Genomic DNA, 57,671 nt, shown 5'->3' on the forward strand with positions numbered 1-57,671 from the left:
GAGAGGTGAATGTAATATATGGAATTCATAAAAAATTTTCGTATTATCTCTGAGAAATTGTCTTACTTTAGAGAAAAAGATATAAAGTTAGTTACAGGTATAAACTATTATATTGATTACAATGAAAATGGAGACGAAGTATCATTTTTGGAAGTGGCGTATATTTTAGAGCCAATTAAAGTTAATGGTGATAGATATAAACTGCTCTTAAAGTTCAACGAAGTGACTTCTTTAAATATTACAAACTTCGGAGGAGCTTTTAATCAAATGATTGGCTTCAAAATAACAGATATGAAGGATCGTAATTGGGAATCTAGTCATAGATATTATGTTCATGATTACGAGAATGACACAATGAATTTTTACTGCAAATCAATTTCAGCATTATTATTTGAAAAGTTGTAATTCAAAAAACCTTGAATGGTATGAAGCCATTCAAGGTTTCTTTTTTAGAATAGTAAGTTACATAATAAAGCATGGTATGTATACGGACTCGGACTGATCAGCCGCGAAGACGCAGCCAGTAACGATCAAACATATTACTACGATATGCGCGGCAGTACGATTGCCCTGACCGATGCAAACGGTCAGATCACGGATACGTACACATACGACACGTATGGCGAGCAAGTGGAGCATGACGGCGATAGCCAGCAACCATTCCAGTACAACGGACGCGACGGCGTACAGACCGATCCGAATGGCTTGTACCAGATGCGTGCACGCTACTACAACCCGGAGATCAAGCGCTTTGTGAACCGCGATGTAGTGACAGGAAGTATCGGTAATGGATTGACGATGAACCAGTATGCGTATGTGAATGGTAATCCGGTATCGTACATTGATCCGTTTGGATTGAGTGCGGATGGAGCGGATTGGCTGAAACAGGGCGGAAGCTTTGTAGCGGATGCGATTCCATTTGTAGGTACGGCGAAGGGATTGCCACTGGCGGATTCTAATTATTTAAGATGCTTGAAAAGACTAGAGTAAGTAAAGTTCAAGAAGTAGAGAAGCAAGACTTCCGATTAAACCTACATTTGTTAGGAGAATAAGAATGAATAATTATGTAATATCTCTCATGAAGAAATGGACTCATTTTTTGAGCAACAGAAAATGTCAAATGTTGTTTATCTATAAGATGAGGATGATAATGAGCGATTAGATCACATTGTTTTTTTCGAAAAGGGGGATAGGTCTAATTTAGGTTTGTATATACGAGGTTTAAATTCTTTATTTTCTGTTCATAAAATTTATGAATTAGACGATTTTAATTTATTTGCAAGTTATGAGAAGTTAAGTGAAAATATAGAAGAGTTTGGGCTTAGCCTAGATTACATCTTCTCTCATATTAACTCTGAATATAATGAGCTGCTAAGCATATATTTATCTAATAGCAGCAAATCTCAGTCCATATGAATATCATTTTTGCAAAATAAGATTGAGTTATTAAAGAATTGTACATGTTCAGATATAAAAAATATGCTAGAAATTAGGTGTTTGCAAGAAGGCTATACAAGTTATGAGCAATATCATAACGAAGAATGGAGTAAAATAACAACTGTAGATGAAGAATAGTGTATACAGAGTGTTAGATACTGATAAACAAATTACATTTGAAGCTGCGCATAGCTAGTTCTTTTTCAGCAATCGCAATATTAAAGAGCCGCCTTAACAGGTTTTGACAGGGGATTAGGCTTATGCAGTTAGTAACAAAGGTGAATGAAGCGAAATTGGCATTACGCTGGCGATTGAGTAAAGCTGGAGCAGTATTTACATAAAATTTTGGATTATTTTAAAGAAAGACAGCTTTAGACCAGGGAGGAAATCTCATGAAACTACCGATACAATACGGCGAAAATATTATCGTTGCTGTGATCTATAATGGTACGTGGAGCTGGTATGTTACGGACAAGGAATACTGGTATTTGGATTTAACCAAATTAGAACAGGCTTATTTGGATAAAGGGTATCAATGGCCTAACGTGGGTGACTATTCGGAGCGCTTTGATATTGCGTTATTAAATGAGGATTCAGCAGCAGATTTTCTACATAAAATAAATGAATTTAAAGTCAGTGTGGTGGAATTAAGCGAGTTATTATTAAAACTAGATGATACACAATTGGCTCAACCGGATTCGCTTACGGAGTTTACTCCAGCATTGTTAGTTGATTTTGATGAGAAAGTACTTATATCTTATTTTCCAGAACCTGCATCGTTTGAATATTATATACCGAATGACTGGATAGGTCGGTATGAAAGTTTTATGGATCAAGTGCCGCCGCAGGAAAAATATTGGATCATACAGGGGAAAGATTATTTTTCGAATCGATAAATGAATATATGTACTTTGTTCATAATTAGATGTCCACATCATTCAATTGAATTTAGTGGCTATACTGGACATATAGAATGCCTAAACGAAATAGTTTGGCTGAAAACAGATCATAATGACGAAGAGACTTTTTATAAGTGTGGCAGCAATAATGATCTGAGTACTGAGAGTTTAATCTGAAATAAAGAGAAGCGAATAAGTAAAGAAGCATTTCAATCCATACACCATAACCAAAGGAGTGAAACCTATGCCACCATCCTTATCCCGCACCGAACTGATCGAACTCGTCCAACGTATTCTGGACGGCGAAGGCAGCGAGCAACAGCAGGACGAATGGCTGGACTTGTTAATCCGTCAGGTGCCACATCCCGAAGTGAGCAATCTTATTTTCTGGAATGATGAAGATTGGACAGCAGCGCAGATTGTGGATGAAGCGTTAGCGTATCGTCCGATAGTGCTTGGTGGAGAAGGAAACGAAAGTGAAAGCTAATTCCGTTTACATCTATCCAGAGCACGATACGATACCGTTTTATTTGGATCACATATGCATGCGCACGGGTGAGCGGAGAAGTTGGCAATTTGTCTGGCACCTATTCATTTGATCCGGTAGGTTATACATCGCCATCGCAAGCGTATGATTCCTATCCATCCCACACACTCTATTACAATTGCTAGGCGATTGAATCCGCCCGCAGCGCTGGCAACATGGCTCAAGGAAGCTGCGGAGCCGGAGAGATTGGACGACATGTAAGGAAGAGAGAAGAGGATTTGTTACAATTAGCCTACGAGCTATAATTTGATGCTTAGGCTATATAATTAAAATAAATGGGCTAATCATTGTCAGCATTCTCATCAGAACTCCCATCAACAGTACCTAATCCATCTGTTACAGTATTTATCGCTCATAGCTAACAAAAATAAACCGCCGTAGGATAGCCTATTCTGCTACATACGGCGGTTTTTATTTGGACAATTGTGTATAAAATGATGCCCTATTGTCAGATGTCCCTATTTAACGAAGGGCAAAGCATGTTAAGCCAAATCTAATCCGTAAAATACATCCAAACGCTGCTTACAGCACTTTCTCCAGGAAGCTAATCGTGCGCTCATGCTTCGGACTGCCAAATACTTGCTCTGGTGGCCCTTCTTCCACGATATAACCGCCATCCATGAAAATAACACGGTCCGCAACTTCACGAGCAAAGCCCATTTCATGGGTAACGATCATCATCGTCATGCCTTCACTTGCCAGATCTTTCATAACGCCCAGCACTTCACCAACCATTTCCGGGTCAAGTGCAGAGGTGGGTTCGTCAAACAGCATAATATCCGGATTCATTGCCAGTGCGCGTGCAATCGCTACACGCTGCTTCTGACCGCCGGACAGGCTGCCTGGAAAAGCATTGGCTTTATCCGCCAGTCCAACACGATCTAGCAGCTGTAGTGCCGTTTTACGCGCTTCTGCTTCGGATTGCTTTTTCAGTTCGACTGGAGCGAATGTGATATTTTTCAGCACGCTCATATGCGGAAACAGATTAAAGTGCTGGAACACCATCCCGATATTTTCACGAACTTTGTTAATATCGGTACGGCTATCGCTGATGTTGTAATCGTCGACGATCACTTCACCGGCAGTCACTTCTTCCAGCTTGTTCACGCAGCGCAGCAGCGTACTTTTACCAGATCCAGATGGGCCAATCACACAGACCACTTCGCCTTCTTCCACCTGCATGTTGATATCTTTTAAGACTTCGTTGGAGCCATAGCTCTTTTTGAGGTTATTGACTTGAATTTTACCCACGGCGTGTTCTCCTTTCGACACTGTCTGCCAGTTTAGTCAGGATCGTGATGACGATCAGGTACATGATTGCGACCATAGACCAGATTTCAAATGATGCATAATTATCTGCAATGATAATTTTACCAGACTGGGTTAGCTCAATCAGGCCAATAGCAGACATGATTGATGTATCTTTCAGCGTAATAACTAACTGATTAATGAACGATGGAATCATAACTTTAATCGCTTGCGGAAGAATAACTTTAATCATTGCTGTACGATGTGTAAGACCGAGAGAGCGTGCTGCTTCCATTTGTCCTTGATCAATTGACTGAATACCACCACGAATAATCTCTGTAACATATGCGCCTGCGTTTAAACTGAGTGCCAGTACAGCACCAACAATTAAAGGCATTTTGAAGCCAAATGCGGCTGGCAAACCAAAGTAAATGAAGAAGCCGAGTACGATTAGAGGAATACCACGGAACACATCTACAAAAATGGTTGCAATTGCACGTCCGAACTTGTTATGTCCAACTTTCATGAACGCGAAGATCAAACCAAGAATGAATGCGAAAAATAATGACATGATTGTATATAACAAAGTCATGCCAAGTCCCTTTAACAGCTCAGGGAATGCCGCACTCATGATCTCCAGACTACTTTTTGGTGGAGGTGGTGTAGTTGATTCTTGTCCTGGTGTAGAGGAGCCTAGGTATTTGGCAACAATACTATCGTATTGTCCATTAGCTTTGAGGTTAGCTAGACCAGTATTGAATTTTTGCATTAACTCTGTATTACGACCTTTATTAACTGCAAAGCCGTAAGGAGCACCTTTTTCTTTTTCGGTTACTGTCTTTAACTGCAAGCCTTGTTGGATTGCGTAAGCAATAACTGGATAATCATCAAAGCATGCTACAGAGTTGCCAGACGTAACTTCTTGATACATTTGAGCAGAATCATCGAATGGTACCAGAGTGAATCCATATTTGTCCTTAATCGAACTAGCAAAAGAATAGCCCTCTGTCCCTGTTTTTACAGCAACACGTTGACCACGTAAATCTTCATAACCTTTGATTGTGTCATTCTTTTGTCCAACAGCCATAACAACGCCAGATTCATAATATGGCTCTGAGAAGTCGAAAGTTTGTTTTCGCTCGTCAGTAATGCTCATACCTGCGATCATGCCATCGATTTGGTTGGCTTGTAGCGCTTGAAGTGCCGCATTAAAACCAAGTGGGCGAATTTCGTACTTAAAGCCCTGATCTTGTGCAATAGCAGCCATCAAGTCCATATCGATTCCAATATACTTGCCATCACGTTGGAACTCAAAAGGTGCGAATGTAATATCTGTTCCGATAAGATACGTCTTGCCTTCTTCCGATTGAGCGACCGCGCTTGGACTCCAGCTTGCGGTACACACGCCGAAGAAAAGAAGGAACGCAATGGATAACCACATAAACCTGGATTTCTTCATAATATCCTCCATTTCATATATGCCAAAATTACGAGTTTGTGATGGTCGTCGACAATGCTCTACTGAGCCAGTGAAGAATGAGTATGCCTTCACATTGTATGTAACATTTAATGTCTCACACCACATGTCTTCTTATTCTACAAAAAAAAATTTGAATTGACTATAGCGCTGTGAAGCTTAAACGAGCGAAATTTAGCAAAAAATCCAGAACTGGTGGCATATAACCTGCCGGAAACAATTTTTTCGATAAAACGATTAGGGTAAAAAATCAACGGTTGTCAGCATCGTAGCAGGCAACGTATGATAAAAAGCAATGATCATACGCATTGCAATCCACATTTTTTTCTAAAGTCGCCTTTTACAGGAAAATAGAATGGGATAAATGGATAGCAGGCAACGATAGTATGTTTAAACTTCAGCAATAGAAAGGAAACGATAATAATGAAATCTGTTATTTTAGACGTAGACACAGGCATCGATGATTCGATGGCTATCGCTTATGCCGTACATTCGCCAGAGCTGAACGTACTTGGTATTACAACCGTATTTGGCAACATCACTGTAGAAGAAGCAACACGCAATACACTGGTCGTACTGGATCAGTTGGAGCGCCCGCTGTCGGTATATCCGGGAGAGGCTAAGCCATTAGAGCGCGATTATACGAAACCATTTGCCCGTCACATTCATGGCGAAGATGGCATCGGTAATCAGTATCGTGAGCCTTCTACCAGACAGCCCCAATCGCTATCCGGTCCGGAATTTATCGTTCAACAGATTATGGCTAATCCCGGCGAGATCACCGTCATCGCCGTAGGCCCACTCACTAATATCGCTCGGGCTTTACAATTAGAGCCGCAAATCGCCGAGCATATCGACCGCCTGATCGTTATGGGCGGCGCCGTAACGGTACCCGGCAATGTCACACCTTTTGCCGAAGCGAATACGTATTCCGATCCTGATGCCGCAGCGATTGTATTCAGCTCCGGTATGCCCGTCACACTCGTCGGCTTGGATGTCACGATGCAAACACTGCTCACGTCTGCGCATCTGGAACAATGGCGTAGCCTGAACACCAGTCTGGCCACCTTCCTTGCCAATATGACTGACTTTTACATGGAAGCCTACAAAGGCGTCATCACTAGCGGCCGCGGCTGCGCCCTACACGATCCACTAGCTGTCGGCGTAGCGATCGACCCTACCTTTGTCCGTACCGAATCTTACGCGGTACATGTAGAATGCGTTGATGCCGATTCTCTAGGCAAAACAACTGGCGTACACGACAGCCAGGCTTCACATATCGATGTCGCGCTGGATGTCGATGCCGATCGCTTCGTACACCATTTTCTCAGCCACATTGTGTAATGATCGCTATGAGGAAGGCATGATCGTGGTGCACCGAACACAATCATCAAGTCGTTGCACGTTACGATAAGCTAAGCGTCCATATAAAGTAGGTAAACATAAACCAGCGTCATTTCAAAATGGAACGTTACCGCTTGCACGATATCTATAAATATATCTATAAACTAACCGTACCTCTTAATAAGAGGTACGGTTTTTTTGAAAACAGGACCTGTGGAAGAGCATGCTAGCAACTGGATCAGTCTAATCTATGGAATATTGTGTAGTTGTAACTTGAAGCGTCAACGTTGACATTCAATCGTGTGAAGAAATAACCAACTATAATAGATGCAGCAGCATGCAAGATGATAGACGAAATCTGAATTGTTAAATATTATAGGCTGTATGCACAATCTTTATGGTGAAAGGCTTAGAAATAATAGGGGATGAGTAGATATAAATGGTCGAATGCTACTCATAAAAAAACGCAAGAAGGATTGCAAAATACGGTTACAAAGCTAACATTGAGCAAGAGCAAGAGCAAGAGCAAGAGCAAGAGCAAGAGCAAGAGCAAGAGCAAGAGCAAGAGCAAGAGCAGCAGACTACAATAATAGGCATAAATTGAGACTCAAGAGTAAAATGATGGCTATTACGTCGAAAAGCTCTTGTTTCGTATGATGCGACCAGCACAGAACGGAGGGAAGGAAATAAGGGGAAAGGGCGACTTTGGAGGGGCGAGAATCTACATACTATCCCAATCCATAGATTCTCGCGGCTCCACCCGAGTCCGTCCCCTTATTCCTTCCCGAAGTGGTGTACGCCCAAACCAAACAACCCCCCCAGAAACCAGTTCATTCTCACTTGCTCAACCCCTTATTATCCATTTAATGTAATAAATAGCATAAAATCAAGATTTTAAGCTTCGAAATAAGCGAATAAGCCCTTTTTTATTGTGACGAATGTCTAAATACGGTATATTGAAGTAGATGAACAATTTGCAAACGGACACTTGTGTACACTTCAAAACAATAAGCGTTTACATGTCGTCCCTATGCAACATTTTCCCTCTGCAAGCAGGAGCGGATCATGTGCGCAATATACTGAAATTATGAAATGATTTCGACAATGAACATCATGTATACTGCTTCCTGCTTTACTCAGCATCCATCATGGATTCACAGCTTGCAGATCGATTGGATTGATAATTTATATAGTAAGGCCAGGTGTACTCAATGAGCAGCAAAAATCCGAGGCGACAAGATGCATTATCCGCAGCACAACGCAAACTCGAGACCCTGCGCATTCTTGAAGCCGAAGGCACAGTCCGCGTATCCGGATTAAGCCGCCGCTTCAATGTGACAGAAGAAACGATTCGGCGTGATCTGGAACGTTTGGAACTTGAAGGTATCGTTGTGCGTACGCACGGTGGCGCGGTATTTAACCGTAACCGTGAGCAATACGAATCTCCTGCTGTACAGCGGGAAACGCAAAATATTGAAGAGAAAAAGGCAATTGTGGAGCATGCGTTATTGCTTATTCAACCCGGCGATGTGATTGCACTGGACGCGAGCACAACCTGCTTGCATCTGGTCAAACAATTACCGAACCGTCCGTTAACTGTGCTTACGTATTCTCTAGCTATCGCGAATGAGCTTGTGCCCAAGACCGAGATCAATGTAATTTTGATCGGTGGTTATTTGGATCGAGACTCGATGGCAAACACGGGTATTCATGCGGAAAAGATGGTAGAGAGCTACCATGTGGACAAGTTTCTGTTTTCCTGTCACGGTTTTGATCTAAGCCGTGGATTGACCGAACCTTCTGAAGCGCATGTGCAACTGAAAAAGAAAATTATTGAGATTTCCGATGAACTGATTTTGCTAACCGATAGCTCCAAGTTCCGTCGCAAATCGCTGGTTCGTTTCCTCGGCATGGAAGACCTGAACCGTTTCATTACCGACGATCAATTGCCGGAAGAGGCGATTCACGAACTGGAGGAAATGGGCGTTGAGGTCATCGTTGTCGATTAACCGCATCAGGCATGACTAGCCGCACTGTAGCGACAGGGCGGCTTTTTGTTATGTCTATCGATTCCATTATATTCATTATTACAGCGATGAAGACTAGAGAGTATGATTACAGTGATCAAGCCTAGCGAGTACAGCATCAGTGTGGAAGATTGTGATTACACACCAAATCAAATAGAAACAAAACTGAAAATGAACATAAATGTAAAAGTAGAGCGATGTCAAATAAACTAAAGCGGAATAGTGGAACAAAGAACAGATACGAAGAACAGAGAAACATAACACGAACAGAGAAACATAAGATAAATAGAAAAACACACGAACAACAGAAACATATCTTTGTTAACGCTATCATCATCAGTACACGTAGCAATCCTGAACGTTATGCACATAATTTACGCCAATGCACTTGAAAATCGTTCCAGATGGCGGTACGGTAGAACAATAGCATCATGCTAGCTAGCAGCGATACCCGTTCGGGTAGAGTCGACAGTCAGAATCGGTAGTCTGCTATGGAATGGATCATCCAATGGACAGCAGGACATACGGTGATTCCCTACTATACAGGATGCTGAGTCAAAACGAATAATGACGGGATGGGCGTCTGGAGTGAGGAGACAAGCAATGAAAGCAACAGAGGACAACAATTCGCAAACGGTCAGTATGGAGGATATCGTGCGGGCGCATCACGTACTGCGCGACGTTATCGTGCGTACACCGCTACAGCGGGATGCAACCCTGTCTGAAAAATATGAGTGCGAGGTGTATCTGAAGCGAGAGGATATGCAGGTCGTGCGCTCGTTCAAAATTCGCGGAGCGTATAACCGGATTCGCAATTTGTCCAGTGAGGAAATGTCAAACGGCATCGTGTGCGCCAGTGCAGGAAACCATGCACAGGGCTTTGCCTTTTCGTGCCGACACCTGAATATTCGAGGCAAAGTCTACATGCCAAGTACTACACCGAATCAAAAGGTGAAAATGGTGAAAAAGTTTGGCGGTGCGAATGTCGAAGTGATTCTAGTTGGCGATACATTTGATGATGCCTACGCCGAAGCGATCAAAACGTGTAAAGAGCAGCATATGAGCTTTATTCATCCGTTTGACGATCCCTATATTATTGCAGGTAACGGTACGGTCGGTATGGAGATTATGGAAAGTCTCGATCGTCCGGCAGATTATGTGTTTATTACGATCGGCGGTGGCGGTCTGGCTGCTGGCGTTGGTCAATATATGCGTACAATCAGTCCTTCGACGCGTTTGATCGGTGTAGAGCCACTGGGTGCTGCTTCGATGAGTGAAGCGATTAGCCAGAATCAGGTCGTTACGCTTGAGGAGATCGATAAGTTTATCGATGGCGCAGCGGTCAAACGTGTCGGGCAACTGACGTATGAAATTTGCCGCGAAACACTGGATGATGTGATTCGTGTGCCGGAAGGCAAAGCATGCTCTGCTATTCTGGATCTATACAACGAAAATGCGATCGTCGCTGAGCCAGCAGGTGCATTGCCGATTGCCGCGCTGGACATGTACCGTGAGCATATCAAAGGTAAGACGATTGTATGTATTATTAGTGGCGGTAATAACGATATCGACCGTATGCAGGAGATCAAGGAGCGTTCACTCATCTATGAGGGACTGAAATACTACTTTACGATCAACTTCCCACAGCGTGCAGGTGCTTTGCGCGAGTTTCTGGAAAAAGTGCTCGGTCCAAATGACGATATCGCTCGTTTTGAATATACGAAGAAAAGTAACAAAGAGAACGGACCGGCGCTCGTCGGCATTGAACTTAGTTCGCCAGATGACTATGGCGCACTCATTCAGCGTATGGAAGACCACAATATTCAATATGTGGAACTGAACCGCGATCCAAATCTGTTTAACTTATTGATCTGATCTCCGAGCGGAGTCATGTGCTTATCGGAGTCCTATGCTGTATAGCCTTGATATACCCGGTATTTCTCCACCAGAGAAGCCGGGTATTGGTTTGTCCAGCGATTACAAGGGTATGTAAAAGTGGGCAGATCTGTCTTGCATTCAGCACAAACTTGGTTTTTTAGGCAAAGTGGTCTATACTATTAAAGTAAGTTTATTACAGTTGATAACCACCGAGGAGGATGTACACATATGCTTATCATTCATGCTAATATGTTAATTAAACCTGAAAAGGTCGATGAATTTTTGAAAGAGATCGATACACTTGTTACGGCTTCGCAGGCTGAAGAAGGTAACATTTCATATGTACTGAAACGCGATGTAAAGCAGGACAACCTGTTCACAATGGTTGAAGAATGGAAAGATGCAGAAGCGATGAAACTGCATAACGCAACTCCGCATTTCCAAAAGTTCGTACAGGACATGCAGCAATTTGCAGCAGCTCCACTGGATGCGAAAGTATTCGAAGCTACTGAAATTCAACGCGGCTAATACTGTGCTGTCAATATTGGCATAAAGCCATGTTATACAACTATAGATATACCTAAAATCTCCCTTTGAAATAAAGGGAGATTTTTTTATGTTACCTATACATAATTGCTGAATTCACTCCGATATATCTCACTAAGTTAGCTTGTCGAAAATTCCCGAAAGAAATCGAATCATATACTTTAGGTCAAGACTTAGACACAGCAGCATTTAGTATAGCGAATCCCTTTTTGGAGCAGAGGCATGTCGACTATCATCATACCGGTGAGAAGGATCTCGCTTAAACGCCGGAGTCGGAGGGAATGACTAGTATGAAAAAGACAGTAAAGATATGGATTGCCTCTCTGTTTACGGTGTCCAGCCTTGTAGGGGCGACTTCGACATATGGGCATGACCAGGCATTCGCCGCAGGTGCGGAGCAGGATGTCATCGTCGTATACAAAAATCAGGACGGTAAGGAAGCTGTGCTTGATCAGAGTGTCGACGTTCAGCACGAATTTGAAACGGTTCCTGCCGTTTCAGCTACAGTCACACAGGCGGATTTGAACAGTCTCGTGCAAAATCCAGATATTGCGTATGTGGAGCGAAATGTTCCGTTTCAAATTACAGACGATAATATTACGCCGCTCGGCAGCACGTCTCCAGTTAATGCGAATGAACAAGCACAGTGGAACTACCAGGCAGAGCAACCGAATTTGGAATGGGCAAAAGGCTACAATGGCTCTGGCATTAAAGTCGCTGTTATCGATTCCGGTATCGCAGCCCATCCCGAATTAACGATTGCTGGCGGTGTGTCCACCGTTGATTATACAACGTCTTATACCGATGATAACGGTCATGGTACCCATGTGGCTGGTATTATCGCCGCGCATAACAATGATGGATCTGTAACCGGTATGGCACCAGGTGTCCAGCTCTATGCTGTAAAGGCGATGGGTTCTGATGGTAAAGGGAATCTGCAAGATGTACTGGAAGGCGTAGATTGGGCCGTTCAGAATCATATGGATGTGATCAATCTGTCACTCGGTACGGAATTTGATTCACAGCTCTTGCACAATATGTTAGATCAAGCTTATCAGGCAGGCATCGTCGTTGTTGCATCCGCAGGTAATAGCGGTGCAGGTACAGACACGGTCAATTATCCAGCGAAATATAGCAGCGTAATCGCTGTTGCTGCTGTAGACAAAGATCTAAAACGTGGAAGTTTTTCATCGACAGGTCCCAAAGTAGAACTGGCGGCGCCTGGCGTATCGATCGTTTCCACTTATCTCAATAATGGTTTTGCGATCGCAAGTGGCACCTCACAAGCTGCACCGCATGTGGCAGCGATGGCAGCAATTTTGAAACAGGAAAATCCATCCTTATCTGCTGCTGCGCTGCGAAGTAAGCTACAAGATTATGCGGTAGATCTAGGTACAGCCGGACGAGATTCCGAATATGGATATGGATTTGTAACCTTCAAACCGAAGCCAGATACGACGGCACCAGGTGAAGTGAGTGGGCTTCAAGCAAGTGGGATCAGTACAGATTCCATTACGTTAAAATGGCAAAATCCAGTCGATGCCGACTTTGCAGGCGTACATGTGTACAATGACCACGATTCAGCTAAGCAAACCGTACAAACCGATGTGTACACCGCACAGGGACTTGTGCCAGATACAACGTATACGTTTACGGTAAAAACGTTTGATCAAATCGGCAACGAATCGGTCGGCAAAACGGTTACAGCCAAAACCAGTGCGCTGCAATCGACGCCAGACTCCAATAACGATTCATCTACACCATCCAGTAATAAACAGCTAGTACCTGACAATACACCAACCTCAACCGTAACACCAACGCCCGTAAGTACGCCGACTCCAGTCGTAACACCTGTTCCAGCGGTAACGGTGCCTGTTGTGACGACACCCGCACCGACCGGTGGAGGCGCACTTATCCCTGCATTTGGTGGCGGCGGTGGGGGAGGCGGAGGTGGCGGGGGAGCACCAGCCGCAGCACGTCCTGCCGTAACACCAGCACCAGTTGCTTCGGCACCAGCCGCGACGCCAACACCAACACAAAAAGCACAGCAACAGCTCAATACAGCCAAGTCATCCGGCAAGGCGTCTGATTATATGAAGGCAAGCTTTAGCGGACGTGGATTAAATAACGCTAGCTTTAGCAAGCAATTGGCTGATCTCAAGCAAAGTCTGGGTATTCAAGATGTACCGATGCGCAGCAGCCTGCCAAGCACTGTACCTGTACGCATCAGTTTACAAGTGGTGACAAAGAACAGTCAGTACAAATATGTTGATCCATCCACGATCAATACCGATAATGTAACGGTACTGGACGGAAACGGTAATATCGCAGGCAATGTACAGGTAACGATGAAGTTTAATCGTATCTTTATTACACCAACTGAGGGCGGCTTTAGCTCCGGTCAGACGTATACCGTCGTATTGGAAAGAGGAATCAAAGGCAAATCTACAGCTCGCTCGGATCAATCGACAGAGCTGAACAATCCGCTTGTCCTACAATTCACGACACGCTAACAGCGTGCGATATTATAAATGAGCTTGACTCAAGGAAAGGTGAACAGCGATGAATAGACGAACATTATCCCGTTTGCTGCTAACGCTAGGTTTACTGCTGACGATGCTAGTTTCCAGCTTACCTCAGCAGGCACAGGCAGCGGATGGAAAGCTCTTTTCCGATGTGTCCAACAATTACTGGGCACGCGATACGATTGCATGGGGAGTACAATCCGGTCTGGTCAAAGGATATGCCGATGGCAGCTTTAAGCCAGGTAAAACGGTAACGGAAGCTGAATTTCTGGCGATGCTCATTCGCTCGTATGAACCCAATGTTACCGCAGGCAGCAAAGCTAACTGGGCATCCCCCTATTATGCCCGTGCCAAAGCACTGAATTATCCAGTACAAAGCTATACTAATCTGTCCACTCGCAATGCGACGATTAGTCGTGCACGTGTGGCGGAACTGGTCTCAGCAGCCGATGGGGTGAATTTTAACGGTGATAATGCGATTCGGTACTTGCTTGCGTTTGGATTAGCGAATGGCAGCAATGCCGGTCAAGCGACCGTCGCTTCGTTTAAAGGAAAGCAATCATTGACGCGTGCCGAAGCGCTGCAATTTATTAAAAACTTCGTTGATTACGGCGCAGGTGGACTGCTCGATCGTCCACAGGAAGCATCGAATGCCAGTGATCTTCCGGCCGTTGCTGATCGTTAATCGTTGCCAGTAGTAGAGTATGACGGATGTTGCTAGGTAGGGTGTACACCCTTGTGTGCGGAGGGTAACGCTGTAGATGGGTATATCGCATCGCTCTACTGCTTATGTCTCCATATAACTTATACGCTGCTTCTATACAGATTCATACTCATAGGGTATGAAGTAAAAGTATCGATATGCTATGCATAGGCAGTAAAATCGCTCGGATAGGTTATACACTATCAAGTCTAATGTTCCTCGTACACTTAGTTATAGTTATAGTTATAGTTATAGTTGTAGCCATAGTTATAGTCATGTACTCTGTAGTTATATAAACAAAAGCCCCTGTTCCTGTCTGAATCGGAAGATCATCTGTAGGATGAACATTCGACTTCAATGGGAAAGGGGCTTTATTGGGTTTGGACTGAATCGTCTTATCTCAGTAAGATAGCCTGATGAACATACAATCTTAAAAAGCTACAGGTGCCGAGCCGTCTGGATCATGATCCATATGCAGCAGCTCACCGATATTGGTAGTCGAGATTACTGTCAAGCGTTTCAATTGAAGGGGGTCATCGCCTGGTCGAATAAAGCCTTGATGCACGGTGAATGCCATACGGTAGCCACACTGTTTGAGTGCATAGATCATTTGCATCCGGAAATCGCCAAATGGATAAGCAAAGTATGGAGTGTTAATTCCAGCTTCGGTACGCATAATATGATCGTCCGCTACAAAGCGATCCGGATCCATCCCAGCAGCATAATCATCACCGCAATGCAGTGGTTCTTTGAAATGCAAATTGTACGTATGGCTGTTAAATTCAAACACATCGGTCGTTGCTTTCATTTCTTCACGTGATACATAGCTTGTTTTGGTCGGATCAAATGTTTCGGTTTTCGCCTGGATTTTGGAGCCAATCACAAACATCGTAGCATGGAAACCATACTTTTTCATAATCGGGTACGCATAAATCATATTGTTCTGATAACCGTCGTCAAAGCTGATCACGACTGTATTTTGTGGTAATGGAGCTTGTTCATTGACGAACTTCTCCAGCTCTTGCAAAGTCGCTGTATGGTAATGATTATCGTACAGATATTTCATATCTTTTTCGAACGCTTCAAGATTAATAATCGAGTTGTTTTTCGGCTCGGTATTGTACTTGGCAGGTACGATGTAGTGATACATGAGCACAGCGACCTTATCTGCGGTGCCTTGCGGCACAACATAATCGGCTGCCAGCGCTACATTACGCTGATTCAGCTCATCCCGGTGCTGCCAATAAAACAATTCATTTTGGGCAGCGACCCAGGAACTGCACATTTTATGGGCGAGAATGGAAGACTTCGGGAAATTCACCCCGAGGACATAGACGACGAGCAGCATCGCCAGCAGGGCGAACATATACTTTTTCCAGGGCTTACGCATGCTTTTACATATGTCTCCTTTAATGTGAAAATAGACGGAAATGCACAGCACCAGCTGTCGTTACATGGATCGTAACGAAGTGGTTTCTATGAATGGATAGACGTGGTCTCATAGTGCTGAATACATTGCACACAGCAGCAAACTCCGTTCAAACATTCCTTTATCTAGTTTAACGGAAAGTTATCGACAAAAAGTTACATTACGGCTGAAGAATAGTAACAGTCGCAAGGTTGACTTTTATATTGTTTGCCGACTTGCTTTCAGCAGTCACCGGTAAATCCATTTATAATCCGTAATAGTAGTTATATCAGATAAATGTATGAAAACTGTGTGAGTGCAGATTTTATAGGCGCATATGGTGGGAGTTGTAGGAAGTGCAGTTCCATTTTTAACGAATATAGGGAAATGAAAGGGGTACACCGACCGAGAGTCGTTTTAACTTTAAATTCACGTTACATCTTGCATGATAGAGGTGCCACTACACGATCAAAGCTACTATTTAATCTGATCAAAGTATCAGGGCTAAGACCGTGGAAATTGATCATACAAAAATAATTTACAACCTACACAGAAACATAGCAAAACAACCTTCAACGTAAAAAGCACCTGTTCCCCTCAGCGAATAGATAGAGAGTAACAGGCGCTTTTTCATAAGCAGGCGTTTGGTATCGTTAAAATGGTGTGGTTTATCGTATACAAACGATACCTATGATTGCTACGTTGAAATTCAGTTCGACATCTGAGTCCTAGCCAGTTGCTACCTGAAGCTTAGCTACGCACGAACAGACGCCTCTACTGTTTTACAGTGCGATTTCAAATGTTTTGATCTCGTATGGTTCCAGTACGAATGCGATCGTATCGCCAGCTGTGTCCTCACCTTCCGGCTTCTCCATCAGATTGCATTCGCGATAGCTCGTAATGCCCAGCTCGCTCGTCAGTGTTAGCCGTTGACGACTGCCGGAGAAGTCATGCACCCGTACAATGATGCGATCGCTGTCTTCAGCCTTTTTCACCGCATCGATCATCGCCGTTTGACCGGATAGGGTGAACAGGGAGCGTTCCGGTGTATCCGAACCACCTGCGGTGACACGCAGCGGACTATTCAGCGCCCATGCTGCTGGAACGGTGCCGCCTTGTAACCAGTCGCCTTCATGTGGAAGCAGGGAGTACGTGAATTCGTGATGCCCCTGATCCGCTTCAAAGTCCGGATGGATGGCGCACTTGATCAGCGACAAACGCAGCACATTGTTTTTAATATCATAGCCATATTTACAATCGTTCAGCAGGCTCACGCCATAGCCACGATCAGACAAATCTGCCCACTGGTGACCGACCGATTCAAAGCGTGCGCTATCCCAGCTTGTATTCCAGTGGGTTGGACGCTTCACATTGCCATACTGAATATCGTAAGTCGCTTCGGTAGAGCGCACGTTGACCGGGAAGGCGACTTTGAGCAATTGCTGACGTTCATGCCAGTCTGCTTCGGTGACAAAGTCGATCCGGCGATCTTCCGCATACACAATCATCTGCTGACGGATCGTCGATTCGCCAATTTTCCATTCAAAACGAACGACCGTGCGCAGCAGACCGGTTTCTACCACTTCAGATGCAGTCAGCTCCTGCACTTCTTTCATTTTTTCCTGATAATAAATATCGATATCCCACGCATCAAAATTCAGCGGCTTATCTTCAAACAGTTGCAGTACATTACCGCGCTCGCCAGCAGCCAGCACTTCACGGTCTGCTGCTCGATCATACAAGCGTGTTAACTGCCCCTGTTCATTCCATTCCAACTCATAAAATGGTGTGCTCAAACGCTGTGCTTCCACAGTGAATGGGGACGAAGCAGCCGGTGCTTCTGTCGCTGGATGGAACGAAATTGTAGTATAGCCCAGTGCAGGCACCTGTGGCACCTGTACGATCCATTGATCATGGTGCAGTTCCGCTTGCAAAATAGCGCCATTTGCGCCGATCCAGCTACCGTTTTGCAATGAATCATCCGCAGCGATCGTTAGCACGCCGTCACTTGCCCACGGTGCGGAGTTCCATACGGTGCGAGTATGGACATCGGACTTGCCGGCAAGCTGTTGACCACCCTGTTCCCAGATGTCAGCGCCAATTTGCCATGCTTCTGCATATTCTTCGCGGCTATCTTCATATACCTCACGGATCGAAGAGCCAGGAATAATATCATGGAACTGGTTGCGTAAAATGATTTTCCAGCCGTCGTTGAGCTGTTCTTGTGGATAGGCATTCCAGTTGCCATGAGCTGCACTTTGCCATGCATTCAGCCATTCTGCTTCACGATATAACAGCTCCAGCTTACGGTTCATGCGTTTGTTATACGCCTGACTTGTGTACGTACCGCGATGATACTCCAAATACAGCTCGCCATCCCATGTATGCACATAGCTGTCCGTATGTGCTACCGTCTCCTGCAAGCGACGGAAATAGTCTCCTGCTAATCCAGTCCGCATATGGGGCAAGCCTGGCATACGGTCGATCCGGCGGCGCATTTCCAGCATCGTCCGGTTGACACCGCCGCCGCCATCGCCATAACCGTATGATATGAGTAATTCACGATTCATTTCCTTGTCCCGATAAGCTTCCCAGCTGCCTTGAGCTGTTTTGGGAACGAGCTGACCATTATACGTATAAAACCATGAACCCGGCTCCGAATCCGGTTCAGTCGTCGTAATAAAGTGTGTCAGCACCTCGGTTCCATCGATGCCGCGCCAGTGGAAAGTATCATGTGGCATCCGGTTAAACTGGTTCCAACTGATCTTAGTCGTCATGAAGGTATCGATACCAGACTTTTTCAAAATCTGTGGAAGTGCCCAGCTATAACCAAATACATCAGGCAACCACAGATAATCCGACTCCACGCCGAACTCTTCTTTGAAAAAGCGTGTGCCGAGCAGCAGTTGACGGGTGAGTGACTCCCCACTGGTCAAATTGCAATCCGCTTCCAACCACATCGCACCGCCTGCTTCCCAGCGACCTTCAGCGATACGTGCTTTAATCTGCTCATATAGCTCAGGCGCATCCTGCTTCACATAGTCGTATAGCTGTGGCTGTGTTTGCAGGAACACATAATCCGGAAATTTCTCCATTAAGCGCATCACAGTGGAGAAGGAGCGAATCGCCTTTTCACGTGTATGTTTGAGACGCCATAACCATGCGACGTCAATATGGGTATGCCCGATCGCCGTTAATTGAATAGAGGAATGTTTCTCGATTTCACCAACGAGTTCGTCAAGCAGCTTCTCCGCTTGCTGAATACTATCATAGAAAATATCCGAACCAGGCACAGCCCAGTCGATCAAACGGAAAGCACGGTCAATCGCACGCAGCAGATCTGCACGCTCAGGGGAGTGTTCGCCGAGCACTTCAACCGTTTCCAGTACCGTAACACCGGTATAGTACAAATTGTCTGTCGGCTCATCCAGCCAGCATAGTTCTGCTGTCTGTAGCTCATGCTTTTGCATAATGCGTTTGCCGCCGCCTTCCAAACCTGTCCATAGACGGAACGTCAATTGCTGTTGCTTGCCAGCTGCATCAGCAGGCAGGAACACTTCCATATGATTGGAGTCTACGCCTTGATACGGTTGTCCGTTCAAATAAAGCAGGGATTCAAAACCGGAATTTGTACCGCCGCCTGTTTTACCAAAATCAAATCGACCTAGAATCGTTTTGCCGCTCCATGCGGCTGGGACTTCAGCGCTCACATCTAGCCACAGGTAACGGTCGCGTCCTGTCCAGGTGTCGCCCAGCTTCATCTCGGTCCAGGTATTATCCGGTTGCAGGGGGGCAGAATGAATACGCTTACCATCATCTTCATGCGTTTGAAACGAAGACAGGACAATGGCCTCACGGTAACGATAGCTATCCAGTTCATTAAGTCGGGATTTCAGCTTCTGCTCTGTTAAAAACATACCTTCACTCCTTGATCGTTGGTGAATTTCCGCAGGTCAACCGGTGAGCAAGCCTGTATGCTGGATCGTGCCAGCAACATAATCAACAAGTACAGGCAGATGTTATGTTCATGATGCCGCCATTCGGGACAAGCGAACTTCCACTTCTCATGTTGGCACATCCTGCGGACAAATACAATATGTTATCTCTGAATTTAAAATGGTAAAACAAATACAACATACTCCAGGCGCAAAAAACTAAAACGAAAATGTGAAAATATCAGTAATCTAATGTTAAAAGAACCATTATTGAGCAAATCATACATATCAAAGGTGAAGAAATCGAATCGCATTCACTTTGCCAAACGAGCGCGTTAGGACGTCTTTCTACGTATCTGACATACCAAAATCTTATATGTCAGTATGTATTCCATATTTCGATGAACACTGAATAGGATCGATTATATAATCGCTGTAGCCCATTTGTGGAAGAGCGTATACGACAAATAGGGTAATATAGATCACAGTGCTCCACATCGTGCAGGTCTGAAGAAGCAACATCCAAGCCGCATTGCAGAAGCACCTATAAAAAGGAGAAAACGAATGAACCGAATTCACATGCTGTTCCTTATTGTACTGACTACTTTTCTGATGGGATCATCGTTTGCGATTGGCAAAATAGGATTAGCATTTGCCTCGCCATTATTATTAGCCGGTTTACGTTTCCTGCTGGCAGGCATCATTATGGCTGTACTTGTGCGTTGGCTGCGCCAGCCTCATCCATCTGTCTGGAGGGATTGGGGTAAAATGGCGCTGATTGGCGCCTTCCAGACAGCGGGTGTGATGGGTTGTGTGTTTATTAGTTTGCGTACGATTACAGCAGGCGAATCCTCAATTCTAACCTTTACGAATCCGCTGCTGGTCGTTGTGTTTGGTACATGCTTCGTCGGTATGCGTTACCGCTGGTATCAGTGGATCGGTGTGTTGCTAGGCTTGATCGGGGTCAGTATTACCGTTGGCGCACAGCTTCAGTGGAAGATCGGGCTTGTATTTGGACTGGCTTCGGCAGTATCCTGGGCAACGGCAACACTACTCGTCAAACGCTGGGGTGGTGATTTGAATACATGGGTGTTGTCTGCTTATCAGATGCTGGCAGGTGGCATATTGCTGCTGCTCGGTAGCGTACTGTTCGAGCAGCCGTCCTTTGTTTGGAATGGAACGTCGATTATGATTTTGTTATGGCTCAGTCTGCTGTCATCGATCGTACAATTTGCTGGCTGGTATTATGTACTGCAAAATAGCGATCCTGGTAAAACGAGTGCGTTTCTGTTTCTCGCCCCCTTTTTCGGTGTATTGACTGGCTGGCTGTTGCTAGGAGAGCCGCTGTATCCATCGCTCATTACAGGCGGCGTGTGTATTCTGGTCGGTATTTATCTGGTGAATCGGCAGGTTCAAGCACCAGGTCAAAATAATGGCGGAACGCCTGCTGACCATCAGCGGTAACGATAATCGCTCGAATCCCTGACATCCGCTCAATCCAGCCTCGATCCAGACAGAGTTGCAATAGGCCATGTCCTAGCGCGCCGCCCAGATGATGCTTGCGTTCGCTCCAATCGAGGCAAGCATGAGCAAAAGCACGACGCTTGCGGCGTAACTGGGACACATCCAGCCCTATTGTGGTGAACAGTTCCAATCCCGATTCGCTGACTTCAAATGCACCATTACCATTATGCGCCAGCAATTGTCCCTGCTGAACGAGCGCTTCCGTTAATGAAACGCCAATCTGACCGGCCAGATGATCATAACAGGTGCGTCCATAGCGTAGCCGATCCATCTGCTGGGACTGCTTCAATGAACGCACTTCCGGCACCGGACAGATCACTAGAAACTGCTCCAGCTTGTGGGCTGTGTCGCTGCCTGCCAGTCGATAATACCGATAGCGTCCATGCTTTTCCATACTAACCCAGCCTTGCTCCGTCAGCCGAGCCAGATGAAAGCTGGCGGTTTGCGGTGTGATCGAAGCGGCATGAGCCAGCTCACCAGCTGTATGGAAACGTCCATCGAGCAAGGCAGTCAGCATATTCGCACGCGATGGCTCGCCTAACAGGGAGGCGATATTGGATATATTAGAATGCAGTGTCATGCCTACAACTCCTTTTAAGTGATTTTGAATTTGTTATCAAGTGGAAGCTTATAGTCTCCTATGCAGAATGAAATTGTCTTCTATAAAGGATTGCCTATTTTATGCGAATATCGTTAACATTTGGTACAGGTACAGGTACAGGTACAGGTACAGGTACAGGTACAGGTACAGGTACAGGTACAGGTACAGGTACAGGTACAGGTACAGGTACAGGTACAGGTACAGACAAAGACACTGCTAGAGCGAAGTGTACAGGCTTGTACGCATTTGTACACACTATAGTATTTCATATTTCGATGATTACTTAATTATAGTATACAAATGATACAGAGTCTCCCACCTATCCTCCTCCTTGCTAGCAAAGATTAACCTCATGTTCCTCTTGCACAGCATGGTAAAATAAACATAGACCTAGCAATGCCTATCTATCGTCTTCATAGGATCTGCTGCTCTGATCCCGAAAAGGCCTGAATTTGCCAGCATTTCGTTTGCCAGAGAAGCACGATGGGTATGTTGTTGATGGAGGTTGTACGATTATAACGAGGATCGGCTACAATCGAAAGGGGATGGCCATGGAGCATTTTATCGCTGTACTTGTTATTTTGTTTTTGATCGGGATTTCCAATGTTCTGAATCGGCTGGTTCCCTTTGTACCAGTGCCGCTATTTCAGATTGTGCTTGGGATCGGCGTAGCCCTGTTTGGGTTAAAAGTAGAGCTTGATCCAGAGCTATTTTTGGTGCTGTTTATCGCACCGCTGCTATATAATGATGCCCGTCAAACACCGCGCGGTGAGCTGTGGAATTTGCGGGTGCCGATTATTTTGCTCGCCTTCGGGCTTGTATTTGTCACCGTAATTGTTGCAGGCTATGGGATCAACTATTTGATCCCGAGCATTCCGTTACCGGCGGCATTTGCACTGGCAGCAATTTTGTCTCCAACCGATGCGGTGGCGGTAGGCTCGCTGGCAAAACGGATTCATTTGCCCGGTTCGATTCACCGTCTGCTGGAAGGAGAGTCGCTGCTGAATGATGCGTCTGGACTAGTCGCGTTCAAATTCGCTGTGGCGGCGATGGTGACCGGTACATTTTCACTGTGGGCAGCGTCATTAAACTTCCTGCTCGTTGCACTGGGTGGACTGGCGATTGGTACGCTTGCTTCATTTGTACTTATTCGCTGTCAGGTGCTGGTGCGTAAATGGGGTATGGAGGATATTACGGTGCATGTGCTATGGCAGATTTTGACTCCATTCGTCATTTATTTGCTAGCTGAGGAAGTGGGAGTATCCGGCATCCTTGCGGTCGTAGCAGGTGGTATCGTGTATGCGATGGAAAAGGATCGCGCCGAATCGGTACAACTCAAAATGCAAATTGTCTCAACCAGCACGTGGTCAGTCATTGTGTATACGCTTAATGGTCTGGTATTTATGATGCTGGGCTTACAAATTCCGGAGGTAATGGGCAGCATTTTCACCAATCCGGAGTTCAATAATGGACTTGTGCTCGGTTATGTTGCGCTTATTACGTTGCTGCTATATGTGCTACGATTTATTTGGATTTATTGCTACTGGAAAGTCCGTTATGTGATGAGTCGGCAGATGGACGATAATCGTCCCAATTTAAAGGGGATTTTGCTCACCTCATTGTCCGGCGTACGTGGGGCGCTTACGCTGGCAGCCGCATTTTCGATTCCGTATGTGCTGAATGACGGTTCGGCTTTTCCGCAGCGTGAGCTGATTTTGTTTATTGCCGCAGGGGTGATTTTGCTGTCGCTCGTTCTGGCAAGCTTGCTGTTGCCGGTATTATCACCAAAACCGCAGGCAGATGTAGCAAATGCATCGGAAGCAGGGCAGGGCATGCAGCAACGTCAGTTTGTAGAAGATCGGATTCGGATGAAGGTACTTTCGGCAGCCGTACAGTCCGTCGAATCCAGCACGAATGATGCGAATCGTGAAGCAGCGCAGACGCTCATTTCAGATATTACGCAATATATGTTCCGTCGGGATGGGATGCAGCCGTCCATTTTACATGATCCGAATCCGGATAAGGAAGAGGTCAAGTTGTATCTCATTGCGATTCATGCAGAGCGCAAAGTCGCACGCAAACTACGGGATAACGGGGAAATTACACCGGAATTGGCGATGGAATTTGAATATCGTCTGGATCGGATCGAAAATGCATTGACCGATCGTATGGATACCGGTATTGCCGAATGTGTGGATAAATGGAAAGGCATGTTGCCGATGCATCTGCCCGCTCCGGTTAACCCTACCAAACAAGCTGGTAGCGATGGCGAAGCAGAACAACCAGAAGTCATGAGCAAACTGGATAAAATGCGCATGCTCAAACATCTGAAGCTCCAATCCTGCCCAGCAGCGATCGAAGCGATCCGCAGTCGGATGGATGGTCATAATGAAGAAGCCGCGGAAAAAGTCATTTCCCGATATCGTAAAATTATGAGTTCCATCCAATATTTCAACGAGAAAATCGTACCGGATATTACGCTCGATGAAAATAAGCTCAACCTGATCACCAGCGCGGTGCAAAACCAGCGTGATACGGTACAGGAGCTGTACGAAAGCGGCGAGATTGATCGTCAGTATGCACGTAAGATGCGTAGCTTTGTGCAGGATTTGGAGAAGTGGATTTTGATGGAGACGTAAGTTGCTGTTTAAAACAGCTACTACGATAACGATGGAACGTATTTTAGAAATTAGTTTAGTTAAAAGGCTACTCAAACCAATACAAGGCACCGGAAATGATATCCGGTGCCTTTATTCGTACCATTACTTGCTTATTGCACCACGTCCAGCATCTGCTTCACCACATCCAGCGGATGCTGGTTTTTATCCAGATTCGCATCCGGTACATACTCCACATCGTCAGGCAGTATGATTTGGCGGCGATTGATCCAGATGCAGCGCCAGCCTGCTTTTTTTGCACCTACGACATCGTTCAGGTAGGAGTCGCCGAGATAAACGGTGTCCGCAGGCGCAATATTCATCTGCTGCTCCACATGACGGAAAATAGCGGTATCCGGTTTGGAGATACCGAGTCTGCCGGAAATGAACGTATCCTCCGGCGCAATCCAGCGATCCATCCGCAGTTGTTTCACTTTGCCAGCCTGATGCTCTGCCGGGCCATTCGTAATGATGCCCATCCGTAAGCCATGCTGCTGACCGTAATCCAGTAGCTCTTTCATAAATGGATGCACTTCGATATGCTGCTGATGAAACGCATAACGGTTCTGAAACTCCATCGCTTGCTGCTCGGAAATTTCAATGTCAAAGTCGGCAAAAGCATGCATAATCCGGTACACATGCATCTCATCATCGCTCATCTGTCCATTTTGTACCTGATCAAATACGACATCACTATGCAGTCTGCTACGCACGAACAGCTTTTCAACCGGAACGGCATACTGCTCTAGCGTACCAAACACTTCATTATACGCCTGGCCAAAAGGGTCCATCTGATCATACAATGTATCATCCATGTCAAATATGAGATTAATCAATTGAATCTCCCGCTTTCTTTCTGTCTCATTCCAGTATGGTAATCGAGTAGTGATTCATGTGACAGTTTTGAAGTATACTACTTTTAATTGAGTTCATACGTTTTAAGCTAGCTCCTGATCTTTCATCTAGCTTATTCGCTTTATTCTAGCTTACTGGAAAATCATATAAAATTTCAAATAAGGCGACTAGACTTTTAACTATGGCCATTAGCTTTACAACATCGGTTGTAGACGTTCATGAATTGAGATAGACTGTAAACGAGATTGCATAGGATGCAGCGGAATGTCATCGTTCCATCATCATAGGCAGAGAACGGAAATAAACGAATCATTTGATGCAACCAGCAGGGCTGGTCATATTCGCACAGACAGGAGGATATTATGGCGAACACAGCAGAACATAGCCGTGTAGGCATTATGGATATTGGGTCGAACTCCATTCGACTGGTCATTTATGAGAATGGGGGCGGCATGGGATATAAGGTGCTCAAGGAATGCCGGGAATCGGCACGTCTGAGTGCGATTGTCACACCGGAAGGGGAGATGCCGCTGGAATCACTGCGTTTTATCGCGCCGGTGCTACGTCAGTTTGCTGAAGTCAGCCGTGCCTATGAAGTGAGCGAGATTCGTGCGGTGGCGACAGCGGCGATTCGGAATGCGACCAATGGTGAGCAAGTGATCCAGTATTTGAACGAACAGACCGGACTGGATATCGACCTGCTGCCAGGCGAGATGGAAGGTCATTACGGTTTTATCGGCGTGGTGAACCGGATCGATATTCGTGACGGTTATATTATCGATATCGGTGGCGGTAGTACCGAAATTACACTGTTTCGCGATCGGACACGCATTTCCAGTGTATCGTTCCCATTTGGTGCGGTGAATATGAATGTGCGTTTTGGTAAACAGGAGGATGGTCGCTGGGATGAGAAGGCTGTGTCCGAGCTGGAGCAACTTGTATTGAAAGCAGCTGAAAAACATCAATGGATTCGCAGCAATCCAGGTTTGCCGCTTGTCGGATTGGGTGGTACGATTCGGGCAGTCGGTAAAATGCATCAGCGTAAGCGCAAATATTCGATGGAGCAGATTCATCAGTACACATTACAGTCTGAAGATGCGGACTATTACTACCAGCAACTGCCATCGATGACGAATGAGGAGCGCAAGCGTATAGCTGGATTGAGCAAAAACCGGACGGATATTATCGTACCGGGGATGATCATTTTGCGTACATTGTTCGGTTATATGCAGTGTGATCATTATCTGATCAGTGGTACCGGTTTGCGGGACGGGTTGTTCTTTGAATGGGAACGTGGACGTGAACATGCGGTACTGGAAGATGTGCTGGAATATGAGCTGGAATCGGTACTTGATCTGGAGCCATTGCCGCGTCAGCGACATTTGCGTCAGGTAGCACAGTTGTCAGTGCAGTTGTATGAAAGTCTGGGCGAAGGTATGGAAGATCGTTGGAATATGAAGCTGCTCCGTACGGCTGCTATGCTGCATCAAATCGGGATGAAAGTCGGTTACCATGATTATGAGGAGCATACCCGTTATTTGCTCACGACACGTGCGCTGGCTGGATTGAATCATCGGGAAACGGTGCTGGTTGCTTTTATCGCTATTTTCGGCAGTAAAGGTAAAATTAAAAAAAGACGCATTTCGGTAGAGTATGCGGATATTTTACATCCAAAAGACGAGGAGCGTATTCGTCGACTTGGAGCACTGTTGCAACTGGCGGCTGCGATGGACGCAAGCGAGACGCAACCGGTGGAATCGCTGCTCGCTGTACGCAAAGGAAGAGACTTCGAGCTGACAATTCACTGTCGCACCGAAGCCTCTATGGAAGTTGCTGAAATTACGGAAGCTGTTAAAGATTTGGAGAAGGAGTGGGATGTCCGAGTGCGGCTGGTGGTACATACGGTTTCCACGAGCTAATATTCCACGCATGGAACTGGCTACGCAGCGGCGGTTCTCCATTTTTGAATAATTCATAATTACCGCTTGGCAACAATATTCTGGCCTTCACATTGTCCGCAAGGATCAGGTTCAGAATGTTGAGCACAGCGGTTTTTGTGTTTTTATCAAACAACGGGCACATTAGCTCGACCCGGCGCGTCAGATTGCGTGTCATCCAGTCCGCACTGGCAAGCCATACTTCCTGTTCGCCGCCATTTTCAAAGGCAAAGATACGCGAATGCTCCAGATAACGGTCAACGATGCTGCGAACGCGAACATTTTCACTGAGACCCGGTACGCCTGGTCGCAGGCAGCAGACGCCGCGTACGATCAAATCGATCTTCACACCAGCTTGAGAAGCGACATACAACTCGTCGATAATTTGCTGATTGGAGAGCGAGTTCATTTTGGCAATGATCCGTGCAGGCTTACCATTGCGTGCATGATCAGCCTCGCGGCGAATGAGCGAGATGAATTTGTTCATCATCGTACTTGGCGCAACCGCGACTGCTTGCCATTCATGACTTTCCGTATAGCCGGTAATATGATTGAACACCTCGGACGCATCTTCACCGATCTGTGGATTCACCGTCAACAAGCCAACATCGGTGTACAGCCTTGCTGTAGAGGCGTTATAGTTACCTGTACCCATATGGATATAACGGCGTAGCGTATTGCCTTCACGACGCACGACGAGAATAACTTTCGCATGCGTTTTGAGTCCGACCAGACCGTAAACGACGTGGCAACCTGCTTTTTCCAGCATTTTCGCCCAGACGATATTACGTTCCTCGTCAAAACGTGCTTTTAGCTCCACCACCACCGTCACCTGCTTGCCGGATTCAGCAGCACGAGCAAGTGAGTGGATGAGCGATGATTTGCCACTCACACGATATAGCGTCATTTTGATCGCCATAACATCAGGATCATCTGCGGATTGCTCGATAAAATCACTGATGGCATCAAATGATTCATACGGATGATACAGCAACACATCGCGCTCACGAATCACGCTGAAAAAGTCCGTTTCGCTGCCTTCTGGGAACTCCGGTGCATAACGCTGAATTTCAGGTGGATAGCGTAGCGAATCACGTCCAACTACCGAATCGGAGAAGCTCAGCAGAAAGCCAAGATCGAGCGGGCCATCGATCTCGTATACCGCTTCGCTCACATCGAATTCTTCTAATAGCTGAGCAAGTGCATACGGATGAAAGTCTTTTTGAATTTCCAGACGAACCGGTGCACTGCGTCTGCGTTTGCGCAACTGGTTCTCGATCTCTTCCATCAAATCTTCCGCATCTTCCTCATTAATGTCCAGATCGGCATTACGCGTCAGACGGAACGCGTTGACCGCGATCGGCGTATAGCCGCCAAACAACGTTTGAATATGCTGGCAGATCAAATCCTCAATTAAAATGTACTGCTGCTTTTTGCTGTTTTGACGGTGTGGCAAGGCAACCGCACGCGGCAAATTCGATGGAATTTGTACGATTGCAAAATAATGCGCTTCGCCATCTTCCTGATCAACTGTTTTCAAGTTTGGATGCTCCAGTACGACCGACAGATAGACGCTCAGACCATGTACGAGTGGGAATGGGCGACTTTGGTCGACTGCCATCGGTGTGAGCACCGGATAGATCACATCATGATAATAGGTGTCCGCCGCTTTTTGCTGGGTCACGCTCAGGTCACCATAATGGGTCAGGGTAATGCCCTGTTTACCGAGTAAACGGGAAAGTTCCCGATATGTACGGTATTGCTGCGAGACCATCTTCTCCACACGTTTCGTAAGGCGCTTGTATAGTCCGGCTGGTGTATAGCCGGTAAAATCCTTCTTGTTGTAGCCAGCTTTAATCTGATTACGAATACCGGCAACCCTTACGCTCATGAATTCATCGAGGTTGCGCGAAACGATACCGAGGAACTTGATGCGTTCCAATAGTGGCGTATCCGATGCCTGTGCTTCCTCCATAACCCGGGTATTAAATTCAATCCAGCTTAGATCCCGGTTGATATACGTTGCTTGAGCTTGGTGGTGTCCTTGTTTAGTTTCCATAACGCCTCCGGTTCTAGTGTTAGTGATTTTCTAACACGAGGTTCAATGAAAAAATGATTTTTGCAAAGCAAAATAGCTTACAGCTCTAGTGTTAGCGATTTTCTAACACGAGGTTCAATGAAAAAATGATTTTTGCAAAGCAAAATAGCTTACAGTTCTAGTGTTAGCGATTTTCTAACACGGGGTACAATGAAAAGTGATTTTTGCAAAGCAAAATAGCTTACAGTTTCCAGTGTTAGCGATCTCCTAACACGGGGTACAATGAAAAGTGATTTTTGCAAAGCAAAATAGCTTACAGTTTCCAGTGTTAGTGATTTTCTAACACGGGGTACAATGAAAAAATGATTTTTGCAAAGCAAAATAGCTTACCTTCCAGTGTTAGCGATCTCCTAACACGAAATTCAATCTAATTTGGTTCCAGATTGCATCTGGCGGAAAGTGTAACCCATTATTCCGCCCACAACCGTGTCGAATGATGCAAAAATATATCGTATATAGCCAGTATAGCCAGCTTTTGTTAACGCTGTGTAAAAAAATGCGTTAACTTTCGTTCCATAACTGAGTTCCATCCATTTTAGCAATCGAACGCTTCTGTGTTCGGCCAAAGTTAAAGCTCCGAGTACGCAGTTCATATCCTTCGTCTTCCAGCGGTAGCAGAGTCTTCCATTTGTGAACAGTGTACGCTGGATAACCAGGCCGATGCATATCGATCAGGATCATATCCTTGTGTAGCATATTCAGGCATTCACCAAGAGTCATAGTCGTACCCCTTCCATGTAAAGGATCGCTACAGCATAGGGCGCAGCAATACGGTCTTCATCACGATGATATGGAAGACCACAATGCGCGAGCTTGATGGAAGTAGCGTGTAACTCATTATTACCCGCTAGCTTATATTTTGAGTGAATCTTTAAAAAATTGCAAAGCAAAATCAACAATGAAAAGAGCCTATAAAAGGCACAATTCGGAGTCAAACAACTGACTGAGCAGACTCCAGCGGTGTAGTAGTACGATCGACACGCCTGTGCAGTATAGTTGTGAAAGCAAATCCCAGTAAAAGCCGTAAAAGCCAATCACTTTATACAACAAAGCTCTTACCGCCAACGTCGTACAGGTTGATGGTAAGAGCTATGAAGCAGTATACATACGATGTCATTGTTGTTTCAAGACAGCACACAATTATTCTTCTTGTGAACAGTCTACGCTTATTCATCCGGCAAATTCAGCAAATGTCTGACCGTCGTCGTGGAGGTAACATTCATTCTCGGTAGATACATCGGATCATCACCTGGATGCACAAAGCCCGGTCGCACGGTAAATGCCATCCGATAACCATTACGTTTCAGATCGTATACCATTTGCGGATCATACTCGCCATATGGATAAGCAAAGTAAGGGGTATTAATGCCGGTTTTGCTTTTCATTAGCTCGATATCATGGGTGAATCGCTTGCTATCTTTACCTGCTGCATAGTATTCCGCACATTGTACAAGTCGTTTGTAATGTAGATTGTACGTGTGACTATGGTAAGCAAACACATCGCTCGTTGCTTTCATTTCCTGTTTGGAAATGGTCGTTTTGGCGGTTGGAATGAACTTTTGCTTCTCGTCACTCAGCTTGGTGCCTACGATAAAAATATTCGCTTTAAAACCGTACTTTTTGAGCACCGGATAGGCGTACACGACATTGTTCTGGTAACCATCGTCAAAGGTGAGTACAACCGTCTTTTCAGGTAATTGAATCTTACCCTGCACGTACTGTTCCAGTTCCTGTAATGTAGCGGTATGGTAACCTTCGTCATGCAGAAATTTCATGCCCTGCTCAAAAGCTTCCAGATTGATGCGTGCATTGTTAGGCTCAACATTGTATTTTTTCGGTACAACATAATGGTACATCAATACAGCCACATGGCTGGCTTTGCCATTAGGGGCTGTTTTCAGATGAGTGCTAGGGGCGGCGGAAGCAACATTCGATGCGCCTTCAGGAACTTCACCGTTTAATGTTTTGAATAGATCGTCGGTCATATCGTAAGTCGCTCTGCACGTCTCATACGAAAAAGCAGAGGCGTGAGGGTATTTCATGCTCAGTATATAAAAAGTAATCACAAAGGCGATCGCGATATAGAGCATGATGATAATCATATTACGGAGGCGTCTTAGCTGCATATCTTCATAGGCTCCTTTATAAACAGGTTAAAAATGATGAATCTGCTATCCAATCGCTGTTATACATCCTAAGCGTAATGGGCTATACATCGTAAAAGCGATGCGATAGCTTTGTGCTTGGTGTAGCTCTATTTACTGGTGATGAGAAGCAGATTGGCGTTGTTTTGGGACGAGTAGAGGTGCAAATGTAGTTCATATGCGCCGCATGATCATTTGCTTAAGGCGGCAAGACTTCACGGTAAACCTTTCACTTATGTATAACATCGGATAGATTCGACTAAATATTTATGTTACTAAAGAATCATATGACCATATAGGACGATGCTCCTGATGTGGGAAAATAGCTAAAAGCCAGCTTACACAAGCGATGCAGGCTGGCTCTTAGATGTGGAACTTTGTGATTCAATGTTTGTATTTCGATGCTCGGATCGGGTGCTTGAATGTAGACATTCGTTTGATGATTTCTTTTGATCCTCGATCAGATCAAGCAGCTACGCTTTATCCACTCTCGCACCAGAAAGAGCGCTACGATGTCCGGTGCGAAGCGGAGTGAACACAGCAGTTTGCTGAGTTGGCTGCAAGGCTCCTTTTCAAAAGATCATGATCAAATGAACATGTCTAATTTGGGCTAGCTGCGACTGCGACTTTTACATACATACCACCTTTAAGATCATATACATCATTCACGTCTAGCTTACATGTGTATATTTAAAACATGGTCGTATCTTTAGACGAAGACTCTGGTACAGGCTGACTGAGTGTCCACATCGCCGCAATCTGGCCATTATCGACTCGGAACAGTTGAATGACAGCCTGTCCGCGATCATTGCTATTGTTCTGCATATGACTGTGTACGAGTACCAGGTTACCTTCAGCAATCGTATTGACCAATGTTGCTTTGCTATCGGTATTGGCGCGGAAATCGGTCAAATAGTGACTGACCAGTGCACTACGTCCATTTTGAATACCGGAGCCGTATTGTTCTACATTTTCGCTAACCGCTTCATTGGCGATATCAGTTTTATGCTGCACAAAGAATGTGTTGAAGAAATTATTTACAAAGTTTGCGTTAGCGGCAACTGTTGCACGGTCGGTCGATGCCAGCTCTGTTTTGGCAGACAGTGTGGGCAGTTTGTCCGGTGTGAATACTTTGGCTGGATCATCGACACTTTGCTGCACATCCCAGTGCTCAGCAATCTGGTTGTTGCTAATGCGGTAAATATCGACGTAGATCGCTGTTTTTGCCTCGGAGTTACCTGTGGCTGATGTGGTGGTACTTGTAGCATCCGTAGTAGTTTCGCTATTGCTAGCTTCTGCACTGGTAGCATCGACTGACTTGGTAGAGGTTGCTTCAACGTTACCACTACTAAACACAGCAACGAGATCACCCTGGCCCATCATACCGGTAATCTCTGACTTGTAGTTAGGATAATGCTTGAAAATACCTTCATAAAACGTAGAAAATTGATCTCTGCCGCTCTCCCTATACGGATTATGCTCGGTATAGTTTTCAGCGATATATTGATTCACTTTATCCAGCTGATGACCGTTCAACACATCATTATATAAGCCGATTACGAGCTGTTTGTTAGCGATGATGCGTGCTTCATCAGCCGTTGGCGTGCTCGCTGGTGTCGTTGTTTCGCCACCCGGCGCGGTGTTGCCTGAATTTTCAGTCGTTTCCGGTGTGGTAGTCGCTGGCGGTTGACTGGAGTTGCCCGTGCAGGCAGACAGTACCGTCATTAACATAAAACTGGCGAGTAAAAGACTGTATTTTTTCATCATAAGCATGCTCCTTTGGATACGATAGTTTGGAATACGGTGGCATTCGTTCATCAGCTGTCAGCAGTGGAGCTTCACCTTCTTTCGGTTATATAACCATATTGTACAATCGTGAATGCGCACCGTATAGCGACGGTCAGCACGTTCCTGATCTAGCAAGGATTGTCAAGTTGTATCGTGTCATAGAGCATTGATATCTGCGATATAGGATGTCGTTCGACCGCAGCAGAACGTCGCGTAACTTCAACATACGGTGGTTCGAACCACCTTGATACGGGTGAGCCTATAGGCGCTCTTACTTATAAAGACACTTCAATCAGGGCAGAGGTTGCATGATGAACAGGGCAAGCTGGCGCAAAAAATAGGCTTGTTGCATCGCTCAGGAGCCAGTACAATTGCCAACGCCAACGCCAACGCCAACGCCAACGCCAACGCCAACGCCAACGCCAACGCCAACGCCAACGCCAACGCCAACGCCAACGCCAACGCCAACGCCAACAAAGGAAAATAACAGCGCCGCAATGCAAAAACAGTCGCCAGCGATAGCTACAAAGGCAGCGTATCGATGGCGACTGTTTTCGTTTACTTCCTGTCCTGTAAGTACACATATCATTCGGCTTACCGCCAGAGCGGATCAGCGACGCATAAAGATAAACTTTTGCCCCAGAATACCGATCGCACACAGTCCTAGACTGACCCAGGGCGAGATGACGACCACAGGCATAATGCGGCGCAAGTAGTTCCCTACTACAATAATCGCTACTAAAATAATCAAATACGTAATGACAGAACGCATATTAATTTGCATGCGTGGACGATCCAGATCGCTCTTCTCGGCAGGTTGATTGGCCACACGCATCACCAGCTCAACAAGCACAATCGCGCCTACGGCGACAAGCACGAGTGTAGATAAGCTAATTTCACCTACAACGCCTGTACCGCTAATACTAATTTTGAAAAAGCCTGCTAGCGCTTGCAATAAAAACACCCATGTGAGCGCTACCCAGACAATCATCAAATAATACATCGGCTTACTAAGCTGTCTGCGCTCCGGCAAGTTCTCGATCAGCTGTCCAGCATAGGTGTCTGAATCTTTGGCAAATAATTGCTGAGCCGATTGACCACGCTTTTGCGCATCCAGCAAATGTCGACCCATTTCTAGCAGTAGTTCCTCGCCAGATTGACGCTCGATACGTGCATCGCGCACATGCACGATCACATCATCATAATAGCTGAGATTTTCCTGATTAAGCTGGTCACGGATCACATTAATATCCCGTACCAGATGACGTACTGTACTCATCGCTGTTGTCCCCTTTCGCACTGGTGTCGGTATGAATCTATTCATAATCATTCACATACCTGCAATCCGGTCATCAGAGTGTACATACTTGCTATTACCCAGCTCTGCTTCAATTCGATAGCCCGCTAACTTTGGGTCTCATAAACAGAGCTACAGTGCAAAAGATTCACTCTGCTGCACATCGATCGGAAACTCCTATTTTGACACACTTTAACCGGATTGACAATTGATCTGGCGCAGTGATACTATAGGATTATTATAATACACACTAAACTTATCGGAATTATTTAATTTTAAATAGAACGCCGGTTAAAACTTCTATATATGCTTCATCATACAATGTTCACGTACAGGAGCAAAATGCGGGTATATCTGTCGGTGTATCAGCATACGCTAACACGCGAATGCAGCATATATCGTGTACGAAACTAGCATCTTTTAAGGAGGAGTTCATTATGGAACGCAATATTACGATTCGTCATCATGAGGTTGATCTGGCTGCGAGTATACATTATCCGGTTGCAGACCATAAGCCGGAAGGCAAAGGAAAAGGTCGAACTCCGCTAATCGTGATCTGTCACGGTTTTGTAGGGAATCGGATCGGTACGGATCGCTTATTTGTCAAAAGTGCACGCAAGCTGGCGAACGAAGGCTATATGGTTGTACGCTTTGACTATGCAGGTTGCGGAGAAAGCACAGGTGAATATGGTCAGCAGGGATTAGAATCGATGGTCGAACAGACGCGTACCATTTTGGATTATGTAATGAATTGCAATGATATTGATCCGACTCGGGTCACCTTACTTGGACATAGTCTGGGCGGAGCTGTCGCTATTTTGACTGCGGTACGTGATCGACGTGTGAACCATCTGGTGTTATGGTCGCCGGTCGGTCATCCATTTAATGATATCGTCAAAATTGTTGGCAGAGAAACGTATGACCAGGCGGTATTGGAAGGCGAAGCTGATTTTCTCGGTTATGGCTTTGCACCGGAGTATTTTGAATCGCTCGGTCATTTCCAGCCGTTTCAGGAAGTACGCCGTTTTCAAGGCGATGTGCTTGTGATTCACGGAACGGGAGACGATGTGATTCCAGTTGACTATGCCTTTTTATATCAAAAGGAATTGTGGACACGGAGCGAAGGTCGTTGTGACAAAGAGATTATTTTCCAGGCAGATCACACGTATTCGTCAGGACCCCATCGCCGCGAGTTGTTGGAGCATACATGCAAATGGTTGTCAGAGCGTTCCGCTGCACAGACGCAGTGGCAGCATTGGATGATCTAGCGCAGTACTGAATGATATCGTACTGAATGATATCATCTAGTACTGGAAGGTTTAGCGCAGTATTAGATGATCTTATGACTGTATGATCTTATGATAGCAATGAACGATCTAACATCACATGATCTTGTGCGATACTCAACGGTCTAGCCCAGCTGATGAAAAAGGTCGCTGCATGTGTATGATCCATATTAGAAGTCACCGCACGATAACGCATACCTAAAATAGGCAAAATACTGTACACTTTGCCAAAGTACGATGCCCGTGGTATGGTAAAGAAACATTAGCAGCATAGGCGTATGCCTGTCATGCTAGATCTATACAGCAAATAGTAGCTGCTACACATTAGCGATATTGTACGATATCGCTATAACGTACATCTGCATAACGAACGAGCCGACTATGCGTTACAAAGCAGCATAGCGTGGCAGCAATTTCACTAGGGGAGCCTTGATGGCTGAGACGGATACGATATTCGGACCCTTGGAACCTGATCTGGATCATACCAGCGGAGGGAAGTGGAAGATGACTATTCATTTCAACTTATGAGGCGGACTCAGACTGTAAGGGTTTCCTCAACAATAAGTGAACGGATATGACCCACCTTTCTCTCACGGGAGATCGGTGGGTTTTTTGTTGTATATGGGGTTGTGAGGTAGCAAATTGCCAGGTAAAGCGGGTATCGGTGGTATAGCGGAAAGTCAGCATACTGGGGATGTACAGACTGCTAGTGATACACAGACCGCTAGCCCTAGCCCTGTAAAGACTGTTGACGATGTAAAAACTGCTAAGCTGAGACAGCTAGAGCTGGCATAGCAGTAGCCGTATACCTGTTCAGGGACAACGAGGAAGAATCAAAATGATATCTGGGAGGCGAATGAAATGTCATTTTTACAGCAAGTACGTAGCGTGAATCCGCTTATACACAATATTACGAACGTGGTCGTTACGAATTTTACCGCGAATGGATTGCTTGCGCTGGGAGCTTCGCCATTTATGGCGTTTGCGCATGAAGAAGTCGAGGATGTAGCGGCGATGGCAGGCGCGGTCATGCTGAATATGGGAACGCTTGACCCGTATACGGTACAGTCGATCAAGCTAGCAGGGAAGGCGGCGAATCGTGCAGGTGTACCGGTTGTATTTGATCCGGTCGGTGCAGGGGCGACCTCGTATCGTACCGCTTCCGCGCATGAGATCGTCGCTGAGGTGAAAGTGGATATTTTACGAGGCAATGTGGCAGAGATTGCGCATGTGATCGGCGAGAACTGGCAGATCAAAGGCGTAGATGCTGGCGGAGGAACCGGAGATCGGAAGGAACTTGCTTTGCGAGCGGCACGCAAGCTTGGCTGTATTGTTGTCATTACAGGCGAACAGGATATCGTGACCGATGGCGTGCAGGTGAATACCGTCAGTAACGGACATGCGCTGCTTACTCAAGTTACAGGTGCGGGCTGCCTGCTCAGTTCTGTCGTTGCTGCCTTTGCTGCGGTGGTGAACGATACCGAGCAACGTCTGAAAGCGGTAACCGAGGCGGTAGCGTGTTACGGACTTGCTGCTGAGCTGGCGGCTATCGATGCGGGTGGACAGGGAACAGGCAGTTTTCAAATGGCATTTTTGAATCGATTATCTATGGTTACACCGGAGCAGGTGGATGGGCATTGTCTTATTCAGCGACATCTGGATTCGGCACATGAAACGAAGCATTGAGGCGACCCATGATCCATGTTCACGATTGGATTGACAATAGACAATAGCAAATGGCAAAGGAGCGAAAGATGATGCATATCCCACAAGCATTAACGATTGCCGGCTCAGATAGTGGAGGCGGAGCAGGCATTCAAGCGGATTTGAAAACATTTCAGGAGCTGGGCGTATATGGTATGTCTGTCATTACAGCAATTACCGCGCAAAATACAGCAGGCGTACAGGGTGTCTATCCGGTCGAAATGGCAGGTATTGTCCAGCAGCTGCATTCGATTGGAGATGATCTACAGCCTGTTGCGGTTAAAACAGGCATGCTGTTTAGCGCCGAGATTATTCGCGAAGTGGCGCAAGCGGTACAAGCCTATGGCTGGACGACACTGGTGATCGATCCGGTGATGGTAGCCAAAGGCGGTTCGGTGCTGCTGCAAGAACAAGCGGTACAGGCGCTTATTCAGGAGTTGCTTCCATTAGCAGCAGTCATCACACCCAATGTACCTGAAGCAGAGTTACTGATCGGCAGACCGATTCGCACGCTGGCTGAACGCGAACAAGCAGCAAGCCAGCTGATCGATATGGGCGCGCGTGCAGTTGTGATCAAAGGCGGTCACGATACCTCTACCGCACAGGCGATCGATGTACTGTACGACGGACGCAGCTTTCACTATGTAGAAGGGCCACGTATCCATACGCCGCACACGCACGGAACAGGCTGTACTTACTCGGCTGCGATCACAGCTGAATTGGCGAAACATAACGATCTGCTCACCGCTGTGCAAACTGCCAAAGCATTTGTGCACGCTGCGATTGAGGATGGACTGGGCATCGGCTCGGTGCACGGGCCGACCAATCATTTTGCTTATCGACAAAGGAGGGCTGTACGATGAATCAATCGTCATTGTCGGATAGAGATGAAGATAGAGATAGAGCCAGTCAACACGAATTGTGTGAACATTTGCAATCCCAGTTCATAGCCAATTCGGTTTGCCAGCATACACAATTGGATGGAGTGGACGCATCTGCTAGCCATGATTCTGCTGATGATCGCATTTCTGGCGATATGCTGCTTCCTCGCATCGGTACAGCGGAACGTATCGATTGGATACGTGCGCGCCTGTCGCTCTATCTCGTTATGGGCAGTGTGAATTGTCACCAATCGCCAGAACAGGTGCTAAAACAGGCGATAGCGGGCGGAATTACAATGTTTCAATATCGGGAAAAGGGCAAACAAGCGCTACGCGGGCAGCAGTATGTAGAGCTGGCGCGGCGCTTGCAGGATATTTGTCGCACCCATCATGTCCCCTTTATCGTTAATGACGATCTTGAATTGGCGCTGACGTTAGATGCAGATGGAGTACATGTGGGACAGGATGACGCTCCAGCAGAATGGATACGCCAGCGTCTCGGTCCCAATAAAATCGTGGGCGTATCTGCCCATTCGCTAGTGGAAGCAAGCCGTGCTATCGCCGCTGGAGCAGACTATCTTGGTGTCGGTCCCGTTTACCCGACGGTCTCCAAAGAGGATGCACAGCCGGTACGTGGTACCGAAGTGATTCAACAATTGCGCCGCTCAGGTCTGACCATTCCCGTGGTTGGCATCGGCGGAATCAATGAGCATAATGCAGCGCCGGTAATCCGCGCTGGCGCGGATGGAGTGGCCGTCATCTCGGCGATTGCGGCAGCTGATGCACCTGCGGAAGCGGCGCATATGTTAAAAAAGACGATTGTTCAATATTTATAGTTGCCATTGTTGATTGTCCCCCTTACAATGCTCGGTTGAAGGTTGAAGGTTGAAGGTTGAAGGTTGAAGGTTGAAGGTTGAAGGTTGAAGGTTGAAGGTTGAAGGTTGAAGGTTGAAGGGGTTCCTTTTAGCTAAAGGTTGCTCACTGCCGATTCATTTGAGTTGCTGTCTGTATTTCCCTATAATTGGATTGGAAAATCTCCTGTGTCGATCGAAGCGAATTGCTATGGTATGCAACAGACGCTGCCCGTTTCCAGATTGAAGCAGATACGTAAAAGGTAGCCGTAATGTCTGTGCAGTACACATCCATACAGGAGAAAGTGGCGAAGCAATGCTGGAAGGAGCAATCTATATGCTGAAGGAACGAATTCAATATTTGTGTGACAAAAAGCAGGTGACGCGCAAAGAGCTGACTGACGGGCTGGTGACTCAGGCGCATTTTTCCAACATTCTCGCCGGTCGTTATGCGTTGCCGGATGATCTGGCGGAGGAGATGGCACAGCGGCTTGGTGTAGAAACCGACTATATTGCACAGACCGACAATACCGATGCATCTACATTACAAGAAGCGGAGCGTATTTTTGAAATATTAACGGCACAGGCATCGGCGATTCCAGAGCAGCAGGTCAATGATCTGCCGGATCGGCACCCTGCGCTGACCGTAGAGCTAACAACTGCACTTATGAAAGCGACATATTATCAGCAATTGAACGATCCGGATGCTTATCAGTATGTGCATCAATCGTATTTGAACTTTTATTTGGAGCATTTTGGACGGCCGGATCAAATTCAGCTGCCTGTACCGCTGCTCAAAGCACTGTTATTTTATAAAATACAGCGTTTTCGTTCGCTGGGGCAGTATTACGATGTGCTGTATCAATTGGAACTATGGCTGCCCCTGCTGGATCAAGGCAATGAAATATGGCTGACTGCACAGCAGATTAGTATGGAAGCTTATGTACATACGCGGCAGTTTGAACAAGCGAAAACGGCTTTCACAAAGATGACTGCGCATATTTATGAGCAGCGCATGTTCCATCGTTTATCCGGTCTGTATGTGCTGTACAGTGGGTACTGTTTTTCGATGGAGTGGACGCAGGAAGCGCTCACTGCACTGGCGATGGCTGAAGCGCATCTCGTTCATACACAGCACCAGAGTGATACGCTAAGCGCGATTATGAACAATCGTATCATTATGCTTACACGCAGCGGCGAAATGGAGCAGGCGGAACAGGAGCTTACTCGTTTTCAAGCGATATTACAGATGCAATCAGAAGAAGCACAGAAAGGATGGGAACCGATAGTACTCGTCTATCGCTGTGAGATTGCCTTAACACGCAAAGACTGGGGCACGCTTGTATCGCTATTAGATCGGCTACGTAACTGCACTTTGGCAACAGATCAGCAGATGGCGCTTTGTTTTTATGAAAGTCAGCTATCGTTGTCTTCGGGACAGCATGAGTCGTTTGTGGAGCGGGCGCTGCAATGTTTGCCGTATTTTGAAGGGATTCGCCAGCAGGATCGGCTTAGTGTGCTATATGAAGGTTTGGCGACGGTGGCGGAGGAACAGCGACGGTACAAAGATGCAGCGCTGTATTATCGTAAGCTGGTGTATGTGTTGCGTCATGCCTGAATAGGTGGAATGGCAAAATGATGGCAGGGGGGATATGACTCCCCTCTTATTTCTGCTTTTTATCGAATTTTTGTTCTTCATCAAAAATGAAATGCTGTTGTTCATGATTGGCATGGAACGATCCAATGAATAAACGACCCAATGAATAAGCAACAAAATGAATACAGTAGACGATATATTCAGCTTAAAAACTTCCCCATTCGCCTTAGTTGACCGCAAAATCATGTGGATTTCGATCCAATTGAACAATATACAGCTGGAAATAGCCTATTTAAATATGGATATTTTACGGTTTGTTTGCGAAAAATTCCTTTTCATATGCAAAAAAGATGTCATTCGCTCGTACTCAAGCAGGCAAAATGCCTGCTTTTTTGTATGTCCCCCAATGTATTGTGATGATCGACAGCCGTTTCTATAATGAAATTAAGCAGCACACAGTTATCGATAACTTATTGTACAAGCGACTAGATCAATTCAACGTAGAATCATTATTCCAACTTCAGACCATTCAAACGTAGAGGAGCGTGTTATCATGATGAAATTTTTTAAAAAGAAATCCGAACCGACCGACCGATTACAGCAGGCAGATGCGGCACTAAATAAAGGACTGAGCGGTATGCTGATCAAAGGACTCGTTCCAAAAGAACAACGGCAGCAAATGAATGCCGGACTCGAATCCGCCAAGCAGATGCAAACCGCAGCATCCGGAAGCGCAGCGATCACGGCTATGGCTACTGTCGTATCGGTCAAGGATACCGGCAAGCTGGTCAATTTTGATCCGATTGTGGTGCTGACGATGGATGTGGTCGAAAACAGCGGTTCCCGCTATTCCCATAGCATGGAGACGCTCGTTCCAAAAATGCAAATTCCACGCCCTGGCGATGTGATCGGACTCGGCACCCATCCAGCGCATCCATCCTCGTTTATTTACATGGGACGACTTGACTAAACAGGGAGTGTAGCCTTCACCATTGCAACGAAGAACGAAGAACGAAGAACGAAGAACGAAGAACGAAGAACGAAGAACGAAGAACGAAGAACGAAGAACGAAGAACGAAGAACGAAGAACGAAGAACGAAGAAATTTATATAGGAAATGAGGAATGAATAATGATTAAAATGCTGACAACAACGGGTATACTATGTATATTAGCAGTAGCACTTCTGCCTCTTTACGCCAACTTCACCGGTAATGGTGTAACTTCCATTACCGATGCATCATGGTACAAACCACTCCTGTACATTGGCATCGCATTGGTGTTCATCCCATCTATTCTAGGCACCGTGTTCAGCTTACGTACGATCAAATCTGGTGAATCGGCAGTGGGCTTGATCCGTCGTGTGCAGCAAACAGGCACTTACGTCAACGAGCAGCCACAGCTAAATATCGAGGTGATGGTAACGCGTCAAGGGCAGCAGCCCTATCCAGCCTCTTTTCAAGCGATTATTCCACAAACCTCCATTCCGCAATTTCAACCGGGCAGTGTGATTCCATTACTCGTCTCTGCCCAAAATCCTGCTAAAGTCGGTCTGGATCGTAACGGTCAAGTATCGCAGGAGCAAATGCAGTCTTTGCTTAACGAGCAGATGATTCGGCAGGGCGTAGCGCCAGAAACGATGGAGATTGCACGTAACGGAGAACAGTTATATGCCAAAGTATTGGATGTCGTGCCGATGGGGAACAGCCGCGATGGCAAAATTCCACTACAATTGACGCTTAGCGTGACCACATCAACCGGAGAAACACGTACAATCCATACGCAAAAAGATATTTTTGAAAGCAGCCTGTCCCAGATACAGCAAGGACATATTATTCGCGTCATGTACTCGTCCAAATACCCAGATGACGTTGCTCTGATGCTCCAAACGGGTGAGCAAGATCTACAGCGCGCTTTTGGCGGACAGACCGACCGAGCATAAAGGATGAGCTATTTCATCATGCTCCTGCCTATCATTCTGTCGATGGTGGTGACCTTATTCCGCACAATCCGCGCACCATCATGTTTACAACCAATAGCCAGCCTCGTTCTAACGGAAATTCCGCATAGATGAGGCTGGCTATTGATTTAAAAGATACTGCTCTTATATGTTCTACAGCGTGGTTTTAAGGTCAGGCAGTAACCAGGGCGTGTATGCAAACTTGTATGGATACACGCCGAAGGGGGGCTGTCCCAGCAAAACAGTTTGTGTATACGATCTGGCGAACCTATCCAATTTTACTCAGGCGGCGCTATGCTTAGGTGCGGTCGGTGTGCTGCCCCCGTGTTTCGGTTGCCGTTTGAAAATATGTGCTCTCAAGTAAGGCAGCACCCAGCGGTCGAGACCGATTCGGCCGGCATTGGCACCAGCTACGACGATGAAAATTTCGAGCAGGATCAGATACGGGTTGGTGCTGATCGTACCCGAGAATAGGAACGCAAAGTTCATCACCATGCCCATAAGCGCAGCGATCGTTGTAAATGTACCGAGAATCAAGCCAAGACCAACGAGGAATTCGCCAACAGGCACAAGGATATTGAACAAACCTACATTCGGAAGCGCAAAATGTTCGAGGAAGCCTGCCCATGCCGCTTTGACGACCGGTTTTTCCCCGGTACTCATCGAAATTGCATTGGTAAGGAAGCCACTAGCATCGAAGCCGCCAGTCAGTTTGCCTCAGCCGCCATGAATCCATTGGAAGCCGACATAGAAACGGAGAACGGTTAACAGCCACATCGCTACTTTATTTTGTCTGAGCCAGGTATTCATATTGTATACACTCCTTCGTCATCATCTATTTGATGACTTTATTTTAAAACATGATTAAAATTTAATATGTAAAAAAAATCACAATCATTGTTTGATTTCATTGTTCGTTATGTTTAATTTTCATTCCTGGTTATTGAAGTTAGGAAAAGACAGAACAATATAAGTCTGTACATGTAGACAAGAGGCAATAAAAGTACATTTTGCTCATAGGAAATATACTTTAGTTGGTTCCGCTGGCTGGATTGCTATGTATATAATGAGAATATTGCCGATATATGGAATGAGTTATGTTTTATACTTGTTTATTTTGCGTGAACAACATGACTGACAACAATCGTCTGTGTAGTAAGGAATATATGTGATGCCTGAGTCGTGTAGGAGTGATGGTGTACCCGTAATGCTGTTTGAGTAATGGCATTTGAGAAACACGCAATTAGGGAAACAAGGGGAGCGATAATGCTACTTCGGGTTGGAAGTCTATAACGGTAGGCTCGAGCTTTGGGGTGAAGGGGGAGCAGTATAATATGAGTAAAGGGATAAGGTGTTTGAGGTGGGAGAGATCGATGTTGCCGATAGTGTTGGGAGTGGCGCTAGTGGCTTGTCAATCGGAGTCGAAGCCGGAAGCTGTTGCACCTGTGGCTCCAGCGCCGGAGCAGCAGACGGAAGCACTAACTCCAGAATTAGAGCCGAAACCGGTTTATACGGCACCACTGACAGGAGAAATGCAGGAGCAGTCTGATGCTGCACGTCCGCTTGCAGTAATGATCAACAATGCGCCCGCAGCGCGTCCGCAATCCGGGCTGTCGGAGGCAGATATGGTGTACGAGGTGCTAGCCGAAGGCGGGATTACGCGTCTGATCGCTGTGTATCAGAGTTATCATGGGGACGCGACGATTGGGCCGGTTCGGAGTATTCGACCTTATTTGATCGGTATCGGGGATTCGCTACATGCGCTACTTGTACACGCAGGTGGCAGTACGGATGCCTATGCCATTTTGCAAGGTGGTGGACGAGAGCATCTGGATGAGATTACGAATGCAAGCGCTCCGTTCTGGCGTGATTCCAGTCGCAAAGCTCCACATAATCTGTATACAAATGAAATCAAATTGCGCGAAGCAGCTGCAAAAAAGGGATATGCGGAAAAAGTTGATATTCCAGCCTTTCCTTTTCTAAGCGCATCGACTGGGGAGGCGGCTTTGCCTGATTCTACTAATGATGGTTCCGACTCCTCATTAACAACAGAAACGACAAAAAAATTAGAATCAACAGAACTAATAGAACCGACAGAAACGACAGGAGCACAAGGAACAACAGAAATAGAGCGTACAGATAAAGCAGCTGCACAATCTTCATCTGGATCTGCATCTGACGCAACTGCTTCAACAACGACATCAAGCTCACCAGACAGCATCTCAAACCGATCCACTTTATCGCCTTCTGTCTCCAACGGCACATTAGCCAAATCGAACAGTACAGCCCAAGCGAAAGCTAACGGATCAGCAATCTCAACACAATCAGCGCGTCAGATCGAGCTGCGTTTTTTACTAAAAAGCTACAAGGTCGGTTATACGTATAACGATGCTACAGGTTTGTACACTCGCCAGGTTAACGGCAAAGATCATATCGATCTGAACACCAATAAGCCGCTTACGACTGCCAATGTGATCGTGCTCGCAGGCAGCTATAAAGTGCTGGACGATATTGGACGACTTAGCTTGAATCTAAATGCTGGTGGTCAAGCGCTATTGTTCCAGCAGGGTAAAGTGATCCGCGGCGAATGGAAACATGACAAAGGCGATGCCATCCGCTTTTATAGCGAAGGGCAAGAGGTGCCGCTTATAGCTGGAACGACCTATTACAATATTGTGCCGGATACCCCTTCTTTTAACGAACACCTGACGATTGACGGAGAAAAATGGGACTGATTTGGATATAAAAACCATTTTCTGGTGTAATAGGTATCATATAGACCGGGTTTGTATGAATTTTGTATGAGAAATGTGAATCATTTAATAAGCTATTCTTTACAAAATGGTACACAGATTGATAAGATAACAAGGGTTGTTATCGACGCCAGATTTGTGTTTAAAATGCACTTTGTCGACAATATTCGGCATAATTGTGAAAAGGGGTTAGAGAAATGCGTATTAAAAAGAAGGATATCTTTTTTGAGACGCTGGAGAATATGGCGGATACGATCGTACAGGCCGCAGATTACTTCGCTGAACAAATTGCGAGCCTGCAAGATATTCCACAATTCACCAAAACGATGAAAGACTATGAAAATAAGTGCGATTCGTACACGCATACGATCATCACTGAATTGAATAAAACGTTCATCACACCGCTGGAACGCGATGACATCATGGATCTGACCACAACGATGGATGATGTGATGGACGGTATGGAAGCTTGTGCTTCCCGTTTTGATATGTATCATATGAGCACGCCAGACAAGCATATTATTCGTTTTGCTGCGATTTTGCGTGAGTGTGCTTTTGAAATCCATAAAGCGATCCACCTGCTGTCCCAGAAAAAGTTGCTGGCGATCCGTGAACATACGATTCGTCTGAACGATCTGGAAAATCAAGGCGACGATCTGATGCGCGATTCCATTAGAGAACTGTTCGCTACTATAAAAGACCCGATCGAGCTGATCAAACGCAAAGAAATCTACGAGCGTCTGGAGTCAACGACTGACGCCTGCGAAGACGTAGCCAATATGCTGGAATCTATCATCATGAGTAACTCCTGATGACAGACAGGAAACCGAACCGACATGTGCAAGGCTGGTTCGTTTTTCTTTTGTCACCAGAACGTAATCCGGTTTATACGACGCACTAACTATGCGAACTATTGTTGCAGTTCAGCCAAGCAAGACCAATTTATCATTAACAGAAGCTGATGATTTTGCGGCATGCAAAATCTCACGATATTAAGGAGGTAATGTCATCCGGGCCTGCAGGAGTGGAGGAATCACCGGATGATGAATGATTATGGTAGAAACCTCATTACTGGTGCTCGGAATCGTCGTGTTTTTGGCACTGGCATTTGACTTTATCAATGGATTCCATGATACAGCCAATGCGATTGCCACATCCGTATCGACGCGAGCATTGCCACCGCGTACCGCCATTCTAATGGCAGCCATTATGAACTTTGTCGGTGCGATTACATTTACCGGTGTGGCGAAGACGATCGGGGGAAGCGTTGCCGATCCAGCGAAGCTGGATAACGGGATCGAGATCGTGATCGCGACATTGATTGCAGCTATCATCTGGAACCTGGCAACATGGTGGTTCGGTATTCCATCTTCGTCCTCGCACGCACTGATTGGTGCACTTGCAGGTTCGGTACTCGTCGGCGCAGGCTCTGATTCCGTCAACTGGAGCGGCTTTGGTAAAATTGTCGAAGGTTTGCTGCTGTCGCCACTAATTGCCTTTGTTGTCGGGTTTATCGTCATGCATATTTTAAAATGGATTTTTGCCAAACGCAGTCCGCATAGCGTAAACAAAGGCTTCCGCACGATGCAGATTTTGACCGCAGCGTTGCAGTCCTTTTCGCACGGAACGAACGATGCGCAAAAAGCGATGGGGATTATCACGTTCGCACTCGTAGCTGCGGGTGTGCAGGATAATCTCGATGTACCGCTCTGGGTAAAAATTTCCGCTGCAACCGCGATGGCACTCGGTACATCGGTCGGTGGTTGGAAAATCATCAAAACGATGGGTACGAAAATTTTCAAAATCGAGCCGATCAACGGCTTTGCTGCTGATGCAACTTCCGCTACCGTTATTTTCACAGCGACGCTAACACACTTGCCGGTAAGTACAACGCATGCTGTAACGTCCGCGATTCTCGGTGTCGGCGCTGCCAAGCGCTTCCGTGAAGTGAAATGGGGACTGGCAGGACGAATCGTCATCGCATGGGTCGTTACGATTCCGATCGCTGCTTTGCTGGCAGGACTTATCTACAAATTGCTGTTCGATCTGTTCTAAGTGATACGATCAACAGACTAAACGTGGATATAGGCTAAAAATAGAGGTGTGAGCAAGCTCGTAGGATAGGAATTGCATAGAAGGAAGTAGTTGCAGTCCTACAACACAAGTTGGCCACACACTTGGAACCAAAACATGGAATTTCCGCCGTTGCATCGTAACGGCGGTTTTTTATGTCTTCTGCGGCTGGCTGAAATTCGATCTGACTCATTCCTATATGATATACTCGCGACAGATTTATGAAGCATGATTTTATCGAAAAGAGGGCGAACCTGTTGATACGTATACTCGGCATCACAGCAGAACACGAAATTGTGGACAATGTACCGCTAGAAGATATCCATTCGGACCAATATGCCTGGTGCTGGGTCGATTTTGATCAGCCGACGAAGGAAGAAGCAGAACGGCTGAGCAGCTTTTTTCATTTTCATCCTCTGGCGATTGAGGACTGCATGCATTTGCTGCAACGTCCCAAAATGGATTATTACGGTGACACCCAATTTCTCGTTTTACATACAGTGAAGCGAGATACGCTAAATGCGGAAGAAGTCGATCTGTTCATTAACGAGCGTTTGATTGTTTCCTTCCATTCGCAGCAGCAACGCGAAGTCGATAACGCATGGGAGCGCGTACTGAGCTATCGGACAACGAAACGTCCCGTCTGGATGCGAGGTCCTATCGCAGTAGCCTATCTGATCATCGACAAAATCGTTGACGAATACTTTCCATGTGTATTCGATATTGAGGATGAACTCGATACACTGGAAAAGCTAGGTCCCAGCGAAGCCGTCGATGAGCTGCTTAATCAAGTATTCGCCCTGCGATCTCGCTTGCTCAAGTTGCGTCGTACCATTATCCCGATGCGTGACCTGATGTATCGTGTGATCAACTCGCAACATATCCAGCAGATCGACGAGCATCATTCGTACTTTGGCGATATTTATGATCACCTGCTCAAACTGTCCGATATGATCGAGTCGGATCGCGAAATGACATCCGATCTGCGAGATAGTTATATTTCGCTCAATTCCAATCGGATGAACGGCATTATGAAAACACTAACTGTCATCACCACGGTTTTCATGCCTTTAACCTTAATCGCAGGCATCTACGGTATGAACTTCGACAACATGCCTGAACTGCATTGGAAATATGGCTATTTTGCTGTATTGATCCTAATGGTAGCGCTCGGTGCAGGGATGATGATGCTGTTTACGAAGCGTGGTTGGTTTAAGTAGTTTAAATATGTGTTCGTCTTTGCTGATCTGAGGATGGGTACTGGTGTAAAGGTAGGGATAATTGAGTCGTTAAATGAAGATTGTACACGCAAATGGACATTGTGGAATAGCAATCACGCTGTGAAAGAATAAGTGGATGGATTCCCGTCTTGCACAGAAATCTACGAAATAAAAGCCAATGTAGATTTTTACGTTCTACTTGAGGACATCACCGTATTCCTTGCCGGAGCGGTTGAAGCGATTCGCAAACTATATTTGCATACGTGCAAAATGCCAAATAAACCTTTATGGATACACAAACGCTTACTAAACATCATAACTATCTATATAAACATCACAACTATCTATAACAACCTACCAATCAAAAACGAATATTTTGTTACAATGAGCACTTTGTAAACTACCACCAACAGAGCAATGTTCACGCACCAACGCGCTCCATTTCATAGCCATCACTGCAAAGTTTTCACCATTATTTCCATAAACATCATTTTGCCAAACTGACATCAAGCCGTGTACACTGTCCACACTATGGAGAATGCCATTGGTAACGAGTTGATTCGTGAATTGGAAGTCACTTCGCTATTAGCCGAACATGACGCCGATCTATCATTTCCAATTGCTGTCCACACACCAAAGACATCATTTGAAAACGTCGCGTATTCCATTTTCATTTTCACCATAGCTTTAACGCAGTGACACCAAAGCGTCAGAGCGTTGTCATTCTGCAATACTGTACATCGTTAACGCTTGAAAAAACGAATGGTAATCTATACAATGAAATTACATTAACCGTAGTAGGGGATGATCTAATCGTGCAACTTAAAAAGCTTGATGATAAAAGCGTTGACCAATTATTCGAAGCGATTCTGACACTGAAGAATCTGGAAGAATGCTATATATTTTTCGACGATCTGTGCACTGTCAATGAAATTCAATCACTATCTCAGCGTCTGGAAGTTGCGCGCATGCTAGGTAAGGGAGCGACGTACAATCAGATTGAAGCAGAGACGGGTGCCAGTACGGCAACGATCTCGCGTGTCAAACGCTGCCTGAACTATGGCAATGACGGCTATAAGATGACGCTGGAGCGTCTGGGGAGATAATTCATGAGCAAACCGGGGATATTGATTATTAGTCATGGATCGCCGGAGTCGGAATGGATGCACTGGATCGATGAAGCGATCGAGCGTACTACGTTTCCGGCAGACTTGCCTGTATATAGCAGCTATCTGGACAATGTGCCAGGTAGATTGATACAGGATGGAATTGATGAACTGGAGCGACAAGGGGTAACCGATCTGCTGGTTATCCCCCTGTTTGTATCTTCAGGCAGTACGCATATTGATGAAATATCGTATGCACTCGGCGTGAAAGAAACGCCGGATAAAGAGACCGACCTTGAACCTTTTCGGATAACAGCGAAGGTTCATTTTGGTTATCCGGTCGATGATGATGAAGATATCGCTCATATGTTATGGGACAAAGTGAAGCATCTATCCGAAGATAAGACACGCGAAGTTGTGCTGATCGTCGGTCACGGTAGCATTCATCCCGGTTTTTTACATCGCTGGGTAAAAGGAATCGCTTCGTTATCCAGACGAGTAGGTGGTATTAGTGGAACAGCTTATGCCGACTATGCGCTGCTCAATCCGGATAGCCTGACACTGAAGACGAGAAAGTGGACAAAGCGTGGCTACCGCGTGTTGGTTGCCCCACTCTTTTTGAGCCGTGGGTATTTCCTGAACACCGTGATTCCTCGCCGTTTGGAAGGGTTAATTCATCAGTATGCAGGTGAAGCGCTATTGCCGCATCCACGCCTATCTCACTGGATTCAGCGTCAGGTGGATGTGCTGCTGGAACAGATGACGGTAACGAAATAAAACACAGCCCGGTCTGTTGGTTTGCCTGTACTCATAGCAGGTGAATTGGTTTGCGTTTTGCAACAGGCTTATCAACTCAACAATAGGTGGCATACAGGAATGAAAAGAGCGAGATTAATATACAATCCAACTTCCGGTCGTGAGGAAATGCGTCGCCGACTGGCAGATATTTTACAGCGTTTGGATCGCGGCGGCATTGAAGCAAGCTGTCATGCAACAACCGGTGAAAATGATGCAACTGAAGCGGCTAAGGATGCGATTGAACGTGGCGGCTACGATATGATTATTGCCGCCGGTGGTGACGGTACGATTTATGAAGTGATCAACGGTATGGCTGCATATGATAATCCGCCGCCGCTGGGCATTTTCCCACTCGGTACGACCAATGATCTGTCCCGTGCGCTTGGCATTTCGCGTAATTGGGAGACGTACTGTGATCTGGTGATCCGGCAACATACTCGTCCGATCGATATCGGGCGCGTGAACGATCGTTATTTTATTAATATTGCAGGTGGCGGTTCGTTTACCGAACTGACGTATGAAGTACCGAGCAAGCTGAAGACGATGATTGGCCAGATGGCTTATTATATGAAGGGCATCGAGAAAATGGTCAATCTGGCACCGACCGAGCTGATCATTCGCCCGGAAGGTATGGAGACGATCCATGATCAGTTTATGATCTTCCTCGTCGCAAACAGTAACTCTGTCGGCGGTTTTGAAAAGCTGGCACCCGATGCACGCATCGACGATGGCATGTTCGACGTAATCGCTGTGAAAAACTGTAATCTCGCCGAATTCATTCGTCTCGTCACGATGGCGCTGCGCGGCGAGCATCTGGACGATCCCAAAGTGCTCTATTTCCGCACGAGTCGTATGCATATCGAGGCTCCACAGGCAGATAAAGTGTTATTAAATCTGGATGGCGAGCTAGGTGGAAGTCTGCCAGGACAATTTGAAGTGCTGAAGCATAAGCTGCGTATTTTTGCAGCGAATTAGTACGATCGCAACGAATGTACAGCGTAGTATCTAATCAACCTTTTAGCACCACATTAACATTACAATCTCAAATGAGTCATAGTATCGAATGAGTGTCCTAGCAGCATAGTATCGAATGAGTGTCCTAACAGCATAGTATCAAATGAGTGTCCTAACAGCGAATGAATATCGCATTATTGAATAGAGTGTTCACCCAATGAAATGTGATCAAGACAGCAATGCAATACAGCAATGCAATACAGCTTTCACAATCCTTATCCCTGAATTTCTGAAAAGAAAGGAAGACGAGGGAGTTGTGGAAGCTTTTTTTATGTATTGATTGAGGAAAGAGTTAAAAAGCAAGCAAGTATTACTGCGCCAGTTGAATTTTTTTTTTGTATTGTTTGAGGGAAGAGTCAAGTAACATTATTCCGTATTCCGTATTCCGTATTCCGTATTCCGTATTCCGTATTCCGTATTCCGCATTCCGTATTCTATATTCCATACTCTCTATACTCACGCTCTTATTCCATATCTCGTATCCCGTCCCACACCCATATTCCATCCTATATTCCCAATCCCCTTTATGTCGCTTAACTTGAGTAGGCACGCTGTTACTAGTACACTAGATACAGATGGATTTTCGGCAAATGCTGGCGATATCGAAGCAGCAGCACTGTATAGCAACAACGATCAAACCAATTAGCGAGAACGACGCAATCATCCCACACAGCCCTATTTGCCTGCTGCCATTTCTGTCATTAAAGTGAGAAGAATACCTATCATTTACTCTACCATGCATACATTTGAAAGGAGCAACAGATCATGAGTACATATTCCAATTATCCCAACCTGCTACCTGAAACGAAGCTCAAACAATTAATTGAAAAATACGAAGCACCCGAGCTAGAGCCGTATTTACGCAATCATCAGCGTCCACTTGTAAAACTAATTCGCGGCGAGCAGGGACATGAACGTGTCGGACACTCGCGTTTTGGTGGAGCGCCGGATTTGCCGGAGCAACTGGAATGGCCACAATCGAAAAATGGTGAGCGGATGACCTTAATCGCCCAACTCAATCTAGCTCAATTACAGGCAGAAATACAGGATGAAGAGTATGGGGGTGTGCATAGCTCACTTTTGCCCCAGCATGGAATGTTATATTTCTTTGCCGGAGAAGGGGAGACCGCCCAAAATATCGAGCATCGGGTACTGTATTGGTCTGAAGCGGACATGTCTCAGTTAAAGTATCAGGAGTACGAAGAATTTACGATCTGGGAGGAAGAAGACGAAATTAAGTTTGAGGCTTATGAAGTTCATGCCCATGCTGATGTTGAGTTCCCGAACTACGGATATAGCACAGTGCATCTGTTGGATCAGGATACGTTAACCGATGAATCGGAAGAAAACTATATGCTCATTACCGAAGAAATGGATTGGAAGCCTGGGGATAAAATCGGTCAGTTATTCGGTTACGCCGAAGGTCAGCATGGCGACGACGAGCTGATTGCAACATCATACCTGTACAACGGCAAATATACGTATCGTCCAGACGATGATCGCAAACGACTGCTCAAACATTTTGACGGCGATGAAGCGCGTCTGCAAGAGGAGCTAGACAATGTGTATATGCTGCTTGAGGTAGATAGTGATCAAAAAATCGGCTTTGTGTGGTGGGATGCAGGATATATGCAATTTTTTATCCGCAAAGAAGACCTGCTCGCCGGTCGATTTGATCGGACGTTTTGCTCGATTTATTCTAGTTGAGCCGCTGTGTTGCAAGGAATAAGCACTTGCGAGGTTGCGAAATTTGGCAGTATGGTATACATGTTTAAGTATCATTTTATCTTGCTTGAGGTAACGGCTATGAGATCAGCATGTCGAGACGGTGGATCTAATCGATGAGAGCATGCAGCAGACATATAACTTCCTTATATTTTGCTAGGTTGCAAATGATGCCATGCTGAACCCGTTGTTGTGGATTTGCATTTAGGAATTCAAGCGATCTGAACTATACTTGTGTACTATGGTATGTGTTGAAAATGAAAACAATATAGTTTGCAAGTGGAAATGTCCAGTGAGAGCGATAGTACCAAAAGCAACAAACTAATAAGAGAAGAAAGAGAAGAAAGAGAAGAAAGAGAAGGTTTAAATAAGATACTGTTTGAACCTGCTCTTTCTTCATAACAGATCGTAAACCTATAACAATATGTACTCATAATCATATGCACTCACAACCACATCATAACGATCTATCACCAATACATCATTCATGCCTGCCATGACCTAATCACGATGTACCACTAACACACCATCCATGCCATGAATGAATATCTATCCTCAACACGTTATTCATTTCATGACCTGATAAAGATCTACCATCAACACATCATCCATGACAAACCCTATTCCTCACTTCCATCCATCAAACAAATTCCAATAATCCGCTGTGAAAGTAGCGATATGTATTGTAACGTCGTGCAGTTTTCTATACAATTTAGTAGTTGCCCATCCGGGCGTAACTCAAATTAAGATGGAAAATGGAGCAATGACCATGAATAACAACCGCAAAGGCGGTCACTCACATAAATCGAAATCCAATCGCCGTAAACCGGCAGCTGCATCCGCAGCACTCGCTAACGTGCCGGTAGCCAAAAATGATGAAATCGAGCTGGAGATGATCGGCTTAACGCACGAAGGCGAAGGTGTCGGTCGCGCAGACGGCTATACTTTATTCGTATCCGGCGCCCTGCCAGGTGAACGCGTGAAAGCGCGCGTACTCAAAACGAAAAAACAATACGGCTATGCCAAGCTACTCAATGTACTAAACGAAAGTCCAGATCGCTTACAAGCCCCTTGCCCAATCTACACGCAATGCGGCGGCTGCCAGCTCCAGCATATGAGCTATGCCGGACAGCTGGAATGGAAACGTCAGCACGTGATCGACAATCTGGAGCGGATTGGTAAACTGACTGTGCAGAAGCAGACAGAGTCGGATGATTCGGAAAGCACAGGGATAGCAGCTACAGCAACAGAAGGTATAGGAACAGAACGTACAGCAATCGAAAATAAGACGATACAATCAAGTGTGGATCAAAAGTTTCATTCTTCCGAGATTGAATCACATGCAACAGATACAGATACTGAACAAAAAGTAACAGACCAGGTATATATTACACATCCAGGTGGCGATGAAGCAGTTCATGCAGCTACTTTCACCCAATCAGACTCGTCTGCTGCAAAGCAATTTACAATGTCGGACGGTATCCGTGTACTGCCAACGCTCGGCATGACAGAACCGTGGCGCTATCGCAACAAAGCCCAAGTGCCCATCGGTCAACAGGATGGACAACTGGTCGGCGGCTTCTACGCACGTGGCAGTCACCGCATCATCGACATGCAAAGTTGCCTCATTCAAGACAGCCGTAACGATGAACTCGTGAACAAAGTCAAAGCGATTGGTCAAGAGCTGCATATCCAGCCCTATAACGAAGAAACAGGCGAAGGCATCCTGCGTCATGTCGTTGTCAAAATCGGTTTTGCCACGAACGAAATGATGATCGTACTCGTTACCAACGGCGAACGCCTGCCACGTAAACGGGAATGGATCGAACGTATCCGTGCCGAGATGCCACAGGTCGTGAGCATTTGCCAGAATATCAACACGAAGCAAACGAACGTTATTTTCGGCGATGAAACGCGCACGCTGTGGGGACGCGACGTAATCCACGATTATATCGGTGATGTAAAATTCGCCATTTCCGCGCGCTCATTTTATCAGGTGAATCCGGTGCAGACGGAAGTGCTGTATGAGAAAGCAGTGCAGTATGCGGGTTTGACGGGTAAGGAGACCGTAATCGATGCGTACTGTGGCATCGGTACAATCTCATTGTTCCTGGCACAGCATGCGAAACGTGTGTACGGCGTTGAAATTGTGAAAGAAGCGATTGAAGATGCACGTAAAAACGCCGAACTAAACGGCATGACCAATGTCGAGTTTGAAGTCGGCGCATCTGAGGATGTCATTCCACGCTGGAAAGAACAGGGCATCACACCAGACGTGATTGTGGTCGATCCACCACGTAAAGGCTGTGATCCGAGATTGCTGGAGACAATTATACAGATGCAACCGGAGAGGGTTGTGTATGTGTCATGTAATCCGTCGACACTGGCACGGGATTTGCAGGTGCTGGAGGAAGGCGGGTATCGGACAGTGGAGGTGCAGCCGGTGGATATGTTCCCGCATACGGTGCATGTGGAGTCGGTGGCGGAGATGCAACGCAGAGATACTTAGAAGACGGACTTCTAAGTATCTCTGCGCTGTTTATAACTTCTACGATAGAAGATTCTGATTTTAAAAATAATTTTCTAAAATAAACAATTGAGGTTTTGATCTGTAGGATCTTGTTTTAGAAATCGATAGTTAGATGTAGAGAGCGTTTTTAATTAGACGCTCTCTTTGATTTATATTCGGCAATAATATTTTATACTGACACAGCTTTAAATCATATATAATTCCTTTAAAAGGATATATTTTCTTTTTAGTGAAGGTTTTTGTAAATGAAAATCGAATATTACTATATCTGATATTTCATAAAAATATTCTACTGAATGGATGAACGAAAAGATGATGGTTATGAGAGACTCTGCATAACTAAAGATGGGTATTGGAATTATAGCTCAAATTTACATTTATATTCCAATTTAATATTTTTGTCCGTGACTGTATTAACAAATGATATTAAAGTGATTTTTTTAAAATAAAAATGGAGTCAAAGCGTCTCTATCAAGAATTTTCAGACATGTATTAGTTATTTATCAAGAAAATATCTATCTACGTCATTGCAAAAATTTAGAATGCTTTCTCTCACATAGCAAGTGGAAACGACTTCCTCCTACTCTTTATAACGTAGTAAAACAACACTGAGAAATTCTTATGGATTGAACCTATGCTGATTGCTTTTAAAAGTATTTAAAAGTGACTAAATATAATACTTTAAGATAATCCATAAAATCTATGCTGCAACCAAATTAAAGGAGGGAGTTCAATTGGAAGTAATGTTACCCAAACCGTTATACGATAAATTTGAAACTTTAGGACTTGACGTAGAAGTTTCACTTAACTGGGTACTTGGCTATGCTAGAAATGAATTTGTTCGGCAAATGGATCTTAGTATTTTAGTTTTCTCATTTAATGAAAGTGTAACTATTGATATTTCAGATGATCTAGTTCAGCAATTAAAGTTACATGCTCACCCTACGGTCAGCTTGAATGAAATTGCTTACTTATTTTGCTTGCTTGCATTTGCATTAGGAGGAAGTGAGTAATTAGTTATGCAAACAGCTGATATAAATATATTTAAAAATTCGTTAATTCAACTTGATCAATTAGAGCATCATATCCAATCAACTAAAAAAAGCATTTTGAATATTTCTTCTTTGGAAGTTGATAACTCTCCATCTGAGCTAGATGGTTATGATTATGCTTTCTCACTTGTGTTTGGTGTGCTTGGCGGAGTGTTTTCTTCTAATAAAAAAATTGAGACTATGCTGGACAGAATACACACAGATTCGTCTAAATTAAATCCGAAAACACTCCTAGGAAGACTTCTTCA

Annotated in this window: 45 protein-coding genes, 1 pseudogene and 1 riboswitch (2 of these 47 cut by a window edge); of the genes and pseudogenes, 33 read left to right on the plus strand and 13 right to left on the minus strand. The window is 45.6% G+C overall.

The genetic code is table 11. From position 1 onward, the window contains the following. From AAHF22_RS16405 to AAHF22_RS16425, 5 genes are all read left to right on the plus strand, one after another. Nucleotides 1-9: the end of a pre-toxin TG domain-containing protein gene (locus tag AAHF22_RS16405; RefSeq protein ID WP_347326103.1), read on the plus strand. 711 nt of this gene lie to the left of the window's left edge; the window shows 9 of its 720 coding nt (coding positions 712-720); its start codon lies off the left edge, out of view; its stop codon occupies nucleotides 7-9. Between the two features lie 9 nt (nucleotides 10-18). After that, on the plus strand, nucleotides 19-405 hold the full coding sequence (locus AAHF22_RS16410) for a PIM8 family immunity protein (protein WP_347326104.1): 387 nt from the start codon (nucleotides 19-21) through the stop codon (nucleotides 403-405). Nucleotides 406-549: 144 nt separating this feature from the next. After that, nucleotides 550-990, plus strand: coding sequence for an RHS repeat-associated core domain-containing protein (locus tag AAHF22_RS16415; protein ID WP_417629381.1), 441 nt, complete (start codon nucleotides 550-552; stop codon nucleotides 988-990). An 839-nt stretch (nucleotides 991-1,829) separates the two neighbouring features. Beyond that, entirely contained in the window at nucleotides 1,830-2,333 is a 504-nt protein-coding gene (locus AAHF22_RS16420; RefSeq protein ID WP_347326105.1) for a hypothetical protein, read from the plus strand. Between the two features lie 247 nt (nucleotides 2,334-2,580). Beyond that, nucleotides 2,581-2,823, plus strand: a complete 243-nt coding sequence (locus tag AAHF22_RS16425; RefSeq protein WP_347326106.1) for a bacteriocin immunity protein — start codon at nucleotides 2,581-2,583, stop codon at nucleotides 2,821-2,823. A gap of 582 nt (nucleotides 2,824-3,405) precedes the next feature. Here AAHF22_RS16425 and AAHF22_RS16430 read toward each other — a convergent pair. Both AAHF22_RS16430 and AAHF22_RS16435 read right to left on the minus strand, forming a co-directional pair. Beyond that, complete coding sequence (locus AAHF22_RS16430; RefSeq protein WP_347326107.1) at nucleotides 3,406-4,134, minus strand: amino acid ABC transporter ATP-binding protein; 729 nt, start codon at nucleotides 4,132-4,134, stop codon at nucleotides 3,406-3,408. After that, nucleotides 4,127-5,590, minus strand: a complete 1,464-nt coding sequence (locus tag AAHF22_RS16435; protein WP_347326108.1) for an amino acid ABC transporter substrate-binding protein/permease — start codon at nucleotides 5,588-5,590, stop codon at nucleotides 4,127-4,129. The genes AAHF22_RS16430 and AAHF22_RS16435 overlap by 8 nt, the downstream gene beginning before the upstream one ends. A gap of 441 nt (nucleotides 5,591-6,031) precedes the next feature. Between AAHF22_RS16435 and AAHF22_RS16440 the strand changes: the two genes are divergently transcribed. From AAHF22_RS16440 to AAHF22_RS16465, 6 genes are all read left to right on the plus strand, one after another. Beyond that, a complete protein-coding gene (locus AAHF22_RS16440; RefSeq protein WP_347326109.1) occupies nucleotides 6,032-6,952 on the plus strand; it encodes a nucleoside hydrolase in 921 nt (306 codons plus the stop codon). A 1,211-nt stretch (nucleotides 6,953-8,163) separates the two neighbouring features. Then, nucleotides 8,164-8,961, plus strand: coding sequence for a DeoR/GlpR family DNA-binding transcription regulator (locus AAHF22_RS16445; protein WP_347326110.1), 798 nt, complete (start codon nucleotides 8,164-8,166; stop codon nucleotides 8,959-8,961). A gap of 621 nt (nucleotides 8,962-9,582) precedes the next feature. Then, nucleotides 9,583-10,854, plus strand: a complete 1,272-nt coding sequence (gene ilvA, locus AAHF22_RS16450) for a threonine ammonia-lyase IlvA (RefSeq protein ID WP_347326111.1) — start codon at nucleotides 9,583-9,585, stop codon at nucleotides 10,852-10,854. A gap of 231 nt (nucleotides 10,855-11,085) precedes the next feature. Further along, nucleotides 11,086-11,385: a putative quinol monooxygenase gene (locus AAHF22_RS16455; protein WP_347326112.1), complete on the plus strand. Its 300-nt coding sequence runs from the start codon at nucleotides 11,086-11,088 to the stop codon at nucleotides 11,383-11,385. A gap of 308 nt (nucleotides 11,386-11,693) precedes the next feature. Beyond that, nucleotides 11,694-13,916 carry a S8 family serine peptidase gene (locus tag AAHF22_RS16460; protein ID WP_347326113.1) on the plus strand — a complete coding sequence of 741 codons (2,223 nt, stop codon included), beginning with the start codon at nucleotides 11,694-11,696 and terminating at the stop codon, nucleotides 13,914-13,916. Between the two features lie 49 nt (nucleotides 13,917-13,965). Continuing rightward, entirely contained in the window at nucleotides 13,966-14,613 is a 648-nt protein-coding gene (locus AAHF22_RS16465) for an S-layer homology domain-containing protein (RefSeq protein ID WP_347326114.1), read from the plus strand. 448 nt (nucleotides 14,614-15,061) lie between these two features. Here the strand turns inward: AAHF22_RS16465 and AAHF22_RS16470 are convergent, their stop codons facing one another. Both AAHF22_RS16470 and AAHF22_RS16475 read right to left on the minus strand, forming a co-directional pair. Further along, on the minus strand, nucleotides 15,062-16,021 hold the full coding sequence (locus AAHF22_RS16470; RefSeq protein WP_347326116.1) for a polysaccharide deacetylase family protein: 960 nt from the start codon (nucleotides 16,019-16,021) through the stop codon (nucleotides 15,062-15,064). An 800-nt stretch (nucleotides 16,022-16,821) separates the two neighbouring features. Then, the gene (locus AAHF22_RS16475; RefSeq protein ID WP_347326117.1) at nucleotides 16,822-19,956 is read right to left on the minus strand and encodes an alpha-mannosidase; all 3,135 of its coding nucleotides are present in this window, start codon (nucleotides 19,954-19,956) and stop codon (nucleotides 16,822-16,824) included. Nucleotides 19,957-20,538: 582 nt separating this feature from the next. Between AAHF22_RS16475 and AAHF22_RS16480 the strand changes: the two genes are divergently transcribed. Beyond that, nucleotides 20,539-21,438, plus strand: a complete 900-nt coding sequence (locus AAHF22_RS16480) for a DMT family transporter (RefSeq protein ID WP_347326118.1) — start codon at nucleotides 20,539-20,541, stop codon at nucleotides 21,436-21,438. On the opposite strand, the gene AAHF22_RS16485 is transcribed toward AAHF22_RS16480, so the two are convergent. Further along, the gene (locus tag AAHF22_RS16485; protein ID WP_347326208.1) at nucleotides 21,335-22,072 is read right to left on the minus strand and encodes an ArsR/SmtB family transcription factor; all 738 of its coding nucleotides are present in this window, start codon (nucleotides 22,070-22,072) and stop codon (nucleotides 21,335-21,337) included. The genes AAHF22_RS16480 and AAHF22_RS16485 overlap by 104 nt on opposite strands. A gap of 107 nt (nucleotides 22,073-22,179) precedes the next feature. Between AAHF22_RS16485 and AAHF22_RS16490 the strand changes: the two genes are divergently transcribed. Then, nucleotides 22,180-22,386 carry a hypothetical protein gene (locus AAHF22_RS16490; RefSeq protein WP_347326119.1) on the plus strand — a complete coding sequence of 69 codons (207 nt, stop codon included), beginning with the start codon at nucleotides 22,180-22,182 and terminating at the stop codon, nucleotides 22,384-22,386. Between the two features lie 264 nt (nucleotides 22,387-22,650). Continuing rightward, on the plus strand, nucleotides 22,651-24,738 hold the full coding sequence (locus tag AAHF22_RS16495; protein WP_347326120.1) for a Na+/H+ antiporter: 2,088 nt from the start codon (nucleotides 22,651-22,653) through the stop codon (nucleotides 24,736-24,738). A 131-nt stretch (nucleotides 24,739-24,869) separates the two neighbouring features. Here the strand turns inward: AAHF22_RS16495 and AAHF22_RS16500 are convergent, their stop codons facing one another. Further along, on the minus strand, nucleotides 24,870-25,592 hold the full coding sequence (locus tag AAHF22_RS16500; RefSeq protein ID WP_347326121.1) for an HAD family hydrolase: 723 nt from the start codon (nucleotides 25,590-25,592) through the stop codon (nucleotides 24,870-24,872). Between the two features lie 381 nt (nucleotides 25,593-25,973). Here AAHF22_RS16500 and AAHF22_RS16505 point away from each other — a divergent pair, with 381 nt between their 5' ends. Next, on the plus strand, nucleotides 25,974-27,530 hold the full coding sequence (locus AAHF22_RS16505; RefSeq protein WP_347326122.1) for a Ppx/GppA phosphatase family protein: 1,557 nt from the start codon (nucleotides 25,974-25,976) through the stop codon (nucleotides 27,528-27,530). Here AAHF22_RS16505 and ppk1 read toward each other — a convergent pair. From ppk1 to AAHF22_RS16535, 6 genes are all read right to left on the minus strand, one after another. Further along, nucleotides 27,463-29,607: a polyphosphate kinase 1 gene (gene ppk1 / locus AAHF22_RS16510; protein WP_347326123.1), complete on the minus strand. Its 2,145-nt coding sequence runs from the start codon at nucleotides 29,605-29,607 to the stop codon at nucleotides 27,463-27,465. The genes AAHF22_RS16505 and ppk1 overlap by 68 nt on opposite strands. A gap of 540 nt (nucleotides 29,608-30,147) precedes the next feature. Further along, nucleotides 30,148-30,366 (minus strand): hypothetical protein, encoded by a 219-nt coding sequence (locus tag AAHF22_RS16515; protein ID WP_347326124.1) that lies wholly within the window; start codon nucleotides 30,364-30,366, stop codon nucleotides 30,148-30,150. Between the two features lie 446 nt (nucleotides 30,367-30,812). Continuing rightward, nucleotides 30,813-31,772: a polysaccharide deacetylase family protein gene (locus AAHF22_RS16520; RefSeq protein ID WP_347326125.1), complete on the minus strand. Its 960-nt coding sequence runs from the start codon at nucleotides 31,770-31,772 to the stop codon at nucleotides 30,813-30,815. 708 nt (nucleotides 31,773-32,480) lie between these two features. Further along, nucleotides 32,481-33,554 (minus strand): nuclear transport factor 2 family protein, encoded by a 1,074-nt coding sequence (locus tag AAHF22_RS16525; protein WP_347326126.1) that lies wholly within the window; start codon nucleotides 33,552-33,554, stop codon nucleotides 32,481-32,483. A 379-nt stretch (nucleotides 33,555-33,933) separates the two neighbouring features. Then, the gene (locus tag AAHF22_RS16530; RefSeq protein WP_347326128.1) at nucleotides 33,934-34,167 is read right to left on the minus strand and encodes a hypothetical protein; all 234 of its coding nucleotides are present in this window, start codon (nucleotides 34,165-34,167) and stop codon (nucleotides 33,934-33,936) included. Nucleotides 34,168-34,188: 21 nt separating this feature from the next. Further along, on the minus strand, nucleotides 34,189-34,857 hold the full coding sequence (locus AAHF22_RS16535) for a DUF1129 family protein (protein ID WP_347326129.1): 669 nt from the start codon (nucleotides 34,855-34,857) through the stop codon (nucleotides 34,189-34,191). Nucleotides 34,858-35,312: 455 nt separating this feature from the next. Between AAHF22_RS16535 and AAHF22_RS16540 the strand changes: the two genes are divergently transcribed. From AAHF22_RS16540 to AAHF22_RS16570, 7 genes are all read left to right on the plus strand, one after another. Then, complete coding sequence (locus AAHF22_RS16540; protein ID WP_347326130.1) at nucleotides 35,313-36,143, plus strand: alpha/beta hydrolase; 831 nt, start codon at nucleotides 35,313-35,315, stop codon at nucleotides 36,141-36,143. A 428-nt stretch (nucleotides 36,144-36,571) separates the two neighbouring features. Continuing rightward, nucleotides 36,572-36,674, plus strand: a riboswitch (TPP riboswitch). A gap of 348 nt (nucleotides 36,675-37,022) precedes the next feature. After that, nucleotides 37,023-37,847, plus strand: a complete 825-nt coding sequence (thiM, locus tag AAHF22_RS16545) for a hydroxyethylthiazole kinase (RefSeq protein WP_347326131.1) — start codon at nucleotides 37,023-37,025, stop codon at nucleotides 37,845-37,847. A gap of 71 nt (nucleotides 37,848-37,918) precedes the next feature. Next, on the plus strand, nucleotides 37,919-38,728 hold the full coding sequence (gene thiD, locus AAHF22_RS16550) for a bifunctional hydroxymethylpyrimidine kinase/phosphomethylpyrimidine kinase (RefSeq protein ID WP_347326132.1): 810 nt from the start codon (nucleotides 37,919-37,921) through the stop codon (nucleotides 38,726-38,728). A 173-nt stretch (nucleotides 38,729-38,901) separates the two neighbouring features. Next, nucleotides 38,902-39,582, plus strand: coding sequence for a thiamine phosphate synthase (gene thiE, locus AAHF22_RS16555; protein WP_347326209.1), 681 nt, complete (start codon nucleotides 38,902-38,904; stop codon nucleotides 39,580-39,582). A gap of 352 nt (nucleotides 39,583-39,934) precedes the next feature. Next, on the plus strand, nucleotides 39,935-41,215 hold the full coding sequence (locus AAHF22_RS16560) for a helix-turn-helix domain-containing protein (RefSeq protein ID WP_347326133.1): 1,281 nt from the start codon (nucleotides 39,935-39,937) through the stop codon (nucleotides 41,213-41,215). 532 nt (nucleotides 41,216-41,747) lie between these two features. Then, nucleotides 41,748-42,164 (plus strand): hypothetical protein, encoded by a 417-nt coding sequence (locus tag AAHF22_RS16565; RefSeq protein WP_347326134.1) that lies wholly within the window; start codon nucleotides 41,748-41,750, stop codon nucleotides 42,162-42,164. Nucleotides 42,165-42,324: 160 nt separating this feature from the next. Beyond that, nucleotides 42,325-43,134, plus strand: coding sequence for a hypothetical protein (locus AAHF22_RS16570; RefSeq protein WP_347326135.1), 810 nt, complete (start codon nucleotides 42,325-42,327; stop codon nucleotides 43,132-43,134). A gap of 300 nt (nucleotides 43,135-43,434) precedes the next feature. On the opposite strand, the pseudogene AAHF22_RS16575 reads toward AAHF22_RS16570, so the two are convergent. Beyond that, nucleotides 43,435-43,962 (minus strand): annotated as a pseudogene (locus AAHF22_RS16575) (DoxX family protein). A gap of 593 nt (nucleotides 43,963-44,555) precedes the next feature. On the opposite strand from AAHF22_RS16575, the gene AAHF22_RS16580 reads away from it, so the two are divergent. The 11 genes from AAHF22_RS16580 to AAHF22_RS16630 form a co-directional block, all read left to right on the plus strand. Continuing rightward, the gene (locus AAHF22_RS16580; RefSeq protein ID WP_347326136.1) at nucleotides 44,556-45,887 is read left to right on the plus strand and encodes a DUF3048 domain-containing protein; all 1,332 of its coding nucleotides are present in this window, start codon (nucleotides 44,556-44,558) and stop codon (nucleotides 45,885-45,887) included. Between the two features lie 215 nt (nucleotides 45,888-46,102). Next, nucleotides 46,103-46,717: a DUF47 domain-containing protein gene (locus AAHF22_RS16585; RefSeq protein ID WP_347326137.1), complete on the plus strand. Its 615-nt coding sequence runs from the start codon at nucleotides 46,103-46,105 to the stop codon at nucleotides 46,715-46,717. Between the two features lie 241 nt (nucleotides 46,718-46,958). Continuing rightward, complete coding sequence (locus AAHF22_RS16590) at nucleotides 46,959-47,960, plus strand: inorganic phosphate transporter (RefSeq protein ID WP_347326210.1); 1,002 nt, start codon at nucleotides 46,959-46,961, stop codon at nucleotides 47,958-47,960. A gap of 275 nt (nucleotides 47,961-48,235) precedes the next feature. After that, entirely contained in the window at nucleotides 48,236-49,198 is a 963-nt protein-coding gene (gene corA, locus AAHF22_RS16595) for a magnesium/cobalt transporter CorA (protein ID WP_347326138.1), read from the plus strand. Nucleotides 49,199-50,013: 815 nt separating this feature from the next. Continuing rightward, nucleotides 50,014-50,304 carry a YerC/YecD family TrpR-related protein gene (locus AAHF22_RS16600; protein WP_188778663.1) on the plus strand — a complete coding sequence of 97 codons (291 nt, stop codon included), beginning with the start codon at nucleotides 50,014-50,016 and terminating at the stop codon, nucleotides 50,302-50,304. Nucleotides 50,305-50,307: 3 nt separating this feature from the next. Beyond that, nucleotides 50,308-51,081: a sirohydrochlorin chelatase gene (locus AAHF22_RS16605; protein WP_347326139.1), complete on the plus strand. Its 774-nt coding sequence runs from the start codon at nucleotides 50,308-50,310 to the stop codon at nucleotides 51,079-51,081. A 99-nt stretch (nucleotides 51,082-51,180) separates the two neighbouring features. Further along, a complete protein-coding gene (locus AAHF22_RS16610) occupies nucleotides 51,181-52,077 on the plus strand; it encodes a diacylglycerol kinase (RefSeq protein WP_347326140.1) in 897 nt (298 codons plus the stop codon). An 804-nt stretch (nucleotides 52,078-52,881) separates the two neighbouring features. Next, nucleotides 52,882-53,823: a DUF1963 domain-containing protein gene (locus AAHF22_RS16615; protein WP_347326141.1), complete on the plus strand. Its 942-nt coding sequence runs from the start codon at nucleotides 52,882-52,884 to the stop codon at nucleotides 53,821-53,823. 787 nt (nucleotides 53,824-54,610) lie between these two features. After that, nucleotides 54,611-56,350: a 23S rRNA (uracil(1939)-C(5))-methyltransferase RlmD gene (gene rlmD / locus AAHF22_RS16620; RefSeq protein ID WP_347326142.1), complete on the plus strand. Its 1,740-nt coding sequence runs from the start codon at nucleotides 54,611-54,613 to the stop codon at nucleotides 56,348-56,350. Between the two features lie 755 nt (nucleotides 56,351-57,105). Then, on the plus strand, nucleotides 57,106-57,384 hold the full coding sequence (locus AAHF22_RS16625; RefSeq protein ID WP_347326143.1) for a hypothetical protein: 279 nt from the start codon (nucleotides 57,106-57,108) through the stop codon (nucleotides 57,382-57,384). A gap of 6 nt (nucleotides 57,385-57,390) precedes the next feature. After that, nucleotides 57,391-57,671, plus strand: partial view of a hypothetical protein gene (locus AAHF22_RS16630; protein WP_347326144.1) — the start only. The gene runs 796 nt beyond the window's last position; the window shows 281 of its 1,077 coding nt (coding positions 1-281); it begins with the start codon at nucleotides 57,391-57,393; the stop codon falls past the right edge of the window.

The organism is Paenibacillus wenxiniae (genome assembly GCF_039822605.1).
GTDB lineage: Bacteria > Bacillota > Bacilli > Paenibacillales > Paenibacillaceae > Saccharibacillus > Saccharibacillus wenxiniae.

Coding starts and splice junctions, on each gene's coding strand:
- AAHF22_RS16410 (WP_347326104.1), top strand. CDS start 19: ATGGAATTCATAAAAAATTTTCGTATTATCTCTGAGAAATTGTCTTAC.
- AAHF22_RS16415 (WP_417629381.1), top strand. CDS start 550: ATGCGCGGCAGTACGATTGCCCTGACCGATGCAAACGGTCAGATCACG.
- AAHF22_RS16420 (WP_347326105.1), top strand. CDS start 1,830: ATGAAACTACCGATACAATACGGCGAAAATATTATCGTTGCTGTGATC.
- AAHF22_RS16425 (WP_347326106.1), top strand. CDS start 2,581: ATGCCACCATCCTTATCCCGCACCGAACTGATCGAACTCGTCCAACGT.
- AAHF22_RS16435 (WP_347326108.1), bottom strand. CDS start 5,590: ATGAAGAAATCCAGGTTTATGTGGTTATCCATTGCGTTCCTTCTTTTC.
- AAHF22_RS16440 (WP_347326109.1), top strand. CDS start 6,032: ATGAAATCTGTTATTTTAGACGTAGACACAGGCATCGATGATTCGATG.
- AAHF22_RS16445 (WP_347326110.1), top strand. CDS start 8,164: ATGAGCAGCAAAAATCCGAGGCGACAAGATGCATTATCCGCAGCACAA.
- ilvA (WP_347326111.1), top strand. CDS start 9,583: ATGAAAGCAACAGAGGACAACAATTCGCAAACGGTCAGTATGGAGGAT.
- AAHF22_RS16455 (WP_347326112.1), top strand. CDS start 11,086: ATGCTTATCATTCATGCTAATATGTTAATTAAACCTGAAAAGGTCGAT.
- AAHF22_RS16460 (WP_347326113.1), top strand. CDS start 11,694: ATGAAAAAGACAGTAAAGATATGGATTGCCTCTCTGTTTACGGTGTCC.
- AAHF22_RS16465 (WP_347326114.1), top strand. CDS start 13,966: ATGAATAGACGAACATTATCCCGTTTGCTGCTAACGCTAGGTTTACTG.
- AAHF22_RS16470 (WP_347326116.1), bottom strand. CDS start 16,021: ATGCGTAAGCCCTGGAAAAAGTATATGTTCGCCCTGCTGGCGATGCTG.
- AAHF22_RS16475 (WP_347326117.1), bottom strand. CDS start 19,956: ATGTTTTTAACAGAGCAGAAGCTGAAATCCCGACTTAATGAACTGGAT.
- AAHF22_RS16480 (WP_347326118.1), top strand. CDS start 20,539: ATGAACCGAATTCACATGCTGTTCCTTATTGTACTGACTACTTTTCTG.
- AAHF22_RS16490 (WP_347326119.1), top strand. CDS start 22,180: ATGCGAATATCGTTAACATTTGGTACAGGTACAGGTACAGGTACAGGT.
- AAHF22_RS16495 (WP_347326120.1), top strand. CDS start 22,651: ATGGAGCATTTTATCGCTGTACTTGTTATTTTGTTTTTGATCGGGATT.
- AAHF22_RS16505 (WP_347326122.1), top strand. CDS start 25,974: ATGGCGAACACAGCAGAACATAGCCGTGTAGGCATTATGGATATTGGG.
- ppk1 (WP_347326123.1), bottom strand. CDS start 29,607: ATGGAAACTAAACAAGGACACCACCAAGCTCAAGCAACGTATATCAAC.
- AAHF22_RS16515 (WP_347326124.1), bottom strand. CDS start 30,366: ATGACTCTTGGTGAATGCCTGAATATGCTACACAAGGATATGATCCTG.
- AAHF22_RS16520 (WP_347326125.1), bottom strand. CDS start 31,772: ATGCAGCTAAGACGCCTCCGTAATATGATTATCATCATGCTCTATATC.
- AAHF22_RS16525 (WP_347326126.1), bottom strand. CDS start 33,554: ATGAAAAAATACAGTCTTTTACTCGCCAGTTTTATGTTAATGACGGTA.
- AAHF22_RS16530 (WP_347326128.1), bottom strand. CDS start 34,167: ATGATATGTGTACTTACAGGACAGGAAGTAAACGAAAACAGTCGCCAT.
- AAHF22_RS16535 (WP_347326129.1), bottom strand. CDS start 34,857: ATGAGTACAGTACGTCATCTGGTACGGGATATTAATGTGATCCGTGAC.
- AAHF22_RS16540 (WP_347326130.1), top strand. CDS start 35,313: ATGGAACGCAATATTACGATTCGTCATCATGAGGTTGATCTGGCTGCG.
- thiM (WP_347326131.1), top strand. CDS start 37,023: ATGTCATTTTTACAGCAAGTACGTAGCGTGAATCCGCTTATACACAAT.
- thiD (WP_347326132.1), top strand. CDS start 37,919: ATGCATATCCCACAAGCATTAACGATTGCCGGCTCAGATAGTGGAGGC.
- thiE (WP_347326209.1), top strand. CDS start 38,902: ATGCTGCTTCCTCGCATCGGTACAGCGGAACGTATCGATTGGATACGT.
- AAHF22_RS16560 (WP_347326133.1), top strand. CDS start 39,935: ATGCTGAAGGAACGAATTCAATATTTGTGTGACAAAAAGCAGGTGACG.
- AAHF22_RS16565 (WP_347326134.1), top strand. CDS start 41,748: ATGATGAAATTTTTTAAAAAGAAATCCGAACCGACCGACCGATTACAG.
- AAHF22_RS16570 (WP_347326135.1), top strand. CDS start 42,325: ATGATTAAAATGCTGACAACAACGGGTATACTATGTATATTAGCAGTA.
- AAHF22_RS16585 (WP_347326137.1), top strand. CDS start 46,103: ATGCGTATTAAAAAGAAGGATATCTTTTTTGAGACGCTGGAGAATATG.
- AAHF22_RS16590 (WP_347326210.1), top strand. CDS start 46,959: ATGGTAGAAACCTCATTACTGGTGCTCGGAATCGTCGTGTTTTTGGCA.
- AAHF22_RS16605 (WP_347326139.1), top strand. CDS start 50,308: ATGAGCAAACCGGGGATATTGATTATTAGTCATGGATCGCCGGAGTCG.
- AAHF22_RS16610 (WP_347326140.1), top strand. CDS start 51,181: ATGAAAAGAGCGAGATTAATATACAATCCAACTTCCGGTCGTGAGGAA.
- AAHF22_RS16615 (WP_347326141.1), top strand. CDS start 52,882: ATGAGTACATATTCCAATTATCCCAACCTGCTACCTGAAACGAAGCTC.
- rlmD (WP_347326142.1), top strand. CDS start 54,611: ATGAATAACAACCGCAAAGGCGGTCACTCACATAAATCGAAATCCAAT.